Genomic DNA, 55,387 nt, shown 5'->3' with positions numbered 1-55,387 from the left:
GCCCAGGGTGTAGTCCGCGCGCTGCTGCAGGCCCTGCGCGGTGGACGCTGCGGCCGCGCGGGCTGGTGCAGCTGCTGCCTTGCGCTTGTCTGCCAGCTCGCGCAGATCCTGCGCCGCATCGCTGCAGGCAGTGGCATCTGCGCGCGCCTGGTCGCGCTGGCCAGCGGCGGCCGTGGTTTCGTCGCGCTGGCCAAGGTAGGCCCAGCCCAAGCCAGCGTTGGCTGCAAGGCTGATCGCAAGCACAACCATCATGGGCGTGATCGTGGGCAGCGGAATCATGGCAACTCCTGAATGCCCAGCTGGGCGCCCTGGTCGGTGATGGTTATCACGCGGTTGGAGGCCTTGTCGGGCACTCGGGTGCTGACGTGAACCCACTGCTTGCCCTTCACGCCCTCCAGGATCAGCTGGCCGATGCCCAGCACCGACACCAGCGGCGCCAGGCTGCGGGCGATCTGGTACGGTGTACCGTAGCCAGGCGCCACGATGTCGGCCGCGTGGCCTTGGGTGTGGTCGCTGCTGGTAACTCCGCCCACGGCCGCGTTGAGCTGGCGCCCACGGTAGCCGCTGGTCACGGTGATGGGCGCATTCAGCGTACTGCGGATGCGCTCCAGCATCTCGGCCGTGAGCACCAGGCGCGGCAGGATCTCGGGCGGGGGCGTGTTGTCCAGCCCGAGCTGGCGGGCCTTGCTGCTGGCCGTCAGCTCGGCCAGGGTGAAATGTTGTGTGAGCTGCATGGGTTGCTACCCTTCTTTGACGCGTGTACGAACGATGAGCACCGCGAAGCCCAGCAGTACGCAGGCATCCTGCAGCGTGGGTGTCTCCAGCGGTAGAAGTGGCGTGATGAAGGCCCCGGCACCGCCGGTGGCCAGCAGGCCCCAGGCGATGGCCTTGAGCCATTCGGTGGCGCGCTCGCGCGGCGCAAGGCCACGCCTGCAGGGCGCAGTGCGCTCCAGCTTGTTCAGGGCTTCGGCTAGGACGATGACGCCCGACAGCCAGTGCACCAGGCCCAGCGCGGTGACGGCAGACAGGGTGATGGTCATGGTGTGGCCCCTCCCCCCGGCACCTGTGGCACGGTTTGCACCTGCCCGCTAAAGCGCTTGATGAAGAACACCAGCACCTGCTGCGCGCCACCGCCCACAGCAAACGCGACTCCCATCAGCGCCGGGTCTTGCAGCTGGTGGACCAGCAAGGTCAGCGGCGCCAGGTAACCCGCTGTCAGGCTGCTGGCAAAAGCGACGAACATGCGGCGCACGGTGGTGCGCAGCAGCTCGCGCCAGGTGTCGCTGCTGCCGGGCACGGCGTTGAGCAGGATGATGGCCACCAGCGCACCAGCAAAGCCAGCGATCAGCACATCCACACGCAGGCCCAGTGACACACCAAACGCGGTGATCATGGTGCTGGCGGCGGTGGCGGTGGCCACTGTGAGCACACCGGCGGCGGTGGTGGTTGGTTCAGGCATTGGCATCCCTCATTCATCGTTGTTTTTGTTCTGCCGCCCGGTCGATCGCCGCCACCAGCAGCGCGGCCAGGCGGTCGCTGGCCTCTTGCGTGCGGTGGATGCCATCGGCGGTTGTGTCGCCGTCGCGGTAGTCCTCGCCCCACCCCGCGTGTTGCAGGCCGTACTCCCTGGCCAGGGCGTGGGTGATGGCGTTGTGTTGAGCCGCCAGCGGTGGCGGGCTGGGTGTGCCCACGATGCCGGTAAGCACCGGCACCCTGCCCTCGCGCTGCACCTGGTCGATGGCTGCGCGCAGATCCAGCTCGTAGCCCTCGGTGGCCCGGTAGGCGTCCACAAAGCCCGGCTGCAGCACCACGTAGCGGCCCGTGCGCGGCGCGGTGGCAAAGCCCGGCATCAGGTCTTTGAGGCGGGTGCCGTTGGCTGCGTGGTCCACCACCTGCCACTGCGGCCGCATCGCCCGGATGCGCTCCAGGGGCGTGACTGCCACCCCGTAGCCTGCGGGGATGCTGTCGCCGTACAGATCCACCGTCACGGGCTCAGGCGATGCCCCACCAGAGCCACCACCGCCACACGCCGCCAGCGCCAGGCAAGCGGCCATAAAAAAACCCGCCAGCGGCGGGTTCTGCAGGAAGGTGCGGATGCGCTTCATGGTCGCTCTTCGGGCGCCACCGGGGCGCCAATGATCTGGGCCACGTCTGCCTCCGTCACCGGGCCAGAGCCCGGAAACACCGGATTGGCTGCCGGCTGCTCTGCAGCCACCAGCATGCCCAGCATGGGCGGCAGGTCGGGGTCGTCCAGGTCGATGAACGTGAGGCGGCTCAGGTAGCTGCGCAGGGCAACGCACACGGGGTGCGTGCTGGTGTCGATGGCAAACACGCGCATGGGGCCGATGCGCTTTTGCAGCGCGCCCAGGGTGATGCGGCGCTGCTCGGGCGGGGGCGGCATGTCCACAAGCTGGGGCGTACCTGCCTCCTGGCTGGCCTGCGGGTCGTACAGCTTGCCCAAGCGCGACGGGTCAAAGTCGGGCACCTCCACAATGCCGGGGCCTTCGATGGCGCCCGAGGTCTCGGTGTGTGCCGTGACGATTCCGGCTTCGTTGATCTCGATGTAGTAAGGCATCAGTAGAACTCCTCAAGTTGCCAGCCAACTTGCGTGTTAGTGGCTGCGGCTCCGCGCGTAGTGGCGGTGATCGTTGTGCTGTTGGTGAGGTCGATACGCGGGATACCAGCTTCGCTGGTGTTGACAATCCCGAGGCCACCCAGCCAGGTCAACTTCGATTTACCAGTCACGACGGCAGAAATGGTTGCCGTGGCGGATGTCGCGCTAGCACCGATGGTGATGACGCCACGCTGGAGTGACTTGAGCGCACGGCCACCAAATGGCCGGTAGTTGGTGGTGTCTGATGACGGGTCTGTGGCTCCAGACCCAGCTGCGGTCACACGCACGTAGGCCTGGTAGTTGTCGGCCGGGCTCATCACTACCTGGCCCTGCTTGTAAGTGACGCCGGAAACCCACAGCTTGCCGCCGCCGCCCATGAAGTCAGATGCTGCGCTCATTGCTCTTTTCCTTTCTGTTGCGGGTTAGGCAGTCATTACCCAGCCGCGTGTGGTGTTGAGGTACACAAGCCGGAAGGGCAAGGTGTCCACGTCGATGTCCATGTCTTCGGCTTTGTCCATGATGTTTTTGCCGTTCCGCGCCACTTTTTGGCCGGTCACAGCAGCGCCTGGCGGGACAAATCCCACCCAATCGCCTGGAGCTGGTGTCGGCGGCAACGTGACGATGTACGCCCCGGCAGACGGCATGGCATACGTTGCAAAGGGCACTGCCGTAACACTGGCAGATACAGGCAAAAGCGCGCCTACAGGGGATCGGTCCACAAGCAACCAGTTCACAGTGTCGGCTGCGGGATCGGTCGCCCCCGCCCCGGCGCCCATGCGCCGATAGGTGAGGTAAGTGGTGGGCGACCACACGATCTGCCCGTCCGCGTAAGCCGTACCGCTGACCCACTTGGTAGCGTTGGCATGCATGGACGCTGCTGTGGCAGCGGCAATCGCATCAAGCCGCGCAGCCAACGCTGTGGCTGCGTTGCTGGCGATGCCTGTGACCTGGGCGGCAATCCATACAACGATGGCGTTGACCTCCGTGATGAAGGTGGCCAGCGCCGCGAAGAAGTTGAACGACTTCGCAGAAAACGTGGCCCGGTCATCCGTGGGCGCAGGCGCTGCGGGCAGCGTGGTGATGGTTGGATCTGGCATCAGATAGTCCCCAGTAGTTCAATGGAAAGGGCCGAGAACGTGGGCCGGTCCAGCACCACGTCCGCGTTCTCAAAAATGCCGACGATCACCAGCGATTCGTAGTCGCGCGAGACCACGTACAGGCAGATGTCGGCGTCGATTTCATCCAGGAAGTCGAGCAGCGGGTCCACCTCGGACTTGCGCAACCGCAGCTCGAAGCTGGAGCGCTTGGCCGAAGGGCGCTTGACCAAAGTGAGGTCGCCGTACTTGTTGGCCTCGCGGGTGCTGTAGATCTGGCGGCCGACGCGCACGCCGCCATCCACACCGCCCGCATCGCCCCAGGCGCGCGGCGCGCCAAACATGAGCAGCCCCAACGCAAGCGCCGGGCCGCCCACCAGGTCCACATGCAGCTTGGCGTTGCGGAAGCTGGGCAAGTCGGTCCACAGCGTGATCGACTGCCCACCGGACCACTCGCCAAAAGCCCATTCCCAGGGATCGGGCTGGATCGGCAACGGGCCGGGGTACAAGGTTTTGTCATACACCGTGCCGTAGGTCGGATCGATCAGCCGCACGCGGATGGACGTGCAGTTGACCAGGTTGAGCGCAGCCACCATGGGCACTGCAACACCGGGCGCAAACACGTAGCTGATGCCAGAGGCCTGCGTGGTGCGGCTGGAGTTGCTTTTGTCAAAGCAGCGCCACCGATTGGTGGCCCGCACACGCACCCACTTGTCGGGGTTGGTCGTAGGGTCCGCCCCCACGTTGCCAGCCACCTGGCTCTCATACACGCTGTGGGTGGACAGCACCTGCACCATCGCCCCAGCGGCGTATGTGGTGCCAGCGGCCCAGGCGGAGTATTCCGTCTCGGCCACTGTGCTGGAGAACAGCATGGTGTCGGTCACCTCAAGGGCTTTGAGGATCAAGAACTGACTCATTCGATTTGCTCCCTCAAGAAGCCATAGCCGTCAAGGTTTCGATGCGGCCCAGCGTGCGATTGATGTCCAGCAGGCGCCCCTGCGTGGCCACCTGGTCCTGATCCCCATCACTGCGCCAATCCGCAAGGTCTTTGCGCAGGCCTTTGATTTCCACCAGCAGCGGAGAATCAGCGCCCCCGGCCAGCCCGGCATTGCTGACGGGCATGACCATGGTGGGCGTGTTGCCAGCGGCGGAGCTGTTGCCCGATGGCATGGCCAGGATCTGCGGCACGGCATCCGTGGTGGTGCTGCCCAGGCCAAGCAGCTTGAGCGTCTCCTCCAGGCTGCCTGCCAGCCAGCCGCGCGTGCGGGCCAGGTCCACGGCGTTGACCGCCGTGAGCTTGGACGCCGACTCGATAGCACGGCTCAGCTCCGGCAGCTTGGCCAGGGCGTCCTGGTCGCCTGCCCGGGCCTGGGCGGTGGCGATGCTGAACTGAGCCAGCAGCACCTCACGGTTTTGCGGGGAGTCGTCCACCATCAGGCCACGCAGGCGCTTGACCTCGCTCTCGATGCTCTCGCCCAAGGACTCCAGGGCCTTTTGCAGATCCTGAGCAGCAGAGGCTGGGCCCGAGAATGAGCCAGGGCTCACAAAGTCCCCGCCCCCACCACCCCAGGCGCCCCCAGCCTCATACGCAACACCAGCCACACCGCCGACCAGGTCGCCGATGGTGCCGATCATTCCGATGATTTCGGGGTCAGTCAGGATCGTCGTCCAGGCCGCAATGCTGGCCCGCGCCTGGTCGATGACCGACGACACAATGGCCCCCGCAGCAGCACCGCCCGCTGCCACCGCGCTACCACCTGCAGCACCGCCCGCAGCCACGGCGCCGCCGCCAGCAGCGCCACCAGCAGCGACTGCGCTACCACCGGTAACGCCACCCGCAGCTACCGCCGCACCGGCGGTAGCCCCTCCCGCTGTCATGGCTGCGCTCGATGTCGTCGCCGCAGCAATCATGCTGTCCACCATGGGCTGGATCGCACCCATGATGAGGCCCGAGAGGCTTGACGTCATAGCATCATTGATGCTGCTGAAGATCATGTCCTCAAAGCCTTGCTTGGCGTTGGCCTGGGCCTCTTCCGCGCTGCTGGCTGTCTCAAGGGCTCGGTCCAGCACACCCTTGATGCTGTCGGCAGAGATGTCGAACGCATCGGCCAATGTCATCACCTGGGGGGTGATGTCAGCAAATGCGCCAGCCACACCCAGCAGCACTGCCACGGTCTCAGCACCGGCCTCACCCATCGCCAAGGCGGCTTCGACCATGGCCCGGAACTCCTCACGGGTCCGGGGCATTTCGAGGCCCACCTCGGCCAGGGCATCACGCACCTGGCGCGTTTTGGCGGCAGTGCGCTCCGACTCGGTGTAGTAGTTCTCGTAGTAGCTCGCCAGGTTGGCTTGCAACTTGTCAAACCCGCCCGATGCCTCGGCAATGGCCGAGGCAGCATCGAACGCCATGTCGGCGAACTCTTCCAGGCCCATCAGCTTCAGCGCTGCGCGGAAGTTCTCCACGCCCACGATCTGCTCATTGATGGCCACCAGCAGAGCATTGGCCGCTTCGTCGGTCAGCGCCTCGGCGTCCACGTCCTTGATCTTGTCCTTGATCGACTGTGGGATGTCCTCCACAGACTGCAAGGCCTGGATCGTGGACTGCTTGAGATCGAGCGCAAAGTCAGCCAGCGCCTGCTTGAAGTCCGGGCTGTTGGTGCTGAACTTTTCGTACAGCGTGCCCGCGTAGTTGTCCCCTGCCCCACTCTCGCCAAACGATGCGCCGTTGGACAGCCTGCCGCCCGCGAACACACCGCCACGGCCCTTTCCGGAGGTCTCCAGCCCGGCCGAGAACTGCGTGAGCGTGGCCGTGCTGCCCAGGGCCTTGAGCATGGCATTGATGCCCGAGGCCGTACCCGCCACCGCATCGCGGATGGCCTGCTCGTTGCTCAGTGGGTCGCCTTCCAGGCGGTAGGCCTGGCCGTTGACCAGCGCATCGCGCCGCCCGCCCGAGAAGTCGCGGTCGTACTGCTGGCCCTGGTACGTGTAGGTCTGGCCGCGCCGGTTGTTGGTGACCTCGCCATTGATCGCCACGCCAAACTGGCCGCCGTAGCGGGTCTCGCCCTTGGTGGCATTGGCCAGCATGGTGATGGCCGCAATGGCGCCCCCAAGGATGGGGATGGCATTGGCACCCAGAAAGGCCCCCAGCCCGGCACCCGCCGCAGATCCGCCACCCGCCAAGGCGGCGCCCGAGGCCGCAGCCGCTGCACTGCCAGTGCCCAGGCCAAGCGCTCCCCCAATGGCAGCATTGCCAGCAGCCCCCCCAAAGATGGAGCCCACGCCGCTGCCAATCCAGCCTGCAACGGCCGACCCTGCAGAGCCCAATGCCCCCAGGATGGAGCCACCACCGCCCAGCAGGTTGCCGCCCAGGCCCAGTGCAGACAGGCCGCTGCTCACCGCGCCGCTGATCAGCCCCGAGATGGGGTTGATGATGAAGCTGATGATGGGCCGCAGCACGAGGGTCTTGAACATGTTGACCAGCGTGTCGCGCAGGTTCTGCGCAAAGCTCTTGCCGCTTTCAAAGCCGCGCAGCAATGCGTCGGTGAGGCTTTGATTGATGCTGTCGGCAGTGCGCTGCCACTCACCCAGCACCGCCTTGTTGGCGGCATTGTTGGCCTCCACCACGGCATTGGCCTGGGCCTTGGCCCGCAGCTCGGCACGCTTGGCTTCGGCCTCGGGGCCTTCGCCCAGGTTGATTTTTTCGATCTCGGCCAGCTCCTTGGCCAGACGCACCTCGGCCTGGCGCTGCGCGATGATCTTGTCCCGCTCGACTTGCGAGCGGCCGATGAGGGAGATCTGCAGCTCCAGCGTGGCGGTCTCTTCTGCAGCAGCGCGGCCCGCTTCGTCCAGCTTTTGGGACTTCTGCAGGAACTCAGCCTGTTGCAGGGCCTTAACGAAGCGCTCTTGCGCCTCCGTTTTGGCTGTCAGGGCGGCAACGTAGGCCGGTGCAAAGCGGTCGGACGAATCGGCCTCGGCCTGCTGCAGCTTGAGCTGGGCCAGGGTGGCCTGCTCGACGGCCGTCTTGCTCTTGCCCATGTTGGCGTTGACGGACTCTTGCGCCACTGCCTGCTCCAGGGTGGAGCTGGCCTGTTTGCGCACAGCGTCAATCTGGCTATTGAGCGCTGCCTCGGATTCCTTCAGAGCCTTGATGCGCGCCTGCTCTGCAACCACCTGGCGCTCCACAGCCACCTGCCCTTGCGCCTCGGCCAGGGCCTTTTCTTTCTGGGCGCGGGCGGTGCCGGTGATGGAGGTTTTCAGCTCTTCCTGGATCTTGATGACCAGCTTTTCGCTCTCGGTCATCTTTTCTGCTTCGGCGCCATGGGTGCGCAGCAGCTCCAGGTAGCGCTCCAGCTCAATGGTGCGGGCGCGGATCTGCGCCACTTCGTTTTCGCCAGTGCCAGCAGAGCCGGTCTCCTTGAACTGGTCGCGGATGCCCTTCTCACCACGGGCCACGGCCGCAGGCGTGAGCCGCTCGGAGTTGGGGTTCACGGCCCGCAGGTCGGCCATCTGCTTACGGTAGTCCTCCAGCGCCTTGTTGAGCTGTTGCTGCTTGCTCAGGCCCTTGTCCTGGGCCTTTTGCAAGGCTTCGGCTGCGGCAATGCCGTCTTTCTCGGCCTGGGTGCGCAGGGCTTGCGCCTCGGCACCACGCTTCATCACGCGCTCTTGCTCGGTGAGCAGGGCGATCTCCTGCCGGAGGCTGTCGATGCCCTTTTGGCGAGAGGCGCGCATGGCCTCGTTGTCCACCGCCAGCGGCGTGTTGACGCGCTGATCCAGCGCGGCGCGGGCAGCGTTGAGCTTGTCGGTGAGCGTGTCCGCACGGCCGACGTTGAGCATGGCATCCCAGCCAGCCTTGGCGGCGTCCGCCACCGCGCGCCAGCCGCGCTCGATGTAGCCGAGCTGGCCCTGCATGGTGGCGGCCACGTTGGCCATGGCGCGGTCGTACGCCTGCTGGGCCACGGCAGCCGCCTCCAGCACGCGGCCCTGCTCTTGCAGAGCGACGATCTGCTCGTACACGGAAGCGGTCAGGAAGCCATAGCTTTCATTGAGCTTCTTGGAGGCCTCCACGGGTGCTTTGCCCAGCTCGGCAAAGTCCTTGACGGTGTCCTTGATGGCCACACCAGCGGTGCGCTCCAGTTGCACCGCAGTGGTGGCGAACTGTTCCAGGTTTTCTTGCGCCACGCGGCCGGTGGACACCAGCTGCGCCAGCGTGTCCGCTGCATCGCTTTGCGTGCCCACCGTGGTGCTGATGCGCGCCGCCATGGTCTGCAGTTGCGCAGCGGTGGTGCCAGCCGCATTGCCGGTCATGGCAATGGCGCGGTTATAGCCGTCAGCCTCGGCACTGCCTTGCTTGTACGCAATGGCCAGGGCCACGGCCGCAGCGGCAGCGATGGTAAGGGGGCTGATGAGGCCGACCACGTAGCCGCCCAAGGCCTTGGCGGCATTGCCCACGCCACCAAACATGTCCTTGAGCTGCCCGCCCTGCTGCAGCAGCACGGTGAGGGGCGCCTGGCCAGCCTGCAAGCTGACGATGATGTCGGTGAACTGTGCAGGCACCTGACGCAGGGCCGCAGCCGTCTGTGCGGCAGAGATCCCCATCTTGTCGAGGGAACCCGTGGCAATGCGCTGCGCGGCCTCGGCCTGCTTCAGCTCGGCAATGTACGGCGCGAACTTGCCCGCATCCAGGCCCTTGGCCGCAATGTTGAACTCCAGCTTCTCGCTGGCGGTCTTGCCCAGCAGCTGCAGCTCTTGGGTGGACTTCTGGATGGCATCGCGCATGCGCGCTTCGGAGCGCGTGAACCGCTCGGCGCTTTTTTCAGCACCTGCGCCAATGCCGTCAACGGCCTGGCCCGCCTTGCCAGCAGCACCGGCCACTTCATTGGCCATCTGCGTGGCTTTGTCAGCCACGCGGTCGAACGCGCCCTCTGCTTTCTCGGCGGTAACGACGACTTCGCCTTGGATCTGCAGGTCGGACATGGCTCACCCAGAAATGAAAAAGGGCCTGCCGAGGAAGGCAGGCCCCAAAAGAAAAGCCACCCGGTGGGTGGCTGCTATGGATCGGTAGATCGGTTTTCGCTGAACTGTTCCAGTGCTGCCGCTTCCATTACTTGCAAGTCGGCGAACATCAGGCCCCACTCGGTGGTGCTGAGTCCCATGCGGTCAAGCGATGGATAGACAGCCTCATACCGCAAACCGGTGGGGCCGCCGAACCCCACGAACCACTGCGTGCGAAGGCGCTGGAAAAGATCAAAGGCGGGCCAGTTCTCTGGCCACACCTCGATCTCCACCTCTTGCGATATGGCCGCCACAGCAGCCAAGAACGGGTTGGCTTCGTTCTTGCGCTGCTTTCGATAAAGGGCGGCAGCGGCGGCTCTTAGTTTCCCAGGCGGCCTTCAACAATGGCCATCCGGTAGGCCTCCATGATTGCCGATGCAGCCCCCGGGTATTCGTTGCTGAGCTGCTCTACGGCGGAGAGGCTGAGGTCTACGTCCAGGTTCCACGCGTCGAGCACATCCATGATGTATTGAGCGTTCTGCCCACCCGTTTTTTCAAACAGGGAGGCCATGGAAAACTTCTCGTCGTCGGGCTTGGTTTTAGGGCCTGCGGCCTCCACCATACGGTCGAGAAATTCTCCGAACTCCTTACGGGTTCGGTACTTGAACGTGCACTCGATGGCACCCTCGCCCCCTTCGATACGGGGGAACTTGACGATGCGTTTGAACGATTTTGGGCGGTCGCCCAGCTTGATTTTGGACATGGGTTTCTTTCTTCGCAGGGTTGCAGAAAAGGCCCGTGCGCACCCCGGCCGTCCCTGCGAAGGAACGAACCGGGATGCGTCGGTGCGGGGGATGGGCTTGCGCCCGGGGATCAGTACGAGACGGCGCGGCCGAGGAGCGACATCGCGGCGTCCACGGCGTTGACCTGGTTGCTGTTGAGCTTGGGCATCTCAGACACGGCCAGGTAGCCGTAGCCGTAAGTGCGAGCGCCCCCGGCAATCACTTGCTTGAACGCCACCTTGCGCAGCGCGCGGGTGATGTTGAGCATCGTTTGATAGGCGGGCAAACTGGCGTCGTGCGCCATCGAAATGGTCACGGTGGTGGCATTGAAGCCGGTGGGCGCCTTGATCGCATTGCGCTTGGCCAGCAGCTGCACGTCGGTGAAGCGTGGGTCGCCGCCAGAGCCGGAGATGGTCAGCACCTGGGGGATGGCGGTGAAGCCGCTGATCTTCTGGGCAGTACCCGTGTTAGAGCCAGCCGGAAAGAAGTTGGTGTCAGACGCATCCAAGCCGAGGATTTTGAAGCTGTTGGCGTCAATCACTTCGACCTCGAAAACCGTGTCGGTCGCGTCCTCCCACAGCGATGTGAGCAAGATGGGGTCGCCAGTCGTGTAACCGTGGGCTGTGGAAGTTGCTACAACCGGATTCGCATTGGTCATCGCAGAGATGACTTTTGCGGCGGCAAAGGTTTGCGAGAACTGCTGCGAGGAGCCTTCAGGGAAAAAGAGTGCCATGGTGGGCCTTTCAGAAATGAAAAAACCCGCCGAAGCGGGTTGGAAGTGACGCCCTATCCGGGCAACGAAAAGGCCCCGCCGGTTTGCGCCGGAGGGGCCTTGCGGGGTGGGCTGGTAGGCCCGTATACGGTGGTGAGAGCGCTACCTGCCGCTCCACAGGGAAAAGCGCTGCATCGCCCCGTAGCGGGTCTGCACAGGGTCAACCTCGGGCATGGCCAGAGGTTCACCTTGCGACCGCGCGATGAAGGCGGGCGACAGGCGGAGTGCGTCCTCGATCTGGCGGATCAGCGCCATGCTTTCCAGCGAGCGAGCGCTCCATACATTGATCTGCATGTAGCTGTTGCGCTTGTCGCCAGGGGTGTTGTCCAGGAACACCAGCGAGACGCCGCCGATATGCTGATACGTGGCGTAAGGCATGGCGGTATCAGGTGGCGCAATGCCCGGGTACACACGTGTGCACACGGTTTGCAGAAGGGAAGTGAGGTCCGATTCCATGCTCATTTTTTTGTCACCTCTTCGATGTAACGGGCCTTGATTGCTTCGCGCACTTCGGCACGCGTCTCAACCACGGCCCTAAAAACGAACGGATCTGCAGGCGCCCGGCTGGTACCGTTGTGAACCATGAAGCCATAGGGCGCTTCGTCTTTGTTCCAGCTGACGTGATAGGTGCTCACGTCCTTGTAGCTTTTCTCTTTGCTGAACACCTGATAGATGGCATCGCGCAGGTTGCCCGGTGCGTACGGCCCGTACTTCTTACCGCGAATGGTGAAGTAGTGCTCCTCTGCCGACACCGGGGCATTGATGCGCGCCCGGTCGTAGATGATCTGGACGCCAGCCTGGGCAGCGGGCCGCGTGGCCCTCTGCAAGACGCCCAGCTCGGCCCGCAGCTGCTCCTTGAAGCGATCCACGCCCATGCGAATGCTCATGCCCATCAGGTGGCCACCTCGCAGGCCAGGTCCAAGTGCTTTTTGTCCACCGTGTCGGGCAGCACCGCCTTAATGTTGTAGGTGACCCCGCCGCACACCACGCGCATGGCAGCGGTGATATCGGTGCGGTACCGCGTGCGGATGGACACCTTGCGGATGGACATCTCGGCATCAGCCCTGACGGTCTCCAGCCCGGCGGCGCCCCGGATGTCGGCCCAGAACTTTTTGAACGGTACCCAGCCTGTCACCGGCTGCCCCACTTCGTCCTGGCCTTCGGCGGGCGCCTCCACCGTGCAGTAGTGCTTGTACTTTCCGGGGTCCATGTCAAACGCTCCAGATCTTGTACGTGTCGAGCAAGCCGTCCGCGAACTCCTGCGGCAGCGCGGGGCGCTCCGCGCTGCGGCCCCGGTTTTCGTACAGGTCGGTCAGGGCCAGCTTGATCCACTGCACGATGGGCTTGGGCACCGCTTCGGCCGTGGCGCCGTAGCCCGCCTTGTATTGCACCTGCACCGCGCCAGGCCGCTGCCGGGTGGCAGGCCAGCCGGTGCCGTAGGCGGGCATCAGCAGGCCGGGCTCGGCCGTGGGGTCCAGCTCGCAGGCAGCGGGGTCCAGCGTGGTGAAAGTGCCATCGGGCGCCAGGTACTTGACCCACAGGACCGAGAGCACGGGCGGCTTGATCAGCTCGATGTGGCCGCCGCAGCGCGGGAAAGCGTCCATGGTGCGCAACCAGGTGGTGTCGATCAGCGTGCGTTGCAGCCGGTCCTCCGCTGCCTGGCGCGCCACGGTGATCAGGCTGGTGATCAGCAGATCGTTGTGGGTTTCGTCCTGCTCTTCGCGCAGGTGGGCCTTGGCCTCGTCCAGCGTGATGGGCTCGGTGGTGGCGTCGGTGACTTTGATGGTGGGCATGGTGGTTCCGCCTTTGGCTTGCGCCCGCCGCCCAGGAAAGGACGGCAGGCGCAAGGCGAAGGGAGATCAGGTCTTCTTCTGGTTCTGCGGCAGGGCTGCGGCGTAGGCCACGGCGGCCTTGTCGTCGTCGGCGTCGCCCGCCTTCACCAGCGCTTTGGCAACGTCGCTGGGCAGCTCCACCAGGTCATTGGGCTTGCCGTGTTCGTTGCCGACCAGCAGGCGCACGCGCATGGCCTTAGTAGCCTTGGCGGGCGGTGGTTCAGCCAGCTTGGCCTGACCATCGGCGATCAGCTTGTCGGCCACGTCGTCGGGAGCGTCAAACGACGCACCGAACGGGATCTCGGCCTGATCGGCCGCAACAGTGGCAGCAGCGATCACGGCAAGGGCAATCAGGGATTTGCTCATGGGAGTCTTTCGGAGATGAGGTTGCAGTGCCCCGCCAGCTGGCGCCAACGGGGAACATTCCGCTATCGATCAGCCAGGCCGATCAGGTTGCGGAGTGCTGGTACAGCTTGGTGGCGTTGGTGTCCGTCAGGTTGCCGCCCGCGCGCGCCCAGGCCAGGAATCCGATCTGGCCCTTTTTGATGTACGCGCTGTCTTCAAAGCGGAACATCGTCAGCTCCATGGCGTCACGCACCGTGTACTTGCTGTGATCGCCGAAGCTGATGCTCTTTGCGTTGGCGGCGGGCGCTGGCATGTGGTTGTTGATCTCCACGGGGTAGCCGAGCAGCAGATCGGGGGTCTTGGCGCTGATGCCTTCGTCATACGCTGGCGTCCAGATGGGACGGCCGGCCGTGTCCTTGATCTTGCGCACCGTGCGACGGACGATCTGACTGAACATCCACTTGAACGCCTCCGATTGGTACGCCTCATCGATGGAATCCACCAAGTCCACCAAGTCGTCGTAGGTGACGGTGGTGGTCTGGCCCGTAGCGCCTGTCTTGCCGACGCCAGCAGCCACGGTAAGCCCGAATGGCTGGCTAGTGCCGGTGCCCGTAGTGAACAGGCGGTTCTGGATGCGGCCGATGCGCTCGCGCAGACGGCGATTGACCAGGCCAACCACGTCCACAGAGCTGTCCTGCAGCAGCTCGAAAGGAATGGTCACCACCTTGGAGCTGAACTTATAGGTGTTCAGCGGCACGGTGGAGAAGCCAACGTCCAGGTCCGTTGCAGTAGCGTTCTCACCGATGATTTCACCCTCCTCGGTGGTGCCATCGGTTGCGGGAAACGACAGCGCAGCACCATTGCCGGTAACCAGGCGCTCGGCCACACGGCGCATGGCGCCGAAGTCCTTGAGGGCTTCGATGAGCGTGCTGGCCACGATGGGCTGCACGGTGTAGCCACCTTCGGAGCCCGTGGTGGTGCTCATGGTGTTGCGGATGGCTTGCACTTCCTCGGGCGTGAGGCGGTTGCTCATCTTGCGCAGGAACGTTTCGTAAGCGGCCACCGCTTCGTTCTTGGCGCCCTCAGCGTCCTTCTTCTTCGGCACGTTGCGGAAGCTGTTCTCCGCTTCGTTGTCCAGCATGCGCTGGTGGGCCTCAATCTGACGCTCAAGGCGCTCGGCTTCATCAGCCTTGTTGTCGAAATCGGCCTGCTCCTCCTTGGTCCAGGTGGCGGAGCCCTTGTTTTCGAGGAGGTTGCGGGCGTCTTTCTTGACAGCGGCCAGGCGCTCCCGCAGTTGTTGGATGGTCATGGTGAGCCTTTCGTAGTTGACCAAAAAGAAAAGCCCCCAGGGCTTGCGCCTTGGGGGCCGGTACGCAGCGCGGAAGCGCTAGGCGTTGGTGTCCAGCAGCCGCAGACGGCGCCGGTTGTTCTCGATGACTGCCTGCACGTCAATCTCAGGCTCTGGCGGCTTGGGCGGTTCCAGCAGGGCCTTTGGGGCGTTGTTGTAGGCGCTCAGATTCCAACTGATGTTGGCGAGGTTGTTGGGTGCATCCACCAAGCGAGATGTGACACGCTGTGCGAATCCGTTGGCGACGGACTCATCAGCGGTGAACCAGGTCTCAGCATCCATCCATTGCTGGATCTGCTCGGGCGTCTGCTTGGTGGCGGCCACGTACACGTCCACGATGGACTTCTCCACCATGGTGATCACATCGGCAACGCTGCGCAAATCGTTGTCAGTGCCGTAGGCTGCGCCCTGTGCCTTGTGGATCATCATGAAGGCGCCGTCAGCGATCTCCACTTCGTTGGCGGCCAGCGCGATCCAACTGGCAGCGCTGGCAGCAACAGCATCGACCTGGGCGATGATCTTGCCGCCGCTGGCGATGTACTCGCGCATGGCAGTCACGATGGCTTTGGCCTCCATCACATCCCCACCTGGGCTCTTGATGCGCATCCGCAGAGTGCCACCTGGCCCGGCCTGCGACAAGGCACGGATCACGTCCATGGCGCTTACGCCCCAATCGCCCCCGTCATAGATCACGTCGTACAGGTAGAACACGTGTTCGCCGGTCTTTTCGTTCTTCACCACGTTGAGCGGTGCGCGCGGCACCAGGCTATTGGTACGCAGCAGGTTGAGTAGTTGCTTCATGGTGCCGGGTCTCCGGGTTTAGGGTTGGGCGGCGCGCCGCCTGTGTCGGGCGCCTTGCCTGCGGTATCGGGGCGAAAAGGCTTGGCAGCATCTCCACCGAAAGGCCGCAAGTTCTTTCGGGCGCGCACTTCGTCCACCGCCATCCAGCCGGGGCCGCTGCCCGGACCGCCGATGGCTGCACGGTAATAGTCGCCCTGGGCCTTGCTGTTGGCTTCCATCCAGGACTCGCGGTCAAACTCCAGGTAGAGCCCTGCGCGGCGGAACAACTTTCGGTTCAGCTCCTGCTCCATGCGGGTCAGGTGCTGGCTGAGCGTGTACGCCAGGAAAGCGCGGTTCTGCTCTTCCAGGCCGCTACCCCAACTGGTGGAGCCCGAGGCGTCTCCGATCAGATGGGGCGGCACGCCAAAGGCGCGAGCAATGTCCGTCACTTGGAACTTGCGGGCTTCCAGCAGCTGGGCGTCCTGCGCGTTGATCGTGACGGGCCTGGCCGTGATGCCGTTGGTGAGGACCAAGGGCAGCCGATGAGCGTTGTCCAGCCCCGAATACTTGTTGGCGTAGGCCGTCTGCAGGTTGGTGATGGCGTCATCCTTCATGGCGCCGGGCACCTCCAGCACGATGCTGTGATGTGAGCCGCCCCTGAAAAACCGCCCGGCGTATTCATCCATCGCCGCAGCGTTGCCGGTTGCATTGCGTGCCGCGTACTGCAGGGTGCTCATGGCCCGCTGGCCATCAAAGCCGAAATTCGGAAAATGCAGGATGTCATCCTGGTCGGCGCCGTAGGTGCGCACGTCGTGCACGTCGTAGCGCAGGCGGCTTGTGCCGCCCTCTTCCACCCTGCGCGGGCTCACGGCCTCCCACGGCAGTGGAATCAGTTCGCTGACCGTGCCGGAGCGTTTGCGGCCAATGAAACAGAAGCCACTCTCGCGCAGCAGCATGTTGGCCGTCATCAGCTCCCACATGCTCGCGCTGGTGAACCTGGCTGACGGCTCTTCGTTCAGCAGCCACCAGAACGGGTGATCAATCACCTCCTCGCGGCCGCCCTGGACTCGCTTGTAGATCTTGACCGGCATGGAGGAGATGGCGCCCCCGATGCGCGTGACGCAGGCGTACACCGCCGACACGCGCATGCCAGTCTCCGGCGTGATCGCAATACCCGATGCCGAGGCGAAGCCACCGCCCAGCAGCAGCTCCACCACGCGCGGGTCACTGCTGACGATGGTCTCGCTGGAGCCGTTGGCCGCATTGCTGATGGCGCGCTGCGCCTCTTGCTGCGCCCGCCACTCGGTCAGAATGCGCGAGCCAGGCGTGGCGGCCTTGGCCTGCACGTCGTTCCAGGTGGTCATAGCAGTACAAAGCCTTCCTCAATGATGTTGCTCGGCTCGTTGGCCAGCGCGCGGCCGAGAGCCATCAGCATCGACAGCACGCCGTCGATCTTGTTTTCGTCGCGCTCTTTGGTGGGCTGCATCAGCTCGTTGAACTTCGACTTCTTGACCACCAGGTTGCTGACCATCCAGGCCACCACTGGGTTGCCTTCGTGCTGCAGCTGGCCCTCTAGCACCAGGTTCTCCACCTGGATCAGCGCCGGGGTGAAGAACATGGCGCGCTGTGCGATCTCGACCAGCGGCAGGCCTTCCTCAATCAGCTTGCCGACGAAGTACATGGACAGCGCCGGGTCGAAAGCGATCTCCTGCACGTCGAAGCGGCGGCAGTAGGTGCGCATGTCATCCGCGATGCAATCGAAGTCGGTGAGTGCTCCGTCAGTCACCACCACATAGCCCTGCCGTGCCCAGCCTGCCAGGTGGGCGTTGCCGCTCTCCTGCACTGCCAGCTCGTTCAAGTACAGACGTGTGCACACGTTCCACACGGTGACGGGAACATGCAGGCCATCAGGGCCAGGTCGCAGCACTTCGGACTGCCATGCGAGCGTGAGCGCTGCAAAGTCCTTTTTCTGCGCGAGGTCCAGGCCCATGTAGAGCTTGGACCCGTCCGGGATGGCTGCAATGCTCAGGTCATCTGCAGCGCATTTCTCCCAGGCCCGCATGTCCATCCATGGGCTTTCACCGCTGACCCACACGTTCAGGCGCTTGGTCAGGAAGTTGGACAGCGCGCTGGGCATGGCCATGGCCTTGCTGGCCTGGGCCTGCAGCTCATCGAGCTGGACCGACTTGCCCAGGTTTGGGTTGGCCTTGATCCACACCGCTGGGTCGAAGTGGTCATCACCATCGTCCAGCGTGTAGATGATGCCGAACACCCGTTCATCCTGAACCACTCGGTCCAGGATCTTGGTGACGTGCGTGCGCCGCTCGTAGCAGATGCCGCTGCGGTCGGTGCCCGCCGTGGTGATGGTCCACAACAGCGACTGCTCACGCGCGCCGCGCGCGCTGTCGATCACGTCATACACAGCCCGTGTCTTGTGCGCGTGCAGCTCATCAAGCAGCGCAAAGTGCACGTTCAGGCCGTCCAGCGTGCTGCCTTCGGCGGCCAGCGGCGCGGCCTTGCTGCTGGTGTGGGCCACTGTCAGGCTGTGCTGCATGATGGCCACGCCCAGGTGGGTGCGCAGGCCGGGCGAGCGCTCGGCCATGGCCTTGGCATCATCGAACACGATGCGCGCCTGGTCGCGGGTGGTGGCCGCCGTGTAGCACTCGGCCCCGTGCTCACCATCTGCGGACAGCATGAAGAGCAGCAGGCCGGAGCCCTTGGCGCTCTTTCCGTTCTTGCGGGCTTCTTCCTCGTAGGCCTCCAGGAACCGGCGCAGCCGCGTTTCGTGATGCACCCACCCGAAGACGGTGGTGAGGATGAAGCACTGCCAGGGCTCAAGGTGCAGTAAGCGCCCTTCGCGTGCCCACTTCCCCTTGATGTGCGGCAGCAGCTCAATGAATGCGCACGGGCGCGACGCCCGCTCGGCATCGAACACCCAGGGCCAGTCTTCACCGGGCTCGCGTGCAAGGTCATCCACCTGGCGTTGCACTGCCAGGCGGACCCATTTGCAGGTGGGGATCGTGCCGCCGAGAACGTCGCGCATGTATTGATGCGCGCGCTCGACGTATTCGGTCATCGATTCGGATTGGTGAACATAGCGAAGCCCTGGGGCCGCGCCTGGGGTTTGTCTTCAATGCCGGGCAGCGTAGGCTGCACGTAGTTGCTGGCCTGGACACGGCCACGGGCGGCAGGGCTGAGGCCGAAGTGCATCAGGTAGCGGTTGAGCTGCTCGCGCTGCGACTTGATCAGCTGCACGATCACGCTTTGCTGGGCGTAGCCAGAGGGGGTTACCGAGTAGCTGACTTCATAGACCGCGTCGGGGTAGTCCATGCCCGCATCGACCTTGGCCTGCACCTTGCCGTTGAAGGAAGTCTCCAGCTCGGCAAGCCGCCCAGCGGCCTGGCAGTACAGGCCCAGCGCGGAACGATCCAGGCCGCTGATCAGGCCCAGCTCTTCCAGCAAGGGCGTGATCCGCTTCCATTCCTTTTTGGCTTCGAGACCCAGGTGCTTGGGCGGGCTCGGGATCTCGATTCGCGGATTGACCCCTGCAGCCAGATCCAGTGAGCGCTTTCCCGCGTTCCCTTCCAACAGTTTCAGGGCCGCAGGCTTCGGCAGTGGACCACGTGAACCAGACATATCAACCTCCTACTGCCCCAGGCGGGGATACCCCCCCTCCCAAAACCTGCGCACGTAAAAATTTGGGGAACCGGTCGGTTTCCAGGCCAAAGACTCCAAAGTTCAGACCACCCCCTCCCCCTCGGGCCGGGCGCTTGGGCTGGGGTCAGCCGTCGCGGTAGTTGCCCCAGGCGCGGCGCACACCGCGCGCCGTCTCGGCTTTGGTCTTCTTGCCGTGGCAGTCGGAGCAGATCGACTGCTCGTTCGTCGTGTCATCGGCACCGCCCTCGGCAAGCGGGATGCGGTGATCGCGGATGGTGGCGAGCGTCACGCGCCCTTCCTCCCCGCATGGCTCACACAACGGCTTGCGCTTGAACAGATCAGCGCGCATAGCCTGTAGCCTGCGGCCGGTGATGCGCTTGATTTCTTTTGCTGCTGGCGCCCATGACTTCTTCGGATGCTTAGGGCAGCGGCTCGTTCCGTCACGCACTAACACACCGCACCCGGGGTGAGTGCAGGGCCTTGGAGCGGCATAAGTCATCAGAGGCGGATGATGTGAAATACGATCTGTAGTCAACCAACAATCGCTGGAGGGAAATGGTGTCAACGCCTGATAGTAAAGAAACAGTGCCGCAACTAGCTGGCGAGTCTTTGCCCGAGACCGCATCTGACGCGACACTCAGCACACTTCTGTGGACCATAGGATCAGCTGTCGCCATATGTGCGATCCTAGTGATCGGCGCGTACCTCTTCGTGTTCAGAGGTGGGCTTGCCCCTCCAACGCATGAGGCGTGGGGTCAGTTCGGCGACTACTTTGGTGGCCTACTCAATCCAGTGGTGGGTATGGCCACAGTAGTGCTAGTCATTCTTTCTATCAACATGCAAAGGATGGAACTTCGCAACTCACTGGCAGAACTGAAAAACGCCAATGCAGCAACAGCCCTTATGAGCTTTGAACAGTCGCTCTTCGCTTGGCTATCGAACTATCGGGATCTTGTTCAGTCCGTACACGCGGCTAACGCGCAGGGAAGATACGCGCTTACTTCCTTGTATGAGGCGACCCTCGATTTTCCCGTTGTCTACGCGCACAAAACCCGCAGCAATGTAGATTCGCCCATCTTCAAAGCGCAGGTTGCAATCTACGCCAGCCTAATAGATTGGAAAGACGAGGCTTCCCTCACAAATCTCGACAGCTTGGTGTTCGTAGCGCGCACCGAATATTCAAAAATGTACGAGAATTTTCAAACAGAGCTGGATGCTTTACCTCGCACCATTTTCAGATTGCTTCGATGGATCGAAACCAGCCCACTCACACTGGAACAGAAGTGGCACTATGCAGCCCTAGTTAGAGCGCAGCTATCTTGGACTGAGCTTGCGCTGCTCTTCTACAACTGTTACAGCACCCATGGAGAGCAATTTGCTGCAATCGCAAACAGATTTGCTTTATTTGACAACCTGAATCCCGGCAAAGATGTACTGATAAAGCACATAAGACTAAGACCAGATCGTGAAATAGCAGCGCCACTCAAACCTCAAGCCTTCAGCTCTGACTTAGCGAAAGCAGCCATGGGTCTCGCTCAGCAAAAAGCCCCGACAAGCTAATCACTCGCCGGGGTTCCCACTCGATGCATTGCGGGTGGAGGCGCAATACACACACAGTGACTGAAATGTACCCAAAAGGTCTAAGGAGCAGAACTCGATTTCGCGTCTATAGCGCCTTGGCTTTTGCATCGGATACGCGGCCCGCAATCCGCCGCCGCTCCAGTTCCTCGGCCCGCGCCTCCAGCCAGGCGGCAATGGCGTGGTCAGCCTGCTCCAGCTGCGCTTTGATGGTGGACGGCGCCCGCTGCATACGCTGCGCCGTGGCGCTGATGCCCAGGTCTTTCAGGTAGATGCACTCCAGCGTCAAGAACAGATGGCCCTTGCCCAGCTTCAGCGCGCGCACCGCCTCATCCGTCAGCGCCGCCTCCTCATCCTCCACCGGGATGGCCACATGGTTGTATGACCCACGTGACCACACCTCACTGGCAAGCACCGACCGAGTAGCGAAGCCACGCCCGCCACTGGCGCCGCGCGATGACCAGATGGCCCAGTTCTCCAGCCGCCGCTGGATGTGCTTAAGCCGCGCCATACTGCCGCGCCTCATCGTCGGTCATCGGGAAAATGCACACGTGTGCACAGCCAAAACGCACCAGGAACTGCGCCAACTGAGCCATGCGCGGGTCCGTCTGCCCGAATGGCGTGCCAACCACATGCCCGGCCTCGAAAGCATAGAAGCACCCCGGCTGCCCAGCCAGGCCCCGCCGTACCAGCGTGAACGCCTCATTGCCGATCACCTGGGCCTTGTCTTGAATGGTTGCGTACACATTGGGCATGGCGGTCTTGATGGTGTGCAGACCCGCATTCACCGCACCACGCCGCTCATCAGGTATCACTGCGGCCCCTTGCTGCGGATTCGAAACTGGCAGGGTGTCCATACTGTCCATCCTTTTCTATAGAGATCATGGGTAAGTGGCGAGCACCCGCGCGAGGGCGTGCGCACCTGCGCCCCTGCCTGCGCCTGCCCGCACCGTATGCAAGCGGTGCGCAGCCTGCCCAGGCCTTGGGCAATGCAGCGGCCTCAACCCCCAAAATCAGGGGGAAGTAGGTAGCTGGTGATGTCCATGCAAACGCGTGGACACCGTGGACACATGGACACCTACGACATAGGCGCGTGGCAGGCCATCCCCGCCACTGCACCGCACGCCGGGCGTCTTGCGCCCCGGACTTGCACCGTGGCGCGAATCACGCCTCCAACACGGTGAGCGATGCAGCGCGTTTCAGGCACTGCGTGAGTGAGGTAGGCCAAAGCCTCAGAAGGGCGCACTGTCGTCGTCCTCCATACGCTTCAGCTGCGCCGCTGCGGGCGTCAGGGGTGGTGGTGGCGATGGCACCGCTGGCGCTGGTGCACCTGCCTGCTCATCGTCGTCATCCGTGATCTGATCCAGGCCAACCGGCGCATCGTTGCGCGGCCATCCCTCGGGCCGGTGATAGCGCCATATGCGCACCCCGCCTATCATCTTTTTCTGGTGCTCCCAGCCCTGGTGCTTCAGCCAGGCCGACACCTGCTGCTGCAGGCCGTTGGGCGCCTTCGCCACATCCACGCCCAGTGCCTGCACCAGCTGCGCCAGCGTCACGTAGGGCGCCTCTGCATGCACAAAGCTCGACGGACCCGTGGCATTGGGGTTTGGCTTACGGGTCAGGACCGCCAGCAGCTCAGACTCCACCGCTGTCTCCACCAGGCGACTCTCCTGCATCGGCTGAAACAGGCGGTCTTCCTCTTCCTTGGACGGCGTGTACCGCTCATCCTGCAGATAGCGGGCATAGGCCTCGGCCAGCAGCTGGTGGCGGTACTTCGCCACCCACTCGGTGTTGATCACATTGCGCACCGGCACCGGCCAGAACCGCCGATTGCCCGTGCGGTCGCGCAGATAGGTGTCTTCATTGGTCGTGCCCACCAGCACACACTGGCGCGGGAACGACTCCGGGATCTTCCCGTACGCAACCCGATAGCGATCCACCTTCGAGCTGACGAACGCCTTGATGTCCGCCACCTCTGACTTGCTCATACCCGCCAGCTCGGCCACCTCATACAACCAGATGCCCTGCACCTGCTCCTGCCCGTCATGGCCGTGGCCAATGTCAAACTTGGTGTCGCTGTAAAACTCCGTGCTGGCCAGCACCTCCACCAGGGTGGACTTGCGCAACCCGCCCGCGCCCTCCAACACCGGCATGTAGTCAAACTTGCAGCCCGGCTCCATCACCCGGCGCACCATGCCCAGCAGCCAGAACCGGCCCACCAGGCGCAAATACTCCAGCAGGTGCTGCTTACGCTGCAGCGACTCGGGCGACTCACCCAGCGCATACACCAGCCAGCCATCCACGCGGGGCTTGTTGTCCCACTCCTGGGCCTGCAACCACTCACGCACCGGGTGAAACCGGTTCTTGCTGGCCACGGTCTTGATGCCCTCTTCCAGCGCCGCCATGCTCACCGATGGCAGGCCCCAGGTGTTGGACATCCAATCCCCCAGCAGCAGCGAATCGGAATCCTTCAGCTCCCCCGGCTTGCTGTTCGGCCAAGGAAAGGCCCGGCGACGGGCGATGGTGTTGCGCAGCTCGTCATAGGCCACGATGCCCTGCAACTCCGGCGCCTTTTCCAGCGCCGCAATCACCGTCTTGCGCGAAATGTTCCAGCGCTGCTTCTCGCGGTCGTAGTACCAGCTAAGCCATTCCGGCACCAGGCGTGACCCGCACTTGACCAGGTCCGCGTCCGCCGAATTGCCATCTCCATCGCCATCGCCAGAATCCGTGCCCTCGGTGCCAACGGGGCTATCGATTTTTTTGGCCGCAGGCGCCGCCGCTGCAGGCTTGTCACCCGGCTTGTCCAGGTACGCCACCGCCTGCCCAAAGAAGGCCTGCACACGTTCAAACGTCCAGCCGTCCGTCTCTATCGCGTTCTTGCAGTCCCAGCCATCCGGCAGCACACCCGGCTGCTCGATGGGCAACAGGCTCACAGTGCAGCCATGCTCATCACGCAACAGCGCAAGAATGCCCCGCTGCGCCTTCATGCCGGGCTGGTCCACGTAGGCCAGATACGGCTTGGAATCCTTCAGCGCCTGCAGCGCCAGCTCGTACTGGGGCAGGTCACGCACATCAGCGTCATCCGCCAGCTGCAGCTGCTCGCGCACCTGTGCATCCAGCCCCTTGCGCTCCGCTGCTGTGGGTTGCTCCCGCTTGCTGTCACAGTCAGGCCAGCCCAGCACCGTGCAGCCCGCCAGCCAGGCCCAATCGGCCTTCTGCCAGGCTTTGCAGCCACCCGGCCAGCCCGCCACGTGGTACACCCCAGGCGCACCAGCATCCATCAGCGCCTGCAGCACATCGCCTTTGCGCTCGCCCTCCACCAGGACGACCGTGCGGCCAGCTGGCGACGTGCCCGATGGAAAGTACAGCGGACGCGGCTCCTCCCACTGCTTCCAGTGCCATCGCGCGCCGCCCTTGGACTCGCTCTCACACCAAGTGCGCGCAATGTCATCCTTGCCGCCGTCACTGGTCCTGAAGCGCACCACGTAGCCGAAGAGCGCCCCATCGCGCCAGTATTCCGACACGTGCACGATGTCAGCATCCGTGCGGTGCTGGTGCTTGAAATTCACCTTGGGCGCGTACCCCGGAACGGGCGCAATGGCTCGCCAGCTTTCCCGATCAGACACAGGCTTAGGCGGTGGCGCTGGCCGTGGCTCACGCACGGGTGGCGCCTTGCCCTCGGCCGTCATCACCACGCCAGCCACTTGCTCCAGGCCCAGCTGTCGAGCCAGCTCCACGCAGGCCTTCGCCATGGTCAGCTGGTGAATCTTGGCGTACAGGCTCAGCAAATCAGCGCCAGCTTCTTCGCTTGCAAAGTCTGCCCACTGGCCCGTATTCAGGTTGACCGAGCAGCTGCCGCCCTTGCCACCCGCCAGCGACCCGCACACGTATTCATGCCCGCGACGAACACCACCCGGCAGCCACTGGGGCACCAGGTCATCCGCCATGGGGAGCAGCGCATCAGCCAGCGCCGTGTAGTTCAAAGGAGGAAGAGGTGCTCGGCTCAAACAGCAGCCCCTGCGCGCACGCTACAAAACCCGGCGTCTCCACCACCGGCGGCATTCTGTTTCAGGGTCATAGGGTGTCAGCCGCCCCATGCCCGCAGCACGCTGCTCAAGTCCACAAACCCATCATCCTGACCATCAACCAGGGCAGCAGGCACATACTCGGCCACCGGGCGGTTGCGGTATTCCACGCGGCGCTCGCGTGCAATGCGCACCTGCCCTGCCCTGCTCATGTGCTTGACCGTATGGGTCGCCGCCTTCAGGCCCACGCAGGCCACAGCAGCCATCTCGCGCAGGGTCGGGCCGCGTTCAGGCGTAGCCAACTGGGTGCAGGCATTGAACAGCGCCTGGCGCACTTCACCAGCGGGCCGCATTACTTGCCCTCCCACTTGGCCATCGTGCGGTCGTGCTTGGCCTGCATCATCTGCAGCAGCACCTGCCCCGCTCCCACCAGCTCAGCCCACTTCGCCTGAATGTCGCGCAGCTCGCGGGTGCTGATCTCGTTGTCCTTGTCGGCGTCGGTTACCGTGGTCACCACCTCGGCCAGGTCGCGCATCAGCTCGGCCACCGCTGCGGCCGTCACCTCATCCAGGCCGTGGCCGTGGGGCGGCAAGGCCAGCAGCGTGCAGCCCACTGCCTCGGCCACCCGCGTGGGGTACTCCAGGCAATGCTGCGTGCCAGCGTCCACGCACATGGCCGCAATCTCGGCCGCATCCACCGCACCCAGCTTGTACTGGGGCGCCGCCCGCAACTCCTTCTCCAGGGTGCTAGGGCTCTTGCCCAGCCGCGCCGCCACGGCTTCCAAGCCACCAGGGTAGTGGCGCACCGAGCGCCGCACCGAATCAAGGATGTCCATCTGCTCCACCTATCCAAACGCTAAAGACACACACCGGCACGCAGCAAGACACTGCAGCCATGACGAAGAAAAAGCGCCCCACCACACCACCGCACGAAGCCCTGCGCACCTGCCCGCGCGCAAGACACCAACAGGGAGGGAGGAGTGACCCGGCAGCGCTGCTGCGGGCGTGGAGGGGCAGAAAACAGGGGAGGCCCGTATGCACGGGCATGGCTACGCATGCGATGCCTCCTGCTCAGGAGGCGGGGCGGTGTCGGTGGGCGAAGAGCGCAGATCCGGCCAGATGCGTTCACAGCTTTCCGGCCAGTACTGCCTGCGTGAAAAGGCCCCATTCGTGAACGACTCCATCGCCGCGCCGTGCTCTGTTGGCACCGGCCTTTTCCCCGAAGCCATCTTGCTCACAAACGAAGGCGGAACGCGCAGGTGTGCAGCGAGCTTCTGCCCTCGCCCGCTTTCCTGGGACAGCCATGACTTAAGTGACGGAAGTGACATGGCGGCCATTTTATTACCCATTGGGAAAGCGTCAAGATATCCCTTTGGAAAATTCCCCGATTACCCAGCAGGCGGAAGAATTCCGACCATGCAAACAGTCCATGACACACGACGCGCTCGACTGTCGATACTGCTGGACAAGCACAAGACGTTCGCGGCACTCAACGAAGCACTTGAATGGCCGCGCACGGACTCACGCCTATCCCGCATCAAAAATGCGAACGTCCGAACCGACCGAGAGGGCAAGGTGTTCAACATGGGCGATGCCATCGCCCGCGAAATCGAAAAGAAGCTGAACCTTGAAGAAGGCTGGATGGACACCCCACCCACCTACTTCGAGCTGCATGGCCTGGAAGACCCGCGCGCAAAAGTCCTGGAGCTGATGGAACACATGCCACAGTCCGAATGGGCTACTGTCGTGCGGTTAGTAGATGCAATTGCGCAACCGCCGGCCCCCGCCAACGGAACCACCGGCAAGCCCAGCTAAAGCACCGAGTAACGATCCCTACTACTGAAAGATTGATTCATGAAGAAGACGCTGGCAGCGCTCTCGCTGATTGCACTTTCTGGCACAGCCCTGGCGGCCGGTGCCTTTGACGGCATCTACGCCGCAACCGCAGGCACCGTGGGCTACCTCACCGTTCACCAAACCGGCTCTTCCATGATTGCTGGCTCCTACGCCTTTGCGCGGTCCGATGGAACCATCCGCTTCACCTACTCCGGCAGCAGCGTTACCCCTCCAGTGATCGGCGTGTGGGATGTCTTTGGCGGCACCATCAGCGAGGCCACAGCACTGCTCAAGGGCGACATGTTCAACGGCGCTTGCGAAACCACCTGGGAGCTCATCTTTGAAGGCGACACCATCAAGACCCGCGTGGCGGCAATCACCCCCACCGCGCTAGGCGCCCAACAGCAGTTCGCCTGCTCCCGAGTGCTCCCTATAAACACCCTGGCGCAGTTCAAGAAGGTCTTTTAGAACTTGACACCCCAGCAAAAAGCCCCTCTAGAGGGGCTTTTTTGTTACCCATAGTTGAATCTTTACAGATCACCTTCCAATTAAAATTACCCATTGGGTATTTACATTAAATATCCCAATGGGTAATATTTGCCTCGTCCATCACACGACGAGGCCGAAATGCAAACCCAAACCCCCAGTGCACACGTGTGCACACCACTTCACAGCCTAGAGGCTGCTGAGCGCTTCATTGCTGGCTTTGAAGACGACAAAGACCAGGACGTGGGCCAACTGCTTGCCGACATTCGCACAGCGCTGACCGGCCCAATTAGCGGCGCTCTGGCGATTGCACCCAAGTCGTATCGCACGCTCACGCCGACGTACAGCGACGGCTTTGAATGGGCCTCGACTTGTGAGGCCGGCTGGTACCGCATGCGCACCCAGCGCAAATATGGCTGGCGCCACGAGCCCTTGCTCACGTTTGTGAAGGCCAGCCACTGGGACCACACAGGCCGCATATGGGAGTGTGCATACCCCGCCGTAACGGACGACTTTGGCAACCTCGTGGAAGTCAATGCCCGAGGTGCCACAGCATGAGCAGCGCCATCGCCCATCCGGCCCAGGATGCCGAGAAGACATGCACACGCTGCAGTGAGGCTTGGCCCGCAGACACCGAGTTCTTTCGGCTGCAGAACAAGGCAGGCCACCCCGCAAGGCTGGCCCCGTGGTGCCGCGCTTGCGAAGCCGACTACCAGCGTGAACGGCGCAGTGTGGATGCAAGAGGTGTCGCAGCATGACCGCCCACCGCCTCTACACCGCCCTGCGCCGCATCCTCGGCCCCTGCACATCTTTCCGTCTCTCGCGCGCGCTGACAGCGCTGGGAGCCCGCCCATGAGCGCCCCCATCCAGCTCATCCGCCTGCGCACCCGCCGCACCCGGCACCACGCGCTGCGCATCGCGGTACGCATTGGAATGCTGGCACTCTGCTTTGCCGTGGGCCTCACGGTGTGCGCCCTGGTGTATCCACACCTCCCCCGCTGGTAGAGGCCCGCCATGCCCACGCAAGCCAGCGCCATCACGCTGCGGGTACGCGGCTTGGTCACCAGCAGCGTCTACCGCTTCACCCGCCACGGCCTGCCCGTGGTCGAGCTGGAGATCGCAGACCGCGCCACCGGCCAAACCGTGTGCATCACACACAGCTACCCCAACGGAGGCACGGCCAGCTGCACCGCAGCGCGCGCCCTTGCCGCCCGCATGCGCGGCCAGCTGGCCGACCTGCAGGCCATCAATCCCCGCTTCAAAGCCAAGCGCCTGGAGTGCGAGGCAGACCTGATCAACCCCAACCCCACCAGCGCAGAGCGCGCAGATCTCGCATGACTTCCAAGACCATCACCATCCACATCATCGACCAGCCAAGCGGCGGCGTCATGGTGTACACCACGGGCGGCACCCCCATCCCCGGCCAACGCCTCACCCCAGGCCACGCCCTGGCTACAGACCTGCTCAACCTTTGCACTCACCGCGCCAGCGATGTGCGCTACTGGCACGGCACCGACAAGGCCATGGAGCTGGTGCAAGACCTGCTCAACCCCGACCAATACGGCTACGCCGTCAGCCCCGAGGTGCACCGCGCGGCCCGCCGCGTGATGGGCCTGCCCCTAGACCCCACCGCTCAGGTGCCAGCATGACCCGCGCCCGCCCCACCCGAGGCACAGACAGCATCACACTGGCCAAGCCCAACGAAACCAGCGTGCACATCGTGCGCCCCAAGCCCGCACCGCTGCGCCAGGCAGGCCTGCAGGCCATCGGCACTACAACCACATCGGCCCACGGCAAGCCCCTGATCAGCCCCGTGGCCAGCCAGGCCGAGCTGCTGGCGCGCCGCAAGTGCGAACGCCTGGAGCGCGCCACCGACTGCACCCCCGTGCGCAACAGCACCATGCGCGGCCCCGCCTACACCTGCCCCGAGCTGCGCACCAACCCCTACCGCCCAGGCAGCGCCGACGCGTTCCGCCTGCCCAGCCGCACCAGCTTCGCAAAGAAGGGATGAGCACCATGGCAACCGCAGTCCACGACACCGTTACCCAGGCCCTGCCCACCCCCGGCGCAGGCCCGCGCTTGCTGCACACCCCCGTGCACAGCATCGCCCCCAGCCTCACCAACCCACGCAAGACCTTCGACCAGGCCAAGCTGGAGGAGCTGGCCGACAGCATCAAGGCCAGCGGCGTGCACCAGCCCGTGCTGCTGCGCCCCCTGCCCGCGCACCGGCTGGAAGACACCCACCGCGAGGCCCGCGCCAACAAGCGCCCCGCTCCCGAGTTCGAGCTAATCGCGGGCGAACGCCGCTGGCGCGCCAGCCAGCTCGCAGGCCTGGCAGAGATTCCAGCCATGGTTCGCCCCATGACCGACACCGAAGCGCTAGAGGCCCAGGTCATAGAGAACCTGCAGCGCGAAGACGTGACCGAGCTGGAGGAGGCTGAGGGCTACGAAGTGCTGATGCGCACCGGCAACCTCAACGCCGACCAGGTGGGCGCCAAGATCGGCAAAAGTCGCAGCTACGTCTACGCCCGCCTCAAGGTGCTGGACCTGTGCCAAAAGGCGCGCGAGGCCCTGCGCGAGGGCAAGATCGACTTCAGCAAAGCCCTGCTGATCGCCCGCATCCCGGACGAAGGCTTGCAGCTGCAGGCGCTGGCCTACTGCGCACCAGCCAACCACTTCTACCAGCCTAGCTACCGCGACTGCGCTTCGCACGTCCAGCAGAACTACATGCTCAAGCTGAGCAGCGCCAAGTTCAAGATCACGGACGCCAACCTGGTCCCCAAGGCAGGCAGCTGCAGAGGGTGCCCCAAGCGTACCAGCGCCAACCCCGACCTGTTCCAGGACGTGGACAGTGCAGACGTGTGCACAGACCCCAAGTGCTACCACGCCAAGGAAGAGGCCCACAGCGTAGCCATCAAGAAAGCAGCACTGGAGAGCGGCGCGCACATCATTGAAGGCCGCGAGGCCAAGGCCTTGATGCCCAATTCGTGGAGCAGCGAGGTAAAGGGCTATCTGCGGCTGGACGACAAGAACGACAGCCCCACCGATAAACCGCTGCGCAAGCTCATCGGCAAGGCCATGGAGCAGCAAGGCATCAAGCCAACGCTGGTGGCCAACCCGCACAAAGATGGCGAGCTGGTGGCCGTCATCACCCCCGACCAGGCCGAGGTGCTGCTGAAGGCTGCGAACCACGAGGAGGTCGCCGCCAAGATTGAGCAAGAGGCCCAACGCGAAGCCGAAAGCGCTCAGCTCCAAGCCGCGGCCGAGGCAAAGACCGCCTTTGAAGAGCAATGGCGGTGGGACTTGCTGACAGCCACGTGGGACCAGATCCGCAACGGCACACACGAAGCGCCTTCCGACGCTGTGATGCGAGACATTGCCACCACCAAGGCCAAAGGCCTCAATCAGGACCGCGCCAAGAAGCTGTGCAAGCTGCTCGACCTGGGCAAGGTCGCCCCCGTGGCTGGCTTGCTGCAGTACATCGCAGACACCGACGCACCGGCCGATGCTCTGCAGCTAATGGTGATGTTCCAGGACGTGGAATACCGCCACTGGATCGCCCCCAGCGAGGCCAACACCGCCCTGCTGCAGGTGGCCAAGGACTACGGCGTCGATCCGGACAAGGTTAAAGCCCAGACCAAAGCCAACCTGCGCGCCGCCGCCAAGGCCAAAGCCGACCGCGAAGCCGCTAAAGCTGCAGCACCAGAAAGTGCTTCTACCCCTACACCCGCTGCGCAAGCTGTACCTACGCGCGAGGGAGGTAGGGCCAAAGGGGCCAAGGGCAAAACCACCCCCGCTGCGCAAGCCAGCGCTACCGCGCCCAAGACCACGAAGGCCGAGGCCACGGCCCAAATCGCCGCTGCGCTGGCCGAGGCCGAAGGGAACCAGGATCAGGCGCCTGCGGCGCATGGCAACGACGGCGCCCCCGCTCCTGCGAGCGGTGGCGCGGGTGACGCCCCGCCCAGTAACAGCGCCGCGCCGGTAGATCCGTCGGTCGCGTGGCCATTCCCGAACGGCTGGGCAGAAGCAACGGCGACCGACTCCGCAGCCGCGCCCGCTGGTGAGGCCGGTGCAGATGCAGAGACAGGGGCAACAGTAGCTGGGGGCGATGCGCTGGTGATCACATCTGGAATGGTGCTCATAGTCAAAGACACCTGCGACGCCGTGAGCTGGCGCGGCCGCACGATCACCGTCACCGGCGTCAAAGGCAACAGCATTAAGGCCCGCGAGGCCAACAAGCCACCAGCCCACGCCGAGCGTGGCACTTTCTTTGCTGAGGATCTGGAGGCGCTGGCATGACGCACGGCCGCAAGAAGTCCCGAATGGCCCGCATCAGCGCCAACCCGCTCATGCTGGCCCTCATGACCGCCACCAAGCTCACCCAGGCCGAGATAGCCGAAGTGATGACACCCGTGCGCCAATGCCTCAAATTCGTGCGCGAGGGCGTCTCCACGCAACTGCAATTCGAGGTGCTGCGGTCTACCATGCTCATTGCCCAGGGCATCGAACACAGCGGCATCGTGCGTGGCCTTGCAGACCACATCACCAGCGCTCTGCAGGCCTGCACCGCGATCGAGGCCCGCGCCCTCACCTCGTGTGCATGGCGGCAGACCGCCCTTCACTTTCAGGAGCTGGACGCACTCGCCACCGCAGTGGATCTGCACGAATACCAGCTCCAGCAGATCAGCGCTGGCGAGCTGCACCGCATCGTCAACCACATCAAGGCCCGCACCGCCAGCACTGGCGGCAACGTAGTGCGACTCTCCGAAACCGACCTGGCCCTGATGGCCGCATGAAGGACTCACTGCATGAGTACCACCGTCACCATCAAACCCTTGTACCTCGACCGCGAGGCCGCTGCCGCATTCCTGTCGCTGTCATCCACGCAGCTCGAAAAAATGGCATCCAAGGGTCTAGCCCCCAAGCCGCGCAAGCTGTCCGCAGGCCGTAGCGCCTGGCTGGTGGAAGAGCTGGAGGACTGGGGTCGTAGCCTGCCCGTGTCAGACCTAAAGCCCGCACGCAACTCTGGCTACGGCCGCGCAGGCACGCCAGATGATGCGAGCGATTCCAAGTGATCACTCAACCGCCGCAGCCACACCAGCCGCTCCTGGTCGTAGGTGTGCACGTTGTACGTGGCCTCGATCTCTTCGGGCATGTGGCCCACGATGGCCTCTGCAATCTCTGCCGGGCACCCCAGCGCAGCCAACATGGTGCGGCCGGTACGCCGTAGGTTGTGGGGCGTCCAGTCGGTCACAGGCAATTGCAGCGCCGGGTTGTCCCGGCGTTTTGCTTTGGGGCTGTAGGGCTGCAGGTCGTACACATAGGTGCTGAAGGCATGCTGGGTGTACGGTTTGCCCCGTGTGTCTTCAAACAGGTAGCCCGATTGACCCACGCCAGCCAGGCGGCGCTCCACCACCTGACGTGCCCTGCCCCATAGCGGCACGCGCAGATCCACCGCATCGGCGTACCTGGCATTCTTGGTCTGCTCCTTGGGTATGGTCCACCAAAGCACCGCATCGTCGCCATGCCCCTCCACAGCCAGCTGCTCAGGCCGCAGGCCAAAAATCTCGCTGCCCCGCGTGCACGTCCACAGGTACATCACCACGGCATCCTGGCCCACCTGGTGCATGTTGCCCAGCCAGGCCAGCAGCGCGCGCACTTCGTCATCGCGCAGCGCCCGCCGACGCTGGCCCACGTGCTTGCCCGCCATCACCTTGCCCTTGCTCTTCAGGCGCCCTTTCATCACTTGGCGCCACCAGTTGGGCGTGTTTCCGTCCAGCCGCCCAGCATCCAGCGCGTACTCCCAGGCAGACCCCAGCATTGACCGCAACTTGGCCGTGGCCATGGGCGTGGCCTTGCGCGCTTCCAACACATCGAAGCACTGTGCGCGCGTCACTAGGTTGGCATCCGCTGTCGCCAGCTCGGGCTCTTGTTCAATCAGCCGGTCCAGCGCCTTGCGCGCCGCCTCGGCACCGGCAGCCTTGCGACTCACCAGCAGGTGCCCCTTCACGTAGTCCGCCACCAGCATGGCCACGGTGTAGCCTTTGGACGCGGCCGGTGTAGCTTTTGCAGCCGCGCGCAGGGCCTTGCGCTTAGCCACCGGGTCAACGCCCGCAGACTTCTGGCCCCGCAGCTCCATCCACTTGGCCATGGCGTCATGCAGCGTCAAAGCAGGCCACGGCCCAATGGCCACCTGGCGCAGCTTGCCGTCCGGCGTCTTGTAGCGGTACGTCCAGGTTTTGAGGTTTTTGGTGGCCAGCAGCCGCAAGCCGGGGCAACCAGGCACTGCCATCGCATCGCCCGGCTGCAGCGCTTTCGCGGCCCTTGCATCAAAAACCATATACTCCCCACCTGTTGAGTGCACCCCGTGCAGCGTAGTGTAGGTTTCAGATCACCAGAAACTACACTTAAACTACACCGGGAGTATATGCAGCGCGGGGTGAATGGGGCCAGATGTAGGGAACATCGAAAGCCGCATCACAGAGAATCCGGCTGTAAAATCAAGCACTTAGAGCAACTTTCCTTTGGGAATCAACAGGTTGCGAAATGCGGGTGTAGTTCAATGGTAGAACGGCAGCTTCCCAAGCTTCATACGAGGGTTCGATTCCCTTCACCCGCTCCAAATCAATAAAACCTGCCAGGCAGCAATGCCTGGCAGGTTTTTTCATGGGCTGACGTCTTTCTGTCGAGGGCTCTCTAGCCGCCGAGCTTTGGCACGGCACGGTCCGATGCGGGCACATGCATACGCGCCGTTGTTGCATCCTGGCCCAGGTTGAACCGCGCAATGGCCTCAACCATCTGCTGCGCCTGCGTGCGCAGGCTGCTGGCAGCCGCAGCCATTTCCTCCACCAGCGCCGCGTTCTGCTGCGTGGTCTGGTCGAGCTGTGTGACAGCCTCACCCACCTGGCCAACTCCGGCGGTCTGCTCGTTACTGGCCGCGCTGATTTCAGAGACCATGTCGGCCACGCGCTGGATAGAGCTGACGACTTCCTGCATCGTGGTGCCCGCCTGATCGGCCAGCACCGAGCCCTGTTGCACCATGGCGCTGCTGGCGCCAATCAGCTCCTTGATGGCTTTGGCTTCGGCTGCCGTGCGCTGGGCCAGGTTGCGCACCTCGGCGGCCACCACCGCGAAGCCGCGACCTTGTTCACCCGCGCGTGCCGCCTCGACCGCCGCGTTGAGCGCCAGGATGTTGGTCTGAAAGGCAATGCCGTCGATCACACCAATGATGTCGGCGATCCTCTGGCTGCTGTTGTTGATGTCCTGCATCGTGCGGACCACTTTGGACACCACCTCACCACCCTGCTGGGCAACCCGGCTGGCCCCCACGGCCAGTTGGTTGGCTTGGCTTGCGCTGTCGGCGTTGTGGCGTATGGTGGCGCCCAGTTGCTCCATGCTGGCCGCCGTCTGCTCCAACGCACTGGCTTGACTTTCGGTACGCCCCGACAGGTCCTGGTTACCCTGCGCAATCTCCGTACTAGCAGCAGATACGCTGTCGGCACTGGTACGCACCGTGCCCAAACTTTCCACCAACCGGACGCGAAAGCCTTCCATGGCCTGGGCCAGAGAGCCGATTTCATCGCGCGACCGGACGGACACCGCGTGCGTGAGATCCCCCTGCGCCAGATAGCCAAGGGCCGTGCTTAGCTGCTGCACGGGGGCACCCACCAGCCTGCGCGTAGCCACCAACAGCACCACAGTGAGCAACGCAAGTGCCACCGCCACACCCAGCCAAAGCCAGGTGAGCACGCCGCGCGCCTCACTCATCATCTCTGTCAAAGGTGCCTCGGCAACGATGGCCCAGCTCCAGGGTTTGTAGTGCTCAACCGCCACGTAGCGGATGGCGGTATCACTCTCACCGCTGCGACGGGGCGACCAACCGGACTCCAGATCGCCAGAGGACTGGACCGCAGCCAACGACGCCAGCCAAGCCTTGGCGTTGTCGTCCTTGTCATCCAACTTCAGGGACTTGCCAGCGCCGGGCAACCCGAAAACACTGCCCCGTGCGGGGCCCGATGAGAGATTGACGGCATACACAGCACCCGAGGTAAACAATTTTTGTCCCGCCATCACGGTGTCGAGCTTGCCCAGAATGGCACCCATGTCGGAGCCAATGAACAGGATGCCGATGGTGCGAGTCCCGTCGCGGATGGGCTCATACACGGTCATGTACTCACGGCCAAACAGGCTGGCACGGCCGATATAGGTTTTGCCCTCATTCATGAGGGCATAGGCCGGGTGCTTACGGTCCAGCAGGGTCTTGTAAGCACGCTCACCATCCTGCTTTTTGAGGGATGTGGTCACACGAATGAAATCGTCGCCGGTGCGCGCGAAAATCGTGGCCACTGCTCCCGTGCTGTCCTTGGAGAATCGGTCCACCACTTCAAAGTCGCCGTTGACGGAGGCCCCCTGGAAAGACAGCACCGCCTCGGGCTTTCCATCGGCCCCAGGCGACTCTGCGACGGTGAATTGACCTGGGAAATTCGCCTTGAACAGGGTGAAGTCGCGCTTGGCCTGCTCTTGCGCCGTTTCATCAAAGGTCTGGACCAAAGTGCGTACCTGGGCGGCGTATTGCATGGCATCACCACGCGCGAGGCGACCGAAGTCTTTCCAGAGCAGGGTACTGACGATGCCCATCGTGGCCAACAAAACCGCCAACAGACTGAGCAAAGCCGTCAAGGACAGCTTGAAGGCGACGGAATGGCGGGAGCTTGAGGGAATCATCTGGTGCTTTTGGGTAATTTATGCATCAACGTGCATACGGAGAACCAAAGTACCCGAAGTCGCGCAAAAACAAAACCATCGCCGGTGCAATGGCCTTTTTAGGCATAGGGAAAACCCTTGCAAAAATTCACCGCAACAACAACTCGCTGCGGCAGACACAGAAGTCGTCATGCAAGTCTGCGTCGAGGTTCCAGCGTGTTCAAGGCAGGCTCAGCGCCTGTCTGCTTTTAAAAACTCTTTGCACCCCAGTGACGGGATCCACAAACTCCAGAGACCGCGCCAGCAGCTGCAGTGGCCGCGAGTAGTCGCCTTCGGGCGGGTCGTTGACGACGGGATAAAAAGGGTCGTTGCGCAGTGGCAGCCCCAGGGCCGCCATATGCACGCGCAACTGGTGGCGCTTGCCAGTGACGGGCGACAGCAGGTACCGAGCCCAGTCGCCTGCGACCTCTAGCACCTGAATATGGGTGTAGCTATTGGGCTCGCCCGACACCTCCTGCATACGAAAGAACTGCGGACTCTCCTCCAACCGGCTGCGGTGGTCACGCGGGAAGGTCAGGTCGGCGCGCCACGGCGCAACGGCCTCGTAATGCTTGATGATCTGTCGATCGCGGAACAGCGCCTGATACGCTCCGCGCGTTGCCTGATGCACTGACAGCATCACCAACCCAGCCGTATCACGGTCAATGCGGTGCAATGGCGAGAGCTCGGGCAGCCCCAATCGGCGTTTGAGGCGTACAAGCAAGGTGTTATGCAGATACCGGCCTGAGGGCGTTACCGGCATGAAGTGCGGCTTATCTGCCACCACCAGATGCTCGTCCTGGTACACCACCGCTTCACTGAACGGCAAGGCGGGCTCGGCGGGAAGACTTCGATAGTAGTAAAGGCGCAGACCTCCCTCAAAAGCCCGATCAGGCAACACGGCCTGCCCGCGTTCATCCACCACGACACCCGCCTCCATGCGCTCGTGCCACCCTTCACGGGATACGGCCGGCAGTCGCTCTGTCAAAAAATCCAGCATGCTGCCCTGCCCTCGCGCAGGCAGTACCACGCAGCTGGGGCTCACCCCATCGCGCACGGGCAATACATGGGGATGGCGAGGGTTGTGCATGGCGTGCAAATTCTAGGGGGTTGGTCGGCGTCAAGATACGCCAGTCCCGACCGGGGATAGCGCTTCACCCGCGCATACAGGTGGAGCACAAAGCCCATGCAGAGCAGCGCTGTAGGACAAGCACGCCAAAAGGCCTGTTAGCCAACGCAATCGACGCAAATTTGCGTTCTGCGGGCTAGCATGGCTGCTCTATGACAAGACCCCAAACGGACCAGCACACCACATCTGCACGCGCAACGGCGACGGCAATGGCACCAGCGGGAGTGACTTCAACGCCTCGCCCGAGGCAGGGCCATAGCAGGGTCCGCATTGCCTGTGGCGTCATGGTAGGACTGCTGCTGATAGGCGCTGTGACGCTGAGCCAGTGGGATTGGAACCGCTCCAAACCCTGGATCAACCAAACCCTCAGCGAGGCAACCGGACGACAGTTTGCGGTGGAGGGCGATTTATCCGCATCCTGGCACTGGCCACAGCCCCTTGAAGAAGGGTGGCACCGCTGGGTTCCTGGCATCACTGTGCAGGGAACCCAGCTGGTTTTGCAAGACCCTCCAGGATTTGCCCGTCCTGGCAAAGCCGCAACGCCCCAAACCACGGCACGCGCCGAGATGGCGCGCGCATCGCTCAAGCTTTGGCCACTACTGGCGAGGCAAGTGGTCATTGATACCCTGGAGCTGTCTGGCCCGGACATCTCCCTCGCCCGCCTGCGCGACGGCAGCAACAATTGGACGCTGCTCCCCAAGAGGGATCCCGATGACGCCACGCCGCGCTGGGCGTTCAGCATTTATCAGCTAGCGGTTCGCGGGGGGCATATGGCATATAACGACGCCAAGCAAGACCTTGATCTGACCGCCCGCGTCGACACCCTCAGCGAAGGGCAGACAGTCGTTGCATCGGGGAATGCTGCATCGTCTGCGTCTGGCACGGCGAGTGCCTCTAGCACCCCAGTCTATGGCGTGCACTTCGACCTCAAGGGCACGCTGGGCAAGGCGCGTATCGAGGGTCAGGGTCAGGCCGGCTCTGTGCTCTCGCTGCGCGACAAAGAGGTGAACTACCCCCTGCAATTCACCGCTAAGGCGGGCAGTGTAGAAACAGCCGTTCGGGGTATTCTGGCAAATCCGGGTGCGCTGTCAGGGATGGATTTCCAAGTCATGCTCAAAGGCGCCAGCATGGCTGACCTGTATGCACTCACGGGTCTTGTCCTGCCCAATACGCCCGCATTTCAGACCCAGGGACGATTGCAGGGCAGTCTGCAACCAGGCCGTGCTGTATGGGATTACCGTGACTTCACTGGTACGGTAGGCCAGAGCGATCTGCACGGCAATCTGCGCTTCGTGTCGGCTGCGCCACGCGGCAAACTTTCAGGCGCTATCACATCCAATCAGTTGCGCATGGTGGACCTGGGACCAGTGCTCGGTACAGCCACCACGGCGACTGCCCAGCCTGGCCGCAATGGCAAGGTACTGCCCAACGCTGCATTTGCCACCGATCGCTGGAGCACCATGGATATGGATCTTAAGTTTGCGGGGCAGCGTGTGATCCGACCCAACAGCCTGCCGCTGGAGGACCTTAGCGTGCATGCCGTATTGGACGATGCCGTGCTGCGCCTGGAACCCTTGCATTTTGGTGTGGCCAAAGGCCAGATTGAATCCAAACTTGTGCTGGACAGCCGCAAACGACCGCTGACGGTACACATGGACACCCGCGTGCAAAACCTGCGGCTCGCTGCGCTGTTTCCCGAGGTGGAACTGACCCAAAAAAGCCTGGGGCGACTCGATGGCGCCATGGCGCTGAATGGCCAGGGGAATTCCGTAGCGCAGTGGCTTGGCAGCAGCAGCGGCGAGGCCCGCCTGTATGTGCGCGATGGCACTCTGAGCCGCGAACTACTGGACCGCGCTGCACTCAACGTGGGCAGCATCGTGGTGGGCAAACTGTTTGGCGACAACAAAGAAGTGCAACTGCGTTGCGCGGTGGCAGATCTGGCGGTGCGCGAAGGCCTTGCCACGGTCCGCACCGCCAAGCTGAGCACCAACGAGGCGGTGGTGGATGTCACGGGCACCATCGACATGGCAGAGGAACGCCTGAACCTGAGCGTGAAACCAGCGTCGCTGGAGTGGAAGTTCTTCTCGCTGCGCACTCCGCTGTACGTGCGCGGCACGCTGGGCAAACCCGATGTGGGCGCAGAACCAGGCCCCCTGCTGTTGCGCGCCGGGGCAGCCATTGCCGCTGCGGTGGCCGCGCCTGCAGCCTTGGCATTGTTACCTGTAACGGTACCCGGAGCTGACGACGACGCGCAGTGTGCGCCCTTGCTTGCTCAAGCTACACAACCGGTCAAGGCAGGGCGCGCTGGCGCGCCGGTCGCGCGCACCACGCCGTCACGCTAAAAAATACTTCTACACCGCCTCTGCGGGTGTGTGGGCCCCAGCGGCCATCGCCAATGAAAAAGCCCACGGCGTGAACCGTGGGCTTTTCGTGGATCTGCGAGGAACCCGAGGTCAGTCGGCCGTCGCCTCTTCAGGCTCTGCAGGCTCGGACTTCGCCGAACGCTCCTTCTTCGGCAAAGGCTGGATATCCAGCAGTACGTCGGGTGTTTCCACACCCTTGTCGTCCTTCTTCATCTCGATATCCACGGTCAGGCGTCCCCCTTCTGTCAGGCGGCCAAACAGCAACTCGTCAGCCAAGGCGCGGCGGATGGTGTCCTGGATCAGGCGCTGCATAGGGCGCGCGCCCATCAGCGGGTCGAAACCCTTCTTGGCCAGGTGCTTGCGCAGGGCATCGGTGAAGGTGACCTCCACCTTCTTCTCAGCCAACTGCGTCTCCAGCTGCAGCAGGAACTTGTCCACTACGCGCAGGATGATCTGTTCATCGAGTGCCTTGAAGTTGACGATGGCATCCAGCCGGTTGCGGAACTCAGGCGTGAACAGGCGCTTGATATCACTCATTTCATCGCCCGCCTGCCGCGGGTTGGTAAAGCCAATGGTCGCCTTGTTCATGGTCTCGGCGCCAGCATTCGTGGTCATGATGATGAGCACGTTACGGAAGTCGGCCTTGCGGCCGTTGTTATCCGTCAGCGTGCCGTGGTCCATGACCTGCAGCAGCACGTTGAAGATGTCCGGATGTGCTTTCTCGATCTCATCGAGCAGCAGCACCGCGTGCGGCTTCTTCGTGATGGCTTCCGTCAGCAGACCACCTTGGTCGAAACCGACATAACCTGGAGGCGCGCCAATCAGGCGGCTCACGGCATGGCGCTCCATGTACTCGGACATGTCAAAACGGATCAGCTCGATGCCCATGATGTAGGCAAGCTGCTTGGCCGCTTCAGTCTTGCCGACGCCGGTGGGACCGCTGAACAGGAACGAGCCGATCGGCTTGTCGCCCTTGCCCAGACCCGAGCGTGCCATCTTGACGGCACTGGCAAGCACTTCCAATGCCTTGTCCTGGCCGAACACCACGCTTTTCAGGTCGCGCTCCAGCGTCTGCAACTTGCCGCGGTCGTCATTGGACACGTTGGCAGGCGGAATGCGTGCGATCTTGGCCACGATCTCTTCGATCTCGGCCTTGCCGATGGTCTTCTTGCGCTTGCTCGGCACCATGATGCGCTGGGCCGCACCGGCTTCATCGATGACGTCGATTGCCTTGTCGGGCAGGTGGCGGTCGTTGATGTACTTGGCGCTCAGTTCTGCCGCAGCCTGCAGGGCAGCTGCAGCGTACTTCACGCTGTGATGCTCTTCAAAACGAGACTTCAGCCCCTTCAGGATGTCGATGGTTTCGGCCACGCTGGGCTCCACCACGTCCACCTTTTGGAAGCGGCGCGACAAGGCAGCATCCTTCTCGAAGATCCCCCGGTACTCCGTGAAAGTGGTCGCACCGATGCACTTGAGCTGGCCACTGGACAGCGCCGGCTTCAGCAGGTTGGAAGCATCGAGCGTGCCGCCCGAGGCCGCACCCGCACCGATCAAGGTGTGGATCTCGTCGATGAAAAGGATGGCGTTGGGCTTGTCCTTGAGCGACTTGAGCACGCCCTTGAGGCGCTGCTCGAAGTCGCCACGGTACTTGGTGCCCGCAAGCAACGCACCCATGTCCAGGGAGTACACCGTTGCCTCGGCCAGGATCTCGGGCACATCGTTTTGCGTGATCCGCCAAGCCAGGCCCTCGGCAATCGCAGTCTTGCCCACCCCTGCCTCGCCCACAAGCAGAGGATTGTTTTTGCGGCGACGGCACAGAATCTGGATCGTGCGCTCGACCTCGTAATGGCGGCCGATCAATGGATCGATCTTGCCATCCTTGGCGGCCTGGTTCAGGTTCTGGGTGAATTGCTCCAGCGGCGACGCCTTTTCGTTACGCTCACCACCTCCGCCCTCTTCGCCCTCGGCCTGATTCTCGGCCTTAGCAGGCTCGGGCGGCTCGCCCTTCTTGATACCGTGGGCGATGAAATTCACCACATCCAGCCGCGTGACACCTTGCTGGTGCAGGTAGTACACGGCGTGCGAGTCCTTTTCGCCAAAAATTGCCACGAGCACATTGGCACCCGTCACCTCTTTTTTGCCGTTGCCCGTGGACTGCACGTGCATGATGGCGCGCTGGATCACGCGCTGGAATCCCAGCGTAGGCTGGGTGTCCACCTCGTCGGTACCTGCGACCTGGGGGGTGTTGTCTTTGATGAAATTCGCCAGCGATGAACGCAGATCATCGATATTGGCCGAACATGCGCGCAGCACCTCCGCTGCGCTGGGGTTATCGAGCAATGCAAGCAACAGATGCTCCACGGTGATGAACTCGTGGCGCTGCTGACGGGCCTCAACAAAGGCCATGTGCAAGCTGACTTCCAGTTCCTGGGCAATCATGTGAACTCCTTTGTGCTTGCGTGGAAGGGATAACTTTAGATCGGGACAAAAGACCTGTTATTCAACAGGCTCACTGACACATTGCAGTGGGTGGCCCGCCTTGAGGGCGGCGTCAAGCACTTGCTCTACCTTGGTGGCTGCCACATCGCGCGAATAAACGCCGCAGACGCCTTTGCCATCGAGGTGGATCTTCAACATGATCTGGGTGGCAGTTTCGCGGTCTTTACTGAAAAACTCCTGCAGAACCACGATGACGAACTCCATGGGCGTGTAGTCGTCGTTCAGCATGACCACCTGGTACATCTGCGGCGGCTGGGTCTTTTGGGTGCGCCTCTCGAGCACGACCGAACCGCCATCATCCCGCGCAGGCCGGGTCACGGGCGGCGCGGTGGGGGGTGAAGGTGGTTTTGTTGCCATGAAAATCATTCTAGCGACCCGAACAGGGTGCCGCTGCAGGAGAAGCTGGTTGTTGACCAGGTATTTTTCAACCCACGGCTTACAGAAACTTCTGCGGGGAACTCAATCACTCGTACACCACATTGGCGGCACCGGCACCCACTTGGGCGGTCCATGCCGCCAACGCAGCATCGCTGGGGTAGAAACGCGCGTTTTCACCCAGTTGCAACTCTGCCACTGCAGCAGCATCGTCCGACTGGCAGCGCACGCCCATGCGCACGCGCAACCCGTGCACCAACCCCCCTTCGGCGACCTCTTCGCGCAACGGCGGAAACTCGCGTACCAAGCGCGGCACATCTGGCGCCTTATCACCCACAGTCACATGCAGGTATTTGCCAAACCGGCAACGCGCGCCCGCCAGGTCCCACACCTGCTGCACCTTGACGCGCAGACCGCCACTGAAGTGGTCCAGCTGCAGCCGGCCCATCATCACTACAAACTCATCTTCCTTGAGCTGATTGCGGTAGGTATTGAGCAACGCCTCATCGGCAGAAGCCTCAATCACAGCGGACTTGTCGTCCAGCTTGAAGAGTCCCAGCCTCCCGCGTTGCCCGTTGATGACCCGAAAGTCGCTGATGATGCCGGCAAGTACCTGGGGCTCTCGGCTGTCAAGCAGCTCATCGATCTGGGTGCGCACAAAACGGCGCACCTCGGTCGCCACTTCATCAAAAAGATGGCCAGACAGGTAGAACCCGACGGCGGTTTTCTCCAGCGTAAGCCGCTCCTTGATACCCCAGGGCGTTGCGTCCACCAGATCGGGCTCTTGGGTGCTGGAGCCATGGGCATCATCACCCATCATGTCAAACAAGCCGCCCTGATTGACGTTGGCCAGCGTTGCGGCAGCAAAGTCAAAGGCCCGATCAATAGAGGCCACCAGGGCCGCCCGATTGAGATGGATCGAATCAAAGGCACCCGCCTTGATCAGGGCCTCGACCGTGCGCTTGTTCATGCGGGCCTTGTCCACTCGCACGCAGAAGTCAAACAGACTTTTGAAGGGCCCTTTGGTCGAACCCTGGGGGCCTTCACCGCGCCCTTCACGGGCCGCGACGATAGCTTCGATCGCCTGCTGTCCAGTGCCTTTCACCGCCCCCAGACCGTAACGGATGATCTTGTCGGTGACTGGTTCAAACCGATAAAAGCCCCGATTCACGTCCGGCGGCTCGAACGACAGCCCCATCTTGTGTGCATCCTCGAACAGCACCTTGAGCTTGTCGGTGTCGTCCATTTCTACGGTCATGTTGGCGCAGAAAAACTCGGCCGTGTAGTGCACCTTGAGCCAGCCAGTGTGGTACGCCAGCAGGGAGTAAGCAGCCGCGTGTGACTTGTTGAAGCCATAGCCCGCGAACTTCTCCATCAGGTCGAACACCTCGTCGGCTTTCTCCTGGCTGATGCCTTTCTCCGCTGCACCCTTGCGGAAAATGGCGCGGTGTTCGGCCATTTCCTCGGCCTTCTTTTTCCCCATGGCACGCCGAAGCATGTCGGCGCCGCCCAAGCTATATCCGCCCAGCACCTGGGCGGTCTGCATCACCTGCTCCTGGTACACCATGATGCCGTAGGTTTCGGCCAGCACCGGCTCTACCAGCGGGTGGGGGTAGATGACCTCTTCCTTGCCATGCTTGCGGTTCACAAAGCTGGGAATCAGGTCCATAGGCCCCGGCCGGTACAACGCATTCAGGGCAATGAGGTCTTCCAGCCGACTGGGCCGCGCCTCTTTCAACATGCCCTGCATGCCGCGGCTTTCAAACTGGAACACTGCTTCGGTCTTACCCTCAGAGAACAGCCGATAAGTGGGTCCGTCGTCGAGGGGAATATTCTCGAACGCAAAATTCTCCTGGCCCTTGTGCCGCTTCATGATGAACTCGCGCGCAATTTCCAGAATGGTGAGCGTGGCAAGCCCCAAGAAGTCGAACTTCACCAAGCCGATGGCTTCCACGTCGTCCTTGTCATACTGGCTCACGGCGGACTCGCTACCCGGCTGCTGGTACAGCGGACAAAAATCGGTGAGTTTGCCGGGCGCGATCAGAACGCCACCGGCATGCATGCCGATGTTTCGCGTCATACCCTCAAGCTTTTGTGCCATCTCGATGACGGTCTTGACGTCTTCTTCCTTGCGTACGCGCTCGTAGAGCATGGGCTCCAGTTCCAGCGCATAGTTGTTCTTGTCGCCGTCCTTTTTCACCTCAGGCGGATAGGCCAGGGTGTAGGACATGCCAGGCTTGCCTGGCACCAGCTTGGAGATGCCATCACAAAATGTGTAGCTCATGTCCATGACCCGGCCCACGTCGCGGATGGCCGCCTTGGCCGCCATCGTGCCGAAGGTAGCGATCTGGCTCACGGCGTTCTTGCCGTACTTGTCCTTGACGTAGTCAATCACCCGGTCGCGGTTAGATTGGCAAAAGTCGATGTCGAAGTCGGGCATCGACACGCGCTCCGGGTTCAGGAACCGCTCGAACAGCAGGTTGTATTGCAGCGGGTCCAGGTCAGTGATCTTTAGCGCATAAGCGACCAGCGAACCGGCGCCGGAGCCACGGCCGGGCCCCACTGGGCAGCCGTTCTGCTTCGCCCACTGGATGAAATCACCCACGATCAGGAAGTAGCCCGGGAACCCCATTTTGAGGATGGTGCCCAGCTCGAACTCCAGACGCTCGACATAGCGCGGGCGCTCCTTGTCCCTCTCAGCTTCGTTAGGAAAAAGATGTTTCAGGCGCTCCTCCAGCCCTTCGAACGACGCGTAGCGGAAATACTCGTCGATGGGCATGCCGTTGGGCGTCGGAAAATCCGGGAGCTGCGGCTTGCCCAGCACCAGGGTCAGGTTGCAGCGTTGTGCAATCTCGACCGTATTGGCGATGGCCGATGGCAGGTCGGCAAACAAGGCCTCCATCTCCGCCGAGGACTTGAAATACTGGTCGCGGGTGAACTTGCGGACACGACGCGGGTTTGCCAGGATTTCCCCCTCGGCGATACAGATGCGCGCCTCGTGGGCCTCGTAATCATCGGGCTCGGCAAACTGAACGGGGTGGGTCGCCACCACCGGCAGGTTCAACCGGGCAGCAAGCTGAGCGGCTGCCACCACATGGGCTTCATCGTCGTTTCGGCCGGCCCGTTGCAGCTCGATGTAAAACCGGTGCGGGAAAATGCCCGCCAAGCGCAACGCAACGTCGGCGGCACCTGACTCATCCCCCTTCATCAGCGCTTGCCCTACCGGGCCCGCCTGCGCGCCAGACAGGGCAATCAATCCCTCTGACAGCTCTTCCAGCCACGTCCAAGTGCTCAGCGCCAGATTCTTGACGATATTGCGCGTCCAGGCCCGGGCCAGCAGCTCCGACAGATTCAGATACCCCTGGCGACTCTGCACCAGGAGGATAAGGCGCGATGGGACACCTCCCGCCTCGCCTTCAAGAAAGATTTCTGCACCCAAGATGGGCTTGACACCTTTACCTCGCGCTTCCTTGTAGAACTTGATCGCCCCGAAAAGGTTATTGAGATCGGTGATGGCCAGAGCGGGCTGGCCGTCCTTGGCGGCCGCTTTGGCCACCTCGTCGATGCGATTGGTACCGTCAACGACGGAGAACTCGGTGTGCAGGCGCAAATGAACAAACATGCAGGCATTGTAGAAACCCCTGCGACTCTCCAACAGGACTTGCGTCGGCAGCGCCTTGGCGCTGCTGGCGCCACCAGTACAATGCTTTTTCGTGCCCGAAATGGCGCCGAAGGCTTCCGTGACGAGTACGCAGAGCGCACTCCCCTATGACTGAACCCTCGGGCCTTTCTTTGTGCACCTTTTTCCTTCTTTGCTGAAAGCTGCTTGCGATGCTGCGTGCCCCACTGCCCCTTGTTTCCGCCCTGCTGCTGGCTGGTTTGCTGGTTGGCTGCTCCAGCACCACAGTTGATAAAACGGCAGGCTGGAGTCCCAATCGCATCCACTCGGAAGCCCAGGACGAAATGAACAGCGGGGCGTATGACAAGGCCGTTCCTCTGCTGGAAAAGCTGGAAGGCCGTGCGGCAGGCACGCCACTGGCACAGCAGGCCCAGATTGACAAAGCCTATGCCCACTACAAGGCGGGCGAAAAGGCGCAAGCCGTCGCAACGCTGGACCGCTTCATGAAGCTGCACCCTGCCAGCCCTGCATTGGACTATGCGCTGTACCTGAAGGGCCTGGTCAACTTCAACGACAACTTGGGTCTGTTCTCATTTATCTCGCGCCAGGATCTATCAGAGCGTGACCAAAAGGCGGCCAAAGACTCCTTTGAAGCATTCAGCGAACTGGTCACACGCTTTCCTGAGTCCCGTTATGCGCAGGACTCGCGCCAGCGCATGACCTACATCGTCAACTCGCTGGCCCAATATGAAGTGCATGTGGCGCGGTACTACTTCCAGCGTGGCGCCTATGTGGCTGCCATCAGTCGCGCGCAGGTCGCATTGGCAGACTACCAGGGCGTGCCCGCGCTGGAAGAGGCGTTGTACATCCTGATCCAGTCGTACGACGCGCTCGGAATGACCCAGCTGCGAGACGATGCACGCCGCGTGATGGACAAGTCCTACCCTCAAAGCGCCTATCTGAATGGCGGCGTCAAAGGCAAGTCGGATCCGTGGTGGAAGGTTTGGTAAGCGCCATCAGCGCAGACTGAAACTCTTCGAGCGATTCCAGCCTGCGCATGGGGGGCAAAGCTGCCAGCAAGCGCTTGCCATAGCCCATAGTGATGAGGCGCGTGTCGCCCACCACCAAAATACCCCGATCCGCTTCATGCCGGATCAAACGCCCGGCACCCTGCTTGAGTGCCACCGCCGCCTCTGGCAGAGCGTAGGCAGTGAACGCTTTGCCACCGGCCATTTCGATGTGTTGGGTGCGAGCCTCCACCAATGGATCTCCCGGGGGCGGAAAAGGCAGCTTGTCGATAACCACCAGTTGCAGAGCATCGCCTGGCACATCAAACCCCTCCCAGAAGGACGCCGAAGCCACCAGCACACAACCCGGCCGCCCGTGCGATGCCCCCTCGCGAAAACGCTCCATCAGGCGCCGCTTGGGCCACTCGCCCTGCACCAGCACCTCCAACGTGCCTGAAGCCTGCCAACGTGCTTTGAGTGCGTCGCCAATGGTGCGCAAGGCCTTGAGCGTAGTGGTCAGCACCAGCGTGCGCCCGCCCAGCGGCTCGGCGGCCAGTGCAACCCAGTCCGCCACACTACGGCTGTGGGACGGATCTGCAGGCGACGGCAACTGGCGCGGCACATACAAAGCCGCCTGCCGCGCATAGTCGAAGGGGCTGGCCACCCGAAGGATGCGAGCATCCGTGAGCCCAGCTCGTTCGGTGAACCAGGTCAACGCGTCGTCCGCACCGAGGGTCGCAGAGGTGAAAATCCACGCCCTGCCGGCGTTTGAGCCAGGCTCCTCGGGCCAAGCTTCGCCGTCCGAGGTTTCAGCGGGCGACGCCAGAATCCGGGTGCGCATGGCGTCTGCAATGTCCAGCGGGGACTCGATCAGGCGCAACTGGTTGCCCACATCGAGCCAACGCACCGCATCGGCCTGGCACGGGCCTGAAAACCTGGCCAGCCGGGCCAATAGTGCACTGCCCCGTTCGTACAGGCGCTCCAGATCGGGGGACATTTCGCTCACGGTGTCCAGGGCCTCCAGCGCCTGTGCACACGCCAAGGCCAGTGCGCGCAGCGCGGACTGCCATACGGCGCCCGAGACACCTTCGGGAGCCTCCTCCGTCCAGCGCAATCTGCCCCCTCCCGAAATGCCATTCAGTCCCTGGAAAGCAGCGGTGCTCACGACCAGACGGAGGTCCCGTGCAGACAACTCCAGAAGCTGCGCCAGGCCTGTCCAGTCAGCCAGACCGCGCGCATGCTGCAGCCCGGCTATCAAAAGGTCACGGGCAAAGTCCATCCATTGCCCCGTGGAAATCTGCGTACCCAAGAACTGCACGCCAGTCTCATTGATCTGGTGGGCCTCATCAAAAACGACCACACGCACCGTCGGCAGCAACTCGGCCATGCCTGACTCGCGTACCGCCACATCCGCAAAGAACAGATGGTGATTGATGACCACGATGTCCGCCGCCAACGCCTCGCGCCGCGCCCGATGAACATGGCATTCCCGAAAACGCGGGCAGGAAGACCCCAGGCAGTTCTCACGCGTCGAGGTGACCAGGGGGATCACGGGCGATCGCTCGTCCAACCCTGTCAGCTCGGCCATATCGCCGGATACGGTCTGGCGCGACCAGTCCTCCACCTTGGCCAGCACGCGGGCGACGCCTCGGTCCAGAGCCTGAGCATCCTGCCGTGCCTGCTCCATGCGGTGCAGGCACAAGTAGCTGGCGCGCCCCTTGAGCAGGGCCATGCGAACGGGCAGCCCCAGGATGTGCGCCAAGCGGGGCAGATCGCGGGCGAACAACTGGTCTTGCAAGGCCTTGGTGGCCGTAGACAACAGCACCCGCTCGCCACTCAGCAAGGCCGGCACCAGGTAGGCAAAGGTCTTGCCCACTCCAGTGCCTGCCTCCACCACCAGCGCCCCTCCCTCTGTAATGGTCTGGGCCACCGCAATGGCCATCTGGGTCTGACCGTCACGCGGTTGAAAATGCCCATCCGCCCTCGCCAGCACACCATCGGGGGCAAACACCTCGGGCACCATGGCCTCCAGTGACATCAGGCGGGCTCTTGCGGTTGAAGTTGCCGCTCCAGCCGCTCCATCGCGTCACGCAACACGAGTCGGCGCTTTTTGAGACGGCGCAGGGTGAGTTCGTCGGGTGCCGCTTCGGGCTTACACCGGTCGATGAGTGCGTCGAGATCGGCATGTTCCATGCGCAGCTCGATCAACTGACGGTGGGGAGAGTGCAGGCTGGGTTTCAAGGCAGGAGGCCATGGGCATGGCAAAAATGCCACAGGCGGGCGGATAATACGCGCTTGGCCCGCTTTCCACGACAGGCGTTCGCGTAGGCGCCCCCACAATCTGCAGCATGACCAAAGCGTTTCGCCTCATCGCCTCCACCGGCATCCACAAGGGTGACCGCGAATACCAGCAAGACCAGGTGGCCCTGATCTCCCACGAGCGGCACAACGGCTGCGTTCTGGGTGTGGTTGCCGACGGGATGGGCGGCCGCAGCGGGGGGCGCAAAGCATCAGACCAGGTCATGATGACAGCACGACAACTGTTCGAGCGGTACTCGCCCGACACCGATGACCCGGTGGCAATGCTCAAGAACATGGTTGAAGAGGCCCACATCGTTATCCGGTTGACGGCCATATCGGCAGAGCAGGAACCTCACAGCACCATCGCTGCGTTTCTCATCAATCCCCGGGGCGACTGCCATTGGGTGCATGCGGGCGACTCGCGCATCTACCACTTTCAAGGCTCACGGCTGGCATTCCGCACCAGCGACCACTCTTATGTGCAAGCCCTGGTGGACCGGGGTGAGCTGACGGAAGCCGAGGCCAACAACCATCCTCATTCCAACATTCTGGTGGGTTGCCTTGGCACAGAGAGTGACCCGCCCATCACTACCCACGTCATTCCGCAACTTCAGCCGGGCGATGTCTTGCTGGCCTGCAGCGATGGGGTTTGGCACTACTTTTCTCCCACCGAACTGGCATCGGTGGTCGATTCGCTGTCGCCCCGCGAAGCGACGGAGTTCCTGATTGAAAAAGCCCGCTCCCGGGCACGCGGAGGCGGCGACAACCTGTCGCTGGTGGTCGTCAAGATCGAAGCCCTGGCCGAAGAGAAAAAGATTGCTCGCCTGACGCCGCTGGACACGGGTCGGCCCTGAGGGCCTTGTCTGCACCACCCATCGGTGTATCGACGGGTGAACGCGAACCCATCGAACAACCACCAGGTAGTCGCCGCTACCCTAGCGTCAACCACTCAGCCACTGATTGCTTGGCTCAGAGGCCCTTCCAAACTCAGCGAGGCGCAGAAGCAGCAGGCGCTGGCAAGGGCGCTGCAGGCTTGCGGCCCTGAGCCAGGGCATCAGCTTGAGATTTTTCGACCCGCGCGCGGCGCTCCTCCGCCGCTTGGAGCGCCTGGGTATGTTTGGCACGCGATTGGGCAGCGCGCTCGGCAGTCCCCGCAGCGCGGGCCGCCTGTTCACTGGCCTGAACCTGGGCACGGCTATTTTGTTGCTGCGCGCGTTGGTGTGCGTCCTGGTCCCGCTGTGCCTTGGCAACATCCGGATCGGCGGATGGCTTGCGAACCTGCGCGTCAGCGCGTTTGCTCGCTGGCGGTACGGCCATTTGCTTGTCTTCAATGGCCCGCAGGCGCTCCACCGCTTTCTCCCTGCGCTCGGCATCGTTGAGTTCAATTTCCTGCGCACGCAATCGGTCGTGGGACTCCCGTGCCTTGGCACGTACGCCGCGCAAGCAATCCTCCACAGCAAAGCGTTGGTAGCACACTGCCTCATCCTGCTGCCGCCGGGCCGTCAGTGCCTCGCGCTCCATTTTGATTCGGTCACGCTCCACTTTGCGATGTGCAGCGGTCGACGCGGATGCGGCATCTACTTCTACCCCCGTCGCGGCCCGGGCCGGGGCTACCAGCACAGGCAGTATTGAGCAAGCCAGCGCCAGCACTACCGCCAAAAAGCGACCACCGGTCTTGTTCATGTCAACCCCGTATCCACCATGCGGCGCTCCAGCGCCAGAAACTCCTTGGACTGCATCTCGTTGAGCCGGGACACTGTGCGCGGAAACTCGTGAGCCAAAGGCCCTTCGGTATACAACTGCTCGGGCGGTACAGCCGCCGACAGGATGAGTTTGACCCGGCGGTCGTACAGCACATCCACCAGCCAGGTAAAGCGCCGCGCAGGCGACGCCATGCTCACAGGCATGTAAGGAACATCGGACAGCAACACCGTGTGGAACTGCGTCGCAATTTCCAGGTAGTCGTTTTGCGACCGAGGACCACCACACAGTGTCTTGAAGTCAAACCACACCACCCCGCCAGCCTTGCGGCGGGCGCGAATTTCGCGCGCCTCGATATGCAGCACGGGGTCTTCATCGTGCACTTCAGCGAGTTGGTCGAACGCCTGGTTCATCTCGGCATCCGCCTCTGCGCCCAGTGGCGTGTGATACAGCTTTACGTGCTCCAGCGTACGCCGGCGGTAATCGGTGCCATTGTCCACATTGACCACCTCCAGCCGCTCATTGAGGAGTGCAATGGCGGGCAAGATGCGGTCCCGATGCAAGCCACCGGGGTAAAGGTCGTCAGGCTTGAAATTGGAAGTGGTCACGAAGCCGACGCCGTTGTCGAACAACGCCACCAGCAATCGGTGCAGGATCATCGCGTCCGTGATGTCCGCCACATGAAACTCATCAAAACAGATGAGCTTGTAGCGCTTGGCAATGCGCTCGCCCAACACATCCAGCGGATTGACCGTGCCCTGAAGGGCCGCCAGTTCGCGATGCACCTCACGCATGAATTCGTGAAAGTGCAAGCGCACCTTTCGCCTCAGGGGAACAGCGTCAAAAAAGCACTCCATCAAAAAGCTCTTGCCGCGCCCCACCCCGCCATACATGTAGACACCGCGGGGAATCTCCGGGCGGTTGATCAGCTTCTTGATCGCGTTGGAGCGCCGAGCCTTGTACTGGGCCCACTCGTCAGCACAGCGCTGCAGGGCTTCCACTGCTCGCAGCTGGGCGGGGTCGCTTTGATAGCCTTTGGCGGCCAGCTCGGCCAGGTAAGCCTGTTTGACGGTCACTTTGCGGTTGCTCTGATACTACAAAATTGATAGCTACAAGCGCATGTTAATCATGCGCTTGTAGCCGATTGAGACCCAATATCAGAAGTTCAGCGTGCGCTTGTCCACCGCCAGCGCTGCTTCCTTGGTGGCCTCGCTCAAGCTGGGGTGCGCATGGCAAATGCGTGCGATGTCTTCGCTGCTGGCCTTGAACTCCATGGCCACAACGGCCTCGGAGATCAGCTCGCTGGCCTGTGGGCCCACGATGTGCACACCCAGGATCTCGTCGGTCTCGGCATCCGCCAGCATCTTGACCATGCCGGTGGTGTCGCCCAGCGCACGTGCGCGGCCATTGGCCAGGAACGGGAAGCTGCCCGCCTTGTACTTGACCCCATCGGCCTTGAGCTGCTGCTCAGTGCGGCCCACCCAGGCGATCTCGGGGCTGGTGTAGATGACCCAGGGGATGGTGTTGAAGTTGACATGACCATGCTGGCCGGCAATGCGCTCGGCCACGGCAACGCCCTCTTCCTCGGCCTTGTGGGCCAGCATAGGGCCGCGCACCACGTCGCCCACCGCCCAGACGCCGGGCAGATTGGTCTTGCAGTCAGCATCCACCACGATGGCGCCGCGCTCGTCGAGCTGCAGACCCACCGCTTCGGTGTTCAGGCCAATGGTGTTGGGCACGCGGCCGATGGAGACGATGAGCTTGTCCACGTCCAGCGACTGGGCTTCGCCCTTGGCGTTGGTGTAGGCAATGCTTACACCCTTTTTGCCGGTCTTGATCTCGCCGACCTTCACGCCCAGCTCGATCTTCAGGCCCTGCTTGTCGAAGGCCTTCTTGGCTTCCTTGGCGATCTGCTCATCCACCGCGCCCAGGAAAGTGGGCAGACCTTCGAGGATGGTGACTTCAGCGCCCAGGCGGCGCCAGACCGAGCCCATTTCCAGGCCGATCACTCCCGAGCCGATGAGGCCGAGCTTCTTGGGCACTGCGCCAACGCGCAGCGCACCGTCGTTGGACAGCACCAGTTCTTCGTCGAACGGCGTGCCGGGCAGCGCACGGGCGTTGGAGCCGGTGGCGATGATGATCTGCTTACCGGTCAGCGTCTCTTCAGCGGCACCTGCCACCTTGATCTCGTAGCCGCCTTCGGCAGCCTTCACGAACGAGCCACGGCCGTGGAAGAAGCTAACCTTGTTCTTCTTGAACAGGTACAGGATGCCATCGTTGTTCTGCTTCACGACGGTGTCCTTGCGGGCGATCATCTTGGCCACGTCCATCTTGACGCCGGTGGCTGTGATGCCATGGTCGGCAAAGTGCTTGTTGGCATGCTCGAAATGCTCGGACGACTGCAGCAGCGCCTTGGAGGGGATGCAGCCAACGTTGGTGCAGGTGCCACCGGGTGCGGGGCCGCCCTTCTCGTTCTTCCACTCGTCGATACAGGCAACGTTGAAGCCCAGCTGGGCGGCGCGGATGGCGGCGATGTAGCCGCCGGGGCCACCACCGATGACGATCACATCAAATTGTTTGCTCATGGGAAATCTCGTTAAGTCAGTTGGAGAAAGACCCACCGGCGGGCAGGACCAGAGGCCGGGCCACGCGGGTGGGTCGATGGAGTCAGGGGATCAGATGTCGAACAGCAGGCGCGATGGGTCTTCCAGCGCGTCCTTCATCGCCACCAAGCCCAGCACGGCTTCGCGGCCGTCGATGATGCGGTGGTCATAGGACATGGCCAGGTAGTTCATCGGGCGGATCACGATCTGGCCGTTTTCGACCACGGCGCGGTCCTTGGTGGCGTGCACGCCCAGGATGGCCGACTGGGGCGGGTTGATGATGGGAGTGGACAGCATGGAGCCGAACGTGCCGCCATTGGAGATGGAGAACGTGCCACCGGTCATTTCTTCAATGCCCAGCTTGCCTTCGGCAGCCTTCTTGCCGAACTCGGCGATCTTCTTCTCGATGTCGGCGAAGCTCATTTGGTCTGCATTGCGCAGGATGGGCACCACCAGACCACGGGGCGAGCCCACGGCGATACCGATGTCGAAGTAGCCGTGGTAGACGATGTCGTTGCCGTCCACCGAGGCGTTCAGCACAGGGTACTTCTTGAGGGCATGCACAGCAGCCTTCACGAAGAAGGACATGAAGCCCAGCTTGGTGCCGTGCTCCTTGGTGAAGCTGTCCTGGAACTTCTTGCGCAGGTCCATCACCGGAGCCATGTTCACTTCGTTGAACGTGGTCAGGATGGCGTTGGTCGATTGCGACTGCAGCAGACGCTCGGCCACGCGGGCACGCAGGCGGCTCATGGGCACGCGCTGCTCGGGGCGGCCGCTCAGGTCCTCCTTGCCAGCGGGCGCTGCCACCTGGGGCAGTGTCTTGGAAGGCACACCGGTGGGGATCACGCTGGGGGCTGCCACGGCAGCCTTGGCGCCACCGGCCACAGCGGCCAGCACATCACCCTTGGTCACACGGCCATCCTTGCCCGAACCGGCCACGGCCGACACAGACAGGTTGTTGTCGGCGAGCAGCTTGGCAGCGGCAGGCATGGCCACATCGCCCTTGGAGCCACCGGCAGCGGCAGGGGCAGCAACAGGCGCTGCGGCGGCAACTGGAGCTGCTGCCGGAGCAGGAGCCGCGGCACCAGCCTTGCCTTCGGTGTCGATCTTGGCGATGAGCTGGTCGGCAACCACCGTGGCGCCGTCGCCCTGGATGATTTCAGCCAGCACGCCAGCGGACGGTGCGGGCACTTCGAGCACAACCTTGTCGGTTTCGATCTCGATCAGGATCTCGTCCACGGCCACGGCCTCACCGGCCTTTTTCTTCCAGGTCAGCATAGTGGCTTCGGCCACGGATTCGGACAGCTGGGGGACTTTGACTTCTACGATAGCCATATCAATTCTTTCGGAATGGGGTTTTGTTCTGTTGTCGGGTCGCAGCTGGCCTTACTTGGTCAGGACAAAACCCTTGAGCTTGGCAAACGCGCCGTCCACCAGCGCCTTTTGTTGTTCCTGGTGCAGGTGCGAGTAACCCACGGCTGGAGATGCCGAAGCAGCGCGACCGGAGTAGCCCAGCTTCTGGCCTTCGAGCATGTTCTCGTGGATGTAGTGCTGCACGAAGAACCAGGCACCCTGGTTTTGCGGCTCGTCCTGGCACCACACCACGTCGGTGGCGTTGGGGTACTTCTTCAATTCAGCGGCAAACGCCTTGTGCGGGAAGGGGTACAACTGCTCCACGCGCAGGATCACCACATCGTCGGCTTCCTTCTCTGCGCGCTTCTTCACGAGGTCGTAGTAAACCTTGCCAGAGCATGCGATCACGCGCTTGACCTTGGCCGCCTTCTTGACGATGGCTTCATCCTGCTCGGGAATCACCGTCTGGAAGCTGCCCTTGGTGAACTCGGACAGCGGCGAGGTCGCATCCTTGTTACGCAGCAGCGACTTGGGCGTCATGATGATCAGCGGCTTG

At 62.9% G+C, this 55,387-nt stretch carries 56 protein-coding genes and 1 tRNA gene (2 of these 57 running past the window's edge); 15 read left to right on the top strand and 42 right to left on the bottom strand.

The annotated features are described in order from the left end of the window. The 24 genes from ASD75_RS07885 to ASD75_RS24055 form a co-directional block, all read right to left on the bottom strand. On the bottom strand, window positions 1–279 hold the 5' portion of the coding sequence (locus ASD75_RS07885) for a hypothetical protein (protein WP_056744542.1). 84 nt of this gene lie to the left of the window's left edge; 279 of the gene's 363 nt are visible here — the first part of the coding sequence; it begins with the start codon at window positions 277–279; the stop codon falls past the left edge of the window. Further along, on the bottom strand, window positions 276–734 hold the full coding sequence (locus tag ASD75_RS07880) for a D-Ala-D-Ala carboxypeptidase family metallohydrolase (RefSeq protein ID WP_056744540.1): 459 nt from the start codon (window positions 732–734) through the stop codon (window positions 276–278). The genes ASD75_RS07885 and ASD75_RS07880 overlap by 4 nt, the downstream gene beginning before the upstream one ends. Window positions 735–740: 6 nt before the next feature. Continuing rightward, window positions 741–1,040 (bottom strand): hypothetical protein, encoded by a 300-nt coding sequence (locus ASD75_RS07875; RefSeq protein ID WP_056744538.1) that lies wholly within the window; start codon window positions 1,038–1,040, stop codon window positions 741–743. Further along, window positions 1,037–1,459 carry a hypothetical protein gene (locus ASD75_RS07870; RefSeq protein ID WP_056744537.1) on the bottom strand — a complete coding sequence of 141 codons (423 nt, stop codon included), beginning with the start codon at window positions 1,457–1,459 and terminating at the stop codon, window positions 1,037–1,039. The genes ASD75_RS07875 and ASD75_RS07870 overlap by 4 nt, the downstream gene beginning before the upstream one ends. Before the next feature lie 13 nt (window positions 1,460–1,472). Beyond that, window positions 1,473–2,105: a hypothetical protein gene (locus ASD75_RS07865; protein WP_056744535.1), complete on the bottom strand. Its 633-nt coding sequence runs from the start codon at window positions 2,103–2,105 to the stop codon at window positions 1,473–1,475. Then, window positions 2,102–2,575 (bottom strand): hypothetical protein, encoded by a 474-nt coding sequence (locus tag ASD75_RS07860; RefSeq protein WP_056744533.1) that lies wholly within the window; start codon window positions 2,573–2,575, stop codon window positions 2,102–2,104. The genes ASD75_RS07865 and ASD75_RS07860 overlap by 4 nt, the downstream gene beginning before the upstream one ends. Beyond that, window positions 2,575–3,012: a hypothetical protein gene (locus ASD75_RS07855; protein WP_056744532.1), complete on the bottom strand. Its 438-nt coding sequence runs from the start codon at window positions 3,010–3,012 to the stop codon at window positions 2,575–2,577. The genes ASD75_RS07860 and ASD75_RS07855 overlap by 1 nt, the downstream gene beginning before the upstream one ends. A 24-nt stretch (window positions 3,013–3,036) precedes the next feature. Further along, window positions 3,037–3,711, bottom strand: a complete 675-nt coding sequence (locus ASD75_RS07850) for a hypothetical protein (protein WP_056744530.1) — start codon at window positions 3,709–3,711, stop codon at window positions 3,037–3,039. Then, window positions 3,711–4,625, bottom strand: coding sequence for a hypothetical protein (locus ASD75_RS07845; protein ID WP_056744528.1), 915 nt, complete (start codon window positions 4,623–4,625; stop codon window positions 3,711–3,713). Before ASD75_RS07845 ends, ASD75_RS07850 begins: the two co-directional genes overlap by 1 nt. Before the next feature lie 13 nt (window positions 4,626–4,638). After that, window positions 4,639–9,681 (bottom strand): phage tail length tape measure family protein, encoded by a 5,043-nt coding sequence (locus ASD75_RS07840; protein WP_056744526.1) that lies wholly within the window; start codon window positions 9,679–9,681, stop codon window positions 4,639–4,641. Between the two features lie 74 nt (window positions 9,682–9,755). Further along, window positions 9,756–10,013: a DUF1799 domain-containing protein gene (locus ASD75_RS07835; protein ID WP_235511572.1), complete on the bottom strand. Its 258-nt coding sequence runs from the start codon at window positions 10,011–10,013 to the stop codon at window positions 9,756–9,758. A gap of 65 nt (window positions 10,014–10,078) precedes the next feature. Beyond that, entirely contained in the window at window positions 10,079–10,462 is a 384-nt protein-coding gene (locus ASD75_RS07830; protein WP_056744522.1) for a phage tail assembly chaperone, read from the bottom strand. A 110-nt stretch (window positions 10,463–10,572) separates the two neighbouring features. Then, entirely contained in the window at window positions 10,573–11,214 is a 642-nt protein-coding gene (locus tag ASD75_RS07825; protein WP_056744520.1) for a phage tail tube protein, read from the bottom strand. Between the two features lie 141 nt (window positions 11,215–11,355). Continuing rightward, entirely contained in the window at window positions 11,356–11,715 is a 360-nt protein-coding gene (locus tag ASD75_RS07820; RefSeq protein ID WP_082564942.1) for a DUF3168 domain-containing protein, read from the bottom strand. Next, on the bottom strand, window positions 11,712–12,140 hold the full coding sequence (locus ASD75_RS07815; RefSeq protein ID WP_162251086.1) for an HK97-gp10 family putative phage morphogenesis protein: 429 nt from the start codon (window positions 12,138–12,140) through the stop codon (window positions 11,712–11,714). The genes ASD75_RS07820 and ASD75_RS07815 overlap by 4 nt, the downstream gene beginning before the upstream one ends. A gap of 5 nt (window positions 12,141–12,145) precedes the next feature. Beyond that, entirely contained in the window at window positions 12,146–12,463 is a 318-nt protein-coding gene (locus tag ASD75_RS07810; RefSeq protein ID WP_056744514.1) for a phage head closure protein, read from the bottom strand. Window position 12,464: 1 nt separating this feature from the next. After that, a complete protein-coding gene (locus tag ASD75_RS07805) occupies window positions 12,465–13,046 on the bottom strand; it encodes a phage head-tail connector protein (protein WP_056744513.1) in 582 nt (193 codons plus the stop codon). Window positions 13,047–13,112: 66 nt separating this feature from the next. Beyond that, entirely contained in the window at window positions 13,113–13,451 is a 339-nt protein-coding gene (locus ASD75_RS07800) for a hypothetical protein (protein ID WP_056744511.1), read from the bottom strand. Between the two features lie 82 nt (window positions 13,452–13,533). Continuing rightward, window positions 13,534–14,739 (bottom strand): phage major capsid protein, encoded by a 1,206-nt coding sequence (locus tag ASD75_RS07795; RefSeq protein WP_056745128.1) that lies wholly within the window; start codon window positions 14,737–14,739, stop codon window positions 13,534–13,536. A 78-nt stretch (window positions 14,740–14,817) separates the two neighbouring features. Then, window positions 14,818–15,579, bottom strand: coding sequence for a head maturation protease, ClpP-related (locus ASD75_RS07790; protein WP_056744509.1), 762 nt, complete (start codon window positions 15,577–15,579; stop codon window positions 14,818–14,820). Beyond that, on the bottom strand, window positions 15,576–16,922 hold the full coding sequence (locus ASD75_RS07785; RefSeq protein ID WP_056744507.1) for a phage portal protein: 1,347 nt from the start codon (window positions 16,920–16,922) through the stop codon (window positions 15,576–15,578). Before ASD75_RS07785 ends, ASD75_RS07790 begins: the two co-directional genes overlap by 4 nt. Next, complete coding sequence (locus tag ASD75_RS07780; RefSeq protein ID WP_056744505.1) at window positions 16,919–18,634, bottom strand: terminase large subunit; 1,716 nt, start codon at window positions 18,632–18,634, stop codon at window positions 16,919–16,921. Before ASD75_RS07780 ends, ASD75_RS07785 begins: the two co-directional genes overlap by 4 nt. Further along, window positions 18,631–19,194, bottom strand: coding sequence for a phage terminase small subunit P27 family (locus tag ASD75_RS07775; protein ID WP_082564941.1), 564 nt, complete (start codon window positions 19,192–19,194; stop codon window positions 18,631–18,633). The genes ASD75_RS07780 and ASD75_RS07775 overlap by 4 nt, the downstream gene beginning before the upstream one ends. 145 nt (window positions 19,195–19,339) lie before the next feature. Then, window positions 19,340–19,564 (bottom strand): HNH endonuclease signature motif containing protein, encoded by a 225-nt coding sequence (locus tag ASD75_RS24055; protein ID WP_235511571.1) that lies wholly within the window; start codon window positions 19,562–19,564, stop codon window positions 19,340–19,342. 209 nt (window positions 19,565–19,773) lie between these two features. Here ASD75_RS24055 and ASD75_RS07765 point away from each other — a divergent pair, with 209 nt between their 5' ends. Beyond that, on the top strand, window positions 19,774–20,775 hold the full coding sequence (locus tag ASD75_RS07765) for a putative phage abortive infection protein (RefSeq protein WP_235511570.1): 1,002 nt from the start codon (window positions 19,774–19,776) through the stop codon (window positions 20,773–20,775). Between the two features lie 106 nt (window positions 20,776–20,881). Here the strand turns inward: ASD75_RS07765 and ASD75_RS07760 are convergent, their stop codons facing one another. The 5 genes from ASD75_RS07760 to ASD75_RS07740 form a co-directional block, all read right to left on the bottom strand. Next, window positions 20,882–21,319, bottom strand: coding sequence for a hypothetical protein (locus tag ASD75_RS07760; protein ID WP_235511569.1), 438 nt, complete (start codon window positions 21,317–21,319; stop codon window positions 20,882–20,884). Then, complete coding sequence (locus ASD75_RS07755) at window positions 21,291–21,650, bottom strand: hypothetical protein (RefSeq protein ID WP_235511568.1); 360 nt, start codon at window positions 21,648–21,650, stop codon at window positions 21,291–21,293. The genes ASD75_RS07760 and ASD75_RS07755 overlap by 29 nt, the downstream gene beginning before the upstream one ends. Before the next feature lie 375 nt (window positions 21,651–22,025). Beyond that, a complete protein-coding gene (locus ASD75_RS07750; RefSeq protein ID WP_056744494.1) occupies window positions 22,026–24,776 on the bottom strand; it encodes a VapE domain-containing protein in 2,751 nt (916 codons plus the stop codon). Between the two features lie 101 nt (window positions 24,777–24,877). Beyond that, complete coding sequence (locus ASD75_RS07745; protein ID WP_056744492.1) at window positions 24,878–25,171, bottom strand: hypothetical protein; 294 nt, start codon at window positions 25,169–25,171, stop codon at window positions 24,878–24,880. After that, complete coding sequence (locus ASD75_RS07740; protein ID WP_056744490.1) at window positions 25,171–25,653, bottom strand: phage regulatory CII family protein; 483 nt, start codon at window positions 25,651–25,653, stop codon at window positions 25,171–25,173. Before ASD75_RS07740 ends, ASD75_RS07745 begins: the two co-directional genes overlap by 1 nt. Before the next feature lie 334 nt (window positions 25,654–25,987). Here ASD75_RS07740 and ASD75_RS24050 point away from each other — a divergent pair, with 334 nt between their 5' ends. From ASD75_RS24050 to ASD75_RS07695, 10 genes are all read left to right on the top strand, one after another. Continuing rightward, the gene (locus ASD75_RS24050) at window positions 25,988–26,632 is read left to right on the top strand and encodes a hypothetical protein (protein WP_235511567.1); all 645 of its coding nucleotides are present in this window, start codon (window positions 25,988–25,990) and stop codon (window positions 26,630–26,632) included. A 39-nt stretch (window positions 26,633–26,671) separates the two neighbouring features. Further along, window positions 26,672–27,121 (top strand): hypothetical protein, encoded by a 450-nt coding sequence (locus ASD75_RS07730; RefSeq protein ID WP_056744486.1) that lies wholly within the window; start codon window positions 26,672–26,674, stop codon window positions 27,119–27,121. A gap of 159 nt (window positions 27,122–27,280) precedes the next feature. Further along, the gene (locus ASD75_RS07725) at window positions 27,281–27,697 is read left to right on the top strand and encodes a hypothetical protein (protein ID WP_056744484.1); all 417 of its coding nucleotides are present in this window, start codon (window positions 27,281–27,283) and stop codon (window positions 27,695–27,697) included. Between the two features lie 294 nt (window positions 27,698–27,991). Further along, a complete protein-coding gene (locus ASD75_RS23640; protein WP_156400964.1) occupies window positions 27,992–28,144 on the top strand; it encodes a hypothetical protein in 153 nt (50 codons plus the stop codon). Between the two features lie 9 nt (window positions 28,145–28,153). Beyond that, window positions 28,154–28,477, top strand: a complete 324-nt coding sequence (locus ASD75_RS07720; protein ID WP_056744483.1) for a hypothetical protein — start codon at window positions 28,154–28,156, stop codon at window positions 28,475–28,477. Beyond that, window positions 28,474–28,788 (top strand): hypothetical protein, encoded by a 315-nt coding sequence (locus tag ASD75_RS07715; protein ID WP_056744481.1) that lies wholly within the window; start codon window positions 28,474–28,476, stop codon window positions 28,786–28,788. Before ASD75_RS07720 ends, ASD75_RS07715 begins: the two co-directional genes overlap by 4 nt. Then, window positions 28,785–29,150 (top strand): hypothetical protein, encoded by a 366-nt coding sequence (locus ASD75_RS07710; protein WP_056744479.1) that lies wholly within the window; start codon window positions 28,785–28,787, stop codon window positions 29,148–29,150. The genes ASD75_RS07715 and ASD75_RS07710 overlap by 4 nt, the downstream gene beginning before the upstream one ends. After that, the gene (locus tag ASD75_RS07705) at window positions 29,147–31,438 is read left to right on the top strand and encodes a ParB/RepB/Spo0J family partition protein (RefSeq protein WP_056744477.1); all 2,292 of its coding nucleotides are present in this window, start codon (window positions 29,147–29,149) and stop codon (window positions 31,436–31,438) included. Before ASD75_RS07710 ends, ASD75_RS07705 begins: the two co-directional genes overlap by 4 nt. Next, the gene (locus ASD75_RS07700) at window positions 31,435–31,935 is read left to right on the top strand and encodes a hypothetical protein (RefSeq protein WP_056744475.1); all 501 of its coding nucleotides are present in this window, start codon (window positions 31,435–31,437) and stop codon (window positions 31,933–31,935) included. The genes ASD75_RS07705 and ASD75_RS07700 overlap by 4 nt, the downstream gene beginning before the upstream one ends. A 12-nt stretch (window positions 31,936–31,947) precedes the next feature. Continuing rightward, on the top strand, window positions 31,948–32,214 hold the full coding sequence (locus tag ASD75_RS07695) for an AlpA family transcriptional regulator (RefSeq protein ID WP_056744473.1): 267 nt from the start codon (window positions 31,948–31,950) through the stop codon (window positions 32,212–32,214). Here ASD75_RS07695 and ASD75_RS07690 read toward each other — a convergent pair. After that, the gene (locus tag ASD75_RS07690; RefSeq protein WP_056744471.1) at window positions 32,169–33,431 is read right to left on the bottom strand and encodes an integrase family protein; all 1,263 of its coding nucleotides are present in this window, start codon (window positions 33,429–33,431) and stop codon (window positions 32,169–32,171) included. The genes ASD75_RS07695 and ASD75_RS07690 overlap by 46 nt on opposite strands. Before the next feature lie 256 nt (window positions 33,432–33,687). On the opposite strand from ASD75_RS07690, the gene ASD75_RS07685 reads away from it, so the two are divergent. Then, window positions 33,688–33,761, top strand: a tRNA-Gly gene (locus ASD75_RS07685). A 74-nt stretch (window positions 33,762–33,835) separates the two neighbouring features. Here ASD75_RS07685 and ASD75_RS07680 read toward each other — a convergent pair. Beyond that, complete coding sequence (locus tag ASD75_RS07680) at window positions 33,836–35,776, bottom strand: Cache 3/Cache 2 fusion domain-containing protein (RefSeq protein WP_304439940.1); 1,941 nt, start codon at window positions 35,774–35,776, stop codon at window positions 33,836–33,838. A 286-nt stretch (window positions 35,777–36,062) separates the two neighbouring features. Next, the gene (locus ASD75_RS07675) at window positions 36,063–36,971 is read right to left on the bottom strand and encodes a pseudouridine synthase (protein WP_056744470.1); all 909 of its coding nucleotides are present in this window, start codon (window positions 36,969–36,971) and stop codon (window positions 36,063–36,065) included. Between the two features lie 191 nt (window positions 36,972–37,162). On the opposite strand from ASD75_RS07675, the gene ASD75_RS07670 reads away from it, so the two are divergent. After that, a complete protein-coding gene (locus ASD75_RS07670; protein WP_369817463.1) occupies window positions 37,163–39,352 on the top strand; it encodes an AsmA family protein in 2,190 nt (729 codons plus the stop codon). Window positions 39,353–39,463: 111 nt separating this feature from the next. Here ASD75_RS07670 and clpA read toward each other — a convergent pair whose 3' ends face one another. The 3 genes from clpA to dnaE all read right to left on the bottom strand — a co-directional run bounded on the left by clpA (window position 39,464) and on the right by dnaE (window position 45,869). Continuing rightward, a complete protein-coding gene (clpA, locus tag ASD75_RS07665) occupies window positions 39,464–41,812 on the bottom strand; it encodes an ATP-dependent Clp protease ATP-binding subunit ClpA (protein ID WP_056744466.1) in 2,349 nt (782 codons plus the stop codon). 57 nt (window positions 41,813–41,869) lie between these two features. Continuing rightward, entirely contained in the window at window positions 41,870–42,238 is a 369-nt protein-coding gene (gene clpS / locus ASD75_RS07660) for an ATP-dependent Clp protease adapter ClpS (RefSeq protein ID WP_015013909.1), read from the bottom strand. 97 nt (window positions 42,239–42,335) lie between these two features. Next, window positions 42,336–45,869: a DNA polymerase III subunit alpha gene (dnaE, locus tag ASD75_RS07655; protein WP_056744464.1), complete on the bottom strand. Its 3,534-nt coding sequence runs from the start codon at window positions 45,867–45,869 to the stop codon at window positions 42,336–42,338. A 209-nt stretch (window positions 45,870–46,078) separates the two neighbouring features. Between dnaE and ASD75_RS07650 the strand changes: the two genes are divergently transcribed. Then, the gene (locus ASD75_RS07650; RefSeq protein ID WP_056744462.1) at window positions 46,079–46,876 is read left to right on the top strand and encodes an outer membrane protein assembly factor BamD; all 798 of its coding nucleotides are present in this window, start codon (window positions 46,079–46,081) and stop codon (window positions 46,874–46,876) included. On the opposite strand, the gene ASD75_RS07645 is transcribed toward ASD75_RS07650, so the two are convergent. Next, complete coding sequence (locus ASD75_RS07645) at window positions 46,839–48,911, bottom strand: ATP-dependent DNA helicase (protein ID WP_056744460.1); 2,073 nt, start codon at window positions 48,909–48,911, stop codon at window positions 46,839–46,841. The two genes, ASD75_RS07650 and ASD75_RS07645, sit on opposite strands and share 38 nt — an antisense overlap. Beyond that, on the bottom strand, window positions 48,911–49,114 hold the full coding sequence (locus tag ASD75_RS23250; RefSeq protein WP_108499247.1) for a YdcH family protein: 204 nt from the start codon (window positions 49,112–49,114) through the stop codon (window positions 48,911–48,913). The genes ASD75_RS07645 and ASD75_RS23250 overlap by 1 nt, the downstream gene beginning before the upstream one ends. 107 nt (window positions 49,115–49,221) lie before the next feature. Between ASD75_RS23250 and ASD75_RS07640 the strand changes: the two genes are divergently transcribed. Continuing rightward, window positions 49,222–50,028 carry a PP2C family serine/threonine-protein phosphatase gene (locus ASD75_RS07640; RefSeq protein ID WP_056063373.1) on the top strand — a complete coding sequence of 269 codons (807 nt, stop codon included), beginning with the start codon at window positions 49,222–49,224 and terminating at the stop codon, window positions 50,026–50,028. 133 nt (window positions 50,029–50,161) lie between these two features. Here the strand turns inward: ASD75_RS07640 and ASD75_RS23245 are convergent, their stop codons facing one another. The 5 genes from ASD75_RS23245 to ASD75_RS07615 form a co-directional block, all read right to left on the bottom strand. Next, on the bottom strand, window positions 50,162–50,857 hold the full coding sequence (locus ASD75_RS23245) for a hypothetical protein (protein ID WP_082564937.1): 696 nt from the start codon (window positions 50,855–50,857) through the stop codon (window positions 50,162–50,164). Further along, the gene (gene zapE / locus ASD75_RS07630; protein ID WP_056744456.1) at window positions 50,854–51,951 is read right to left on the bottom strand and encodes a cell division protein ZapE; all 1,098 of its coding nucleotides are present in this window, start codon (window positions 51,949–51,951) and stop codon (window positions 50,854–50,856) included. Before zapE ends, ASD75_RS23245 begins: the two co-directional genes overlap by 4 nt. Window positions 51,952–52,032: 81 nt before the next feature. Beyond that, window positions 52,033–53,460 carry a dihydrolipoyl dehydrogenase gene (gene lpdA / locus ASD75_RS07625; RefSeq protein ID WP_056744454.1) on the bottom strand — a complete coding sequence of 476 codons (1,428 nt, stop codon included), beginning with the start codon at window positions 53,458–53,460 and terminating at the stop codon, window positions 52,033–52,035. 90 nt (window positions 53,461–53,550) lie between these two features. Next, window positions 53,551–54,813 (bottom strand): 2-oxoglutarate dehydrogenase complex dihydrolipoyllysine-residue succinyltransferase, encoded by a 1,263-nt coding sequence (gene odhB, locus ASD75_RS07620; RefSeq protein ID WP_056744452.1) that lies wholly within the window; start codon window positions 54,811–54,813, stop codon window positions 53,551–53,553. Window positions 54,814–54,864: 51 nt separating this feature from the next. Next, window positions 54,865–55,387, bottom strand: the 3' portion of a protein-coding gene (locus ASD75_RS07615) for a 2-oxoglutarate dehydrogenase E1 component (protein ID WP_056063390.1). 2,357 nt of this gene lie beyond the right edge of the window; 523 of the gene's 2,880 nt are visible here — the last part of the coding sequence; the start codon falls outside the window, past its right edge; the stop codon is at window positions 54,865–54,867.

It is taken from the genome of Acidovorax sp. Root568 (genome assembly GCF_001427445.1).
Classification (GTDB): domain Bacteria; phylum Pseudomonadota; class Gammaproteobacteria; order Burkholderiales; family Burkholderiaceae_C; genus Acidovorax; species Acidovorax delafieldii.
Note: the sequence above shows the minus strand (reverse complement) of the source record. Positions and strands in the feature narration are given on the sequence as shown.

What these genes read in the sequence shown, in the direction of transcription:
- ASD75_RS07795 (WP_056745128.1), bottom strand. Translation starts at nt 14,739, where the DNA reads ATGACCATCCAACAACTGCGGGAGCGCCTGGCCGCTGTCAAGAAAGAC.
- ASD75_RS07670 (WP_369817463.1), top strand. Translation starts at nt 37,163, where the DNA reads ATGACAAGACCCCAAACGGACCAGCACACCACATCTGCACGCGCAACG.
- ASD75_RS07790 (WP_056744509.1), bottom strand. Translation starts at nt 15,579, where the DNA reads ATGAAGCAACTACTCAACCTGCTGCGTACCAATAGCCTGGTGCCGCGC.
- clpS (WP_015013909.1), bottom strand. Translation starts at nt 42,238, where the DNA reads ATGATTTTCATGGCAACAAAACCACCTTCACCCCCCACCGCGCCGCCC.
- ASD75_RS07760 (WP_235511569.1), bottom strand. Translation starts at nt 21,319, where the DNA reads ATGAGGCGCGGCAGTATGGCGCGGCTTAAGCACATCCAGCGGCGGCTG.
- ASD75_RS07875 (WP_056744538.1), bottom strand. Translation starts at nt 1,040, where the DNA reads ATGACCATCACCCTGTCTGCCGTCACCGCGCTGGGCCTGGTGCACTGG.
- ASD75_RS07845 (WP_056744528.1), bottom strand. Translation starts at nt 4,625, where the DNA reads ATGAGTCAGTTCTTGATCCTCAAAGCCCTTGAGGTGACCGACACCATG.
- odhB (WP_056744452.1), bottom strand. Translation starts at nt 54,813, where the DNA reads ATGGCTATCGTAGAAGTCAAAGTCCCCCAGCTGTCCGAATCCGTGGCC.
- ASD75_RS07860 (WP_056744533.1), bottom strand. Translation starts at nt 2,575, where the DNA reads ATGCCTTACTACATCGAGATCAACGAAGCCGGAATCGTCACGGCACAC.
- ASD75_RS07695 (WP_056744473.1), top strand. Translation starts at nt 31,948, where the DNA reads ATGAGTACCACCGTCACCATCAAACCCTTGTACCTCGACCGCGAGGCC.
- ASD75_RS07810 (WP_056744514.1), bottom strand. Translation starts at nt 12,463, where the DNA reads ATGGACCCCGGAAAGTACAAGCACTACTGCACGGTGGAGGCGCCCGCC.
- ASD75_RS07650 (WP_056744462.1), top strand. Translation starts at nt 46,079, where the DNA reads ATGCTGCGTGCCCCACTGCCCCTTGTTTCCGCCCTGCTGCTGGCTGGT.
- ASD75_RS07755 (WP_235511568.1), bottom strand. Translation starts at nt 21,650, where the DNA reads ATGGACACCCTGCCAGTTTCGAATCCGCAGCAAGGGGCCGCAGTGATA.
- ASD75_RS07820 (WP_082564942.1), bottom strand. Translation starts at nt 11,715, where the DNA reads ATGAGCATGGAATCGGACCTCACTTCCCTTCTGCAAACCGTGTGCACA.
- ASD75_RS07825 (WP_056744520.1), bottom strand. Translation starts at nt 11,214, where the DNA reads ATGGCACTCTTTTTCCCTGAAGGCTCCTCGCAGCAGTTCTCGCAAACC.
- ASD75_RS07725 (WP_056744484.1), top strand. Translation starts at nt 27,281, where the DNA reads ATGCAAACCCAAACCCCCAGTGCACACGTGTGCACACCACTTCACAGC.
- ASD75_RS07785 (WP_056744507.1), bottom strand. Translation starts at nt 16,922, where the DNA reads ATGACCACCTGGAACGACGTGCAGGCCAAGGCCGCCACGCCTGGCTCG.
- ASD75_RS07680 (WP_304439940.1), bottom strand. Translation starts at nt 35,776, where the DNA reads ATGGGCATCGTCAGTACCCTGCTCTGGAAAGACTTCGGTCGCCTCGCG.
- ASD75_RS07640 (WP_056063373.1), top strand. Translation starts at nt 49,222, where the DNA reads ATGACCAAAGCGTTTCGCCTCATCGCCTCCACCGGCATCCACAAGGGT.
- ASD75_RS07740 (WP_056744490.1), bottom strand. Translation starts at nt 25,653, where the DNA reads ATGGACATCCTTGATTCGGTGCGGCGCTCGGTGCGCCACTACCCTGGT.
- ASD75_RS07705 (WP_056744477.1), top strand. Translation starts at nt 29,147, where the DNA reads ATGAGCACCATGGCAACCGCAGTCCACGACACCGTTACCCAGGCCCTG.
- ASD75_RS07780 (WP_056744505.1), bottom strand. Translation starts at nt 18,634, where the DNA reads ATGACCGAATACGTCGAGCGCGCGCATCAATACATGCGCGACGTTCTC.
- ASD75_RS07855 (WP_056744532.1), bottom strand. Translation starts at nt 3,012, where the DNA reads ATGAGCGCAGCATCTGACTTCATGGGCGGCGGCGGCAAGCTGTGGGTT.
- ASD75_RS07745 (WP_056744492.1), bottom strand. Translation starts at nt 25,171, where the DNA reads ATGCGGCCCGCTGGTGAAGTGCGCCAGGCGCTGTTCAATGCCTGCACC.
- ASD75_RS07800 (WP_056744511.1), bottom strand. Translation starts at nt 13,451, where the DNA reads ATGAGCAAATCCCTGATTGCCCTTGCCGTGATCGCTGCTGCCACTGTT.
- ASD75_RS07710 (WP_056744479.1), top strand. Translation starts at nt 28,785, where the DNA reads ATGACCCGCGCCCGCCCCACCCGAGGCACAGACAGCATCACACTGGCC.
- ASD75_RS23245 (WP_082564937.1), bottom strand. Translation starts at nt 50,857, where the DNA reads ATGAACAAGACCGGTGGTCGCTTTTTGGCGGTAGTGCTGGCGCTGGCT.
- ASD75_RS07840 (WP_056744526.1), bottom strand. Translation starts at nt 9,681, where the DNA reads ATGTCCGACCTGCAGATCCAAGGCGAAGTCGTCGTTACCGCCGAGAAA.
- ASD75_RS07805 (WP_056744513.1), bottom strand. Translation starts at nt 13,046, where the DNA reads ATGCCCACCATCAAAGTCACCGACGCCACCACCGAGCCCATCACGCTG.
- ASD75_RS07730 (WP_056744486.1), top strand. Translation starts at nt 26,672, where the DNA reads ATGAAGAAGACGCTGGCAGCGCTCTCGCTGATTGCACTTTCTGGCACA.
- ASD75_RS07690 (WP_056744471.1), bottom strand. Translation starts at nt 33,431, where the DNA reads ATGGCAGTGCCTGGTTGCCCCGGCTTGCGGCTGCTGGCCACCAAAAAC.
- ASD75_RS07870 (WP_056744537.1), bottom strand. Translation starts at nt 1,459, where the DNA reads ATGCCTGAACCAACCACCACCGCCGCCGGTGTGCTCACAGTGGCCACC.
- ASD75_RS07830 (WP_056744522.1), bottom strand. Translation starts at nt 10,462, where the DNA reads ATGTCCAAAATCAAGCTGGGCGACCGCCCAAAATCGTTCAAACGCATC.
- ASD75_RS07815 (WP_162251086.1), bottom strand. Translation starts at nt 12,140, where the DNA reads ATGAGCATTCGCATGGGCGTGGATCGCTTCAAGGAGCAGCTGCGGGCC.
- ASD75_RS07720 (WP_056744483.1), top strand. Translation starts at nt 28,154, where the DNA reads ATGCCCACGCAAGCCAGCGCCATCACGCTGCGGGTACGCGGCTTGGTC.
- lpdA (WP_056744454.1), bottom strand. Translation starts at nt 53,460, where the DNA reads ATGAGCAAACAATTTGATGTGATCGTCATCGGTGGTGGCCCCGGCGGC.
- ASD75_RS07850 (WP_056744530.1), bottom strand. Translation starts at nt 3,711, where the DNA reads ATGCCAGATCCAACCATCACCACGCTGCCCGCAGCGCCTGCGCCCACG.
- ASD75_RS07775 (WP_082564941.1), bottom strand. Translation starts at nt 19,194, where the DNA reads ATGTCTGGTTCACGTGGTCCACTGCCGAAGCCTGCGGCCCTGAAACTG.
- dnaE (WP_056744464.1), bottom strand. Translation starts at nt 45,869, where the DNA reads ATGTTTGTTCATTTGCGCCTGCACACCGAGTTCTCCGTCGTTGACGGT.
- ASD75_RS23640 (WP_156400964.1), top strand. Translation starts at nt 27,992, where the DNA reads ATGAGCGCCCCCATCCAGCTCATCCGCCTGCGCACCCGCCGCACCCGG.
- ASD75_RS07880 (WP_056744540.1), bottom strand. Translation starts at nt 734, where the DNA reads ATGCAGCTCACACAACATTTCACCCTGGCCGAGCTGACGGCCAGCAGC.
- ASD75_RS07865 (WP_056744535.1), bottom strand. Translation starts at nt 2,105, where the DNA reads ATGAAGCGCATCCGCACCTTCCTGCAGAACCCGCCGCTGGCGGGTTTT.
- ASD75_RS07645 (WP_056744460.1), bottom strand. Translation starts at nt 48,911, where the DNA reads ATGTCACTGGAGGCCATGGTGCCCGAGGTGTTTGCCCCCGATGGTGTG.
- ASD75_RS07700 (WP_056744475.1), top strand. Translation starts at nt 31,435, where the DNA reads ATGACGCACGGCCGCAAGAAGTCCCGAATGGCCCGCATCAGCGCCAAC.
- ASD75_RS07715 (WP_056744481.1), top strand. Translation starts at nt 28,474, where the DNA reads ATGACTTCCAAGACCATCACCATCCACATCATCGACCAGCCAAGCGGC.
- ASD75_RS24055 (WP_235511571.1), bottom strand. Translation starts at nt 19,564, where the DNA reads ATGCGCGCTGATCTGTTCAAGCGCAAGCCGTTGTGTGAGCCATGCGGG.
- ASD75_RS07675 (WP_056744470.1), bottom strand. Translation starts at nt 36,971, where the DNA reads ATGCACAACCCTCGCCATCCCCATGTATTGCCCGTGCGCGATGGGGTG.
- clpA (WP_056744466.1), bottom strand. Translation starts at nt 41,812, where the DNA reads ATGATTGCCCAGGAACTGGAAGTCAGCTTGCACATGGCCTTTGTTGAG.